Annotated in this window: 50 protein-coding genes (2 of these 50 cut by a window edge); 30 read left to right on the forward strand and 20 right to left on the reverse strand. The window is 68.2% G+C overall.

The genetic code is table 11. The features are described 5' to 3' along the window. Positions 1–884 carry the 3' portion of an aldehyde dehydrogenase family protein gene (locus IBL26_RS04670; protein ID WP_187783301.1) on the forward strand. The gene continues 571 nt to the left of window position 1, outside the view, so the window shows 884 of its 1,455 coding nt (coding positions 572–1,455); its start codon lies off the left edge, out of view; the stop codon is at positions 882–884. Positions 885–1,128: 244 nt separating this feature from the next. Here IBL26_RS04670 and IBL26_RS04675 read toward each other — a convergent pair whose 3' ends face one another. The 3 genes from IBL26_RS04675 to IBL26_RS04685 all read right to left on the reverse strand — a co-directional run bounded on the left by IBL26_RS04675 (position 1,129) and on the right by IBL26_RS04685 (position 3,993). Further along, positions 1,129–2,058: an AEC family transporter gene (locus IBL26_RS04675; protein WP_187783302.1), complete on the reverse strand. Its 930-nt coding sequence runs from the start codon at positions 2,056–2,058 to the stop codon at positions 1,129–1,131. 171 nt (positions 2,059–2,229) lie between these two features. Then, a complete protein-coding gene (locus tag IBL26_RS04680) occupies positions 2,230–2,886 on the reverse strand; it encodes an aspartate/glutamate racemase family protein (RefSeq protein WP_187783303.1) in 657 nt (218 codons plus the stop codon). Positions 2,887–2,931: 45 nt separating this feature from the next. Further along, positions 2,932–3,993 carry a LacI family DNA-binding transcriptional regulator gene (locus tag IBL26_RS04685; RefSeq protein WP_241749016.1) on the reverse strand — a complete coding sequence of 354 codons (1,062 nt, stop codon included), beginning with the start codon at positions 3,991–3,993 and terminating at the stop codon, positions 2,932–2,934. Between the two features lie 122 nt (positions 3,994–4,115). On the opposite strand from IBL26_RS04685, the gene IBL26_RS04690 reads away from it, so the two are divergent. The 3 genes from IBL26_RS04690 to IBL26_RS04700 all read left to right on the forward strand — a co-directional run bounded on the left by IBL26_RS04690 (position 4,116) and on the right by IBL26_RS04700 (position 7,009). Further along, positions 4,116–5,180, forward strand: a complete 1,065-nt coding sequence (locus IBL26_RS04690) for a hydroxyacid dehydrogenase (protein ID WP_187783385.1) — start codon at positions 4,116–4,118, stop codon at positions 5,178–5,180. A 51-nt stretch (positions 5,181–5,231) separates the two neighbouring features. Continuing rightward, on the forward strand, positions 5,232–6,200 hold the full coding sequence (locus IBL26_RS04695; protein ID WP_187783305.1) for a Bug family tripartite tricarboxylate transporter substrate binding protein: 969 nt from the start codon (positions 5,232–5,234) through the stop codon (positions 6,198–6,200). A gap of 98 nt (positions 6,201–6,298) precedes the next feature. Next, the gene (locus IBL26_RS04700; protein ID WP_241749018.1) at positions 6,299–7,009 is read left to right on the forward strand and encodes a substrate-binding domain-containing protein; all 711 of its coding nucleotides are present in this window, start codon (positions 6,299–6,301) and stop codon (positions 7,007–7,009) included. Between the two features lie 137 nt (positions 7,010–7,146). Here the strand turns inward: IBL26_RS04700 and IBL26_RS04705 are convergent, their stop codons facing one another. Then, on the reverse strand, positions 7,147–8,262 hold the full coding sequence (locus IBL26_RS04705) for an FAD binding domain-containing protein (protein ID WP_187783306.1): 1,116 nt from the start codon (positions 8,260–8,262) through the stop codon (positions 7,147–7,149). Continuing rightward, a complete protein-coding gene (locus IBL26_RS04710; RefSeq protein ID WP_367615370.1) occupies positions 8,259–9,518 on the reverse strand; it encodes an MFS transporter in 1,260 nt (419 codons plus the stop codon). The genes IBL26_RS04705 and IBL26_RS04710 overlap by 4 nt, the downstream gene beginning before the upstream one ends. Before the next feature lie 94 nt (positions 9,519–9,612). Here IBL26_RS04710 and IBL26_RS04715 point away from each other — a divergent pair, with 94 nt between their 5' ends. Beyond that, complete coding sequence (locus IBL26_RS04715; RefSeq protein ID WP_194443500.1) at positions 9,613–10,494, forward strand: LysR family transcriptional regulator; 882 nt, start codon at positions 9,613–9,615, stop codon at positions 10,492–10,494. A 104-nt stretch (positions 10,495–10,598) separates the two neighbouring features. Here IBL26_RS04715 and IBL26_RS04720 read toward each other — a convergent pair whose 3' ends face one another. After that, entirely contained in the window at positions 10,599–11,762 is a 1,164-nt protein-coding gene (locus IBL26_RS04720; protein WP_187783307.1) for an acyl-CoA dehydrogenase family protein, read from the reverse strand. A gap of 102 nt (positions 11,763–11,864) precedes the next feature. Then, complete coding sequence (locus tag IBL26_RS04725) at positions 11,865–12,809, reverse strand: LysR family transcriptional regulator (RefSeq protein ID WP_187783308.1); 945 nt, start codon at positions 12,807–12,809, stop codon at positions 11,865–11,867. A 100-nt stretch (positions 12,810–12,909) separates the two neighbouring features. On the opposite strand from IBL26_RS04725, the gene IBL26_RS04730 reads away from it, so the two are divergent. The 5 genes from IBL26_RS04730 to IBL26_RS04750 all read left to right on the forward strand — a co-directional run bounded on the left by IBL26_RS04730 (position 12,910) and on the right by IBL26_RS04750 (position 16,653). Then, positions 12,910–13,449, forward strand: a complete 540-nt coding sequence (locus IBL26_RS04730) for a thiamine pyrophosphate-binding protein (RefSeq protein WP_187783309.1) — start codon at positions 12,910–12,912, stop codon at positions 13,447–13,449. After that, a complete protein-coding gene (locus tag IBL26_RS04735) occupies positions 13,446–14,033 on the forward strand; it encodes a thiamine pyrophosphate-dependent enzyme (protein WP_194443501.1) in 588 nt (195 codons plus the stop codon). The genes IBL26_RS04730 and IBL26_RS04735 overlap by 4 nt, the downstream gene beginning before the upstream one ends. A gap of 13 nt (positions 14,034–14,046) precedes the next feature. Beyond that, entirely contained in the window at positions 14,047–14,418 is a 372-nt protein-coding gene (locus IBL26_RS04740; RefSeq protein WP_187783311.1) for a cupin domain-containing protein, read from the forward strand. A 219-nt stretch (positions 14,419–14,637) separates the two neighbouring features. Next, positions 14,638–15,624: a Bug family tripartite tricarboxylate transporter substrate binding protein gene (locus IBL26_RS04745; protein WP_194443502.1), complete on the forward strand. Its 987-nt coding sequence runs from the start codon at positions 14,638–14,640 to the stop codon at positions 15,622–15,624. 156 nt (positions 15,625–15,780) lie between these two features. Continuing rightward, entirely contained in the window at positions 15,781–16,653 is an 873-nt protein-coding gene (locus tag IBL26_RS04750) for an HpcH/HpaI aldolase/citrate lyase family protein (RefSeq protein ID WP_187783312.1), read from the forward strand. A 31-nt stretch (positions 16,654–16,684) separates the two neighbouring features. Here the strand turns inward: IBL26_RS04750 and IBL26_RS04755 are convergent, their stop codons facing one another. Beyond that, entirely contained in the window at positions 16,685–17,932 is a 1,248-nt protein-coding gene (locus tag IBL26_RS04755; RefSeq protein WP_187783313.1) for a CaiB/BaiF CoA transferase family protein, read from the reverse strand. Positions 17,933–17,939: 7 nt separating this feature from the next. Next, complete coding sequence (locus tag IBL26_RS04760) at positions 17,940–18,941, reverse strand: Bug family tripartite tricarboxylate transporter substrate binding protein (protein WP_187783314.1); 1,002 nt, start codon at positions 18,939–18,941, stop codon at positions 17,940–17,942. Between the two features lie 193 nt (positions 18,942–19,134). Between IBL26_RS04760 and IBL26_RS04765 the strand changes: the two genes are divergently transcribed. The 8 genes from IBL26_RS04765 to glpD all read left to right on the forward strand — a co-directional run bounded on the left by IBL26_RS04765 (position 19,135) and on the right by glpD (position 27,028). Further along, complete coding sequence (locus IBL26_RS04765; RefSeq protein ID WP_187783315.1) at positions 19,135–20,043, forward strand: hydroxymethylglutaryl-CoA lyase; 909 nt, start codon at positions 19,135–19,137, stop codon at positions 20,041–20,043. Between the two features lie 286 nt (positions 20,044–20,329). Then, complete coding sequence (locus IBL26_RS04770; protein WP_187783316.1) at positions 20,330–21,121, forward strand: DeoR/GlpR family DNA-binding transcription regulator; 792 nt, start codon at positions 20,330–20,332, stop codon at positions 21,119–21,121. Between the two features lie 43 nt (positions 21,122–21,164). Next, positions 21,165–22,007 carry an HAD family hydrolase gene (locus tag IBL26_RS04775; protein ID WP_187783317.1) on the forward strand — a complete coding sequence of 281 codons (843 nt, stop codon included), beginning with the start codon at positions 21,165–21,167 and terminating at the stop codon, positions 22,005–22,007. Next, positions 22,004–23,107, forward strand: a complete 1,104-nt coding sequence (gene phnD / locus IBL26_RS04780) for a phosphate/phosphite/phosphonate ABC transporter substrate-binding protein (RefSeq protein ID WP_187783318.1) — start codon at positions 22,004–22,006, stop codon at positions 23,105–23,107. Before IBL26_RS04775 ends, phnD begins: the two co-directional genes overlap by 4 nt. A gap of 12 nt (positions 23,108–23,119) precedes the next feature. Continuing rightward, positions 23,120–23,932: a phosphonate ABC transporter ATP-binding protein gene (gene phnC, locus IBL26_RS04785; protein ID WP_187783319.1), complete on the forward strand. Its 813-nt coding sequence runs from the start codon at positions 23,120–23,122 to the stop codon at positions 23,930–23,932. After that, positions 23,929–24,717: a phosphonate ABC transporter, permease protein PhnE gene (gene phnE, locus IBL26_RS04790; RefSeq protein ID WP_187783320.1), complete on the forward strand. Its 789-nt coding sequence runs from the start codon at positions 23,929–23,931 to the stop codon at positions 24,715–24,717. The genes phnC and phnE (IBL26_RS04790) overlap by 4 nt, the downstream gene beginning before the upstream one ends. A 5-nt stretch (positions 24,718–24,722) precedes the next feature. Continuing rightward, entirely contained in the window at positions 24,723–25,535 is an 813-nt protein-coding gene (gene phnE / locus IBL26_RS04795; protein ID WP_187783321.1) for a phosphonate ABC transporter, permease protein PhnE, read from the forward strand. After that, the gene (gene glpD, locus IBL26_RS04800) at positions 25,535–27,028 is read left to right on the forward strand and encodes a glycerol-3-phosphate dehydrogenase (RefSeq protein WP_187783322.1); all 1,494 of its coding nucleotides are present in this window, start codon (positions 25,535–25,537) and stop codon (positions 27,026–27,028) included. Before phnE (IBL26_RS04795) ends, glpD begins: the two co-directional genes overlap by 1 nt. Positions 27,029–27,210: 182 nt before the next feature. Here glpD and IBL26_RS04805 read toward each other — a convergent pair whose 3' ends face one another. Genes IBL26_RS04805 through IBL26_RS04815 form a run of 3 tightly spaced genes read right to left on the reverse strand, consistent with a single transcriptional unit; the run spans position 27,211 to position 29,799 of the window. Continuing rightward, entirely contained in the window at positions 27,211–27,447 is a 237-nt protein-coding gene (locus IBL26_RS04805; RefSeq protein ID WP_187783323.1) for a hypothetical protein, read from the reverse strand. Positions 27,448–27,502: 55 nt separating this feature from the next. Then, on the reverse strand, positions 27,503–29,050 hold the full coding sequence (locus IBL26_RS04810; protein ID WP_187783324.1) for a sensor histidine kinase: 1,548 nt from the start codon (positions 29,048–29,050) through the stop codon (positions 27,503–27,505). A gap of 26 nt (positions 29,051–29,076) precedes the next feature. Continuing rightward, entirely contained in the window at positions 29,077–29,799 is a 723-nt protein-coding gene (locus IBL26_RS04815) for a response regulator transcription factor (RefSeq protein WP_187783325.1), read from the reverse strand. Between the two features lie 188 nt (positions 29,800–29,987). Here IBL26_RS04815 and creD point away from each other — a divergent pair, with 188 nt between their 5' ends. The 3 genes from creD (at position 29,988) to IBL26_RS04830 (ending at position 33,042) form a co-directional block, all read left to right on the forward strand. Further along, positions 29,988–31,340 (forward strand): cell envelope integrity protein CreD, encoded by a 1,353-nt coding sequence (gene creD / locus IBL26_RS04820; RefSeq protein WP_187783326.1) that lies wholly within the window; start codon positions 29,988–29,990, stop codon positions 31,338–31,340. Between the two features lie 85 nt (positions 31,341–31,425). Next, complete coding sequence (locus IBL26_RS04825; protein ID WP_187783327.1) at positions 31,426–31,845, forward strand: CopG family transcriptional regulator; 420 nt, start codon at positions 31,426–31,428, stop codon at positions 31,843–31,845. A 72-nt stretch (positions 31,846–31,917) separates the two neighbouring features. Beyond that, positions 31,918–33,042 (forward strand): extracellular catalytic domain type 1 short-chain-length polyhydroxyalkanoate depolymerase, encoded by a 1,125-nt coding sequence (locus IBL26_RS04830; RefSeq protein ID WP_187783328.1) that lies wholly within the window; start codon positions 31,918–31,920, stop codon positions 33,040–33,042. Between the two features lie 198 nt (positions 33,043–33,240). Here IBL26_RS04830 and IBL26_RS04835 read toward each other — a convergent pair whose 3' ends face one another. From IBL26_RS04835 to IBL26_RS04850, 4 genes are all read right to left on the reverse strand, one after another. Beyond that, complete coding sequence (locus IBL26_RS04835; RefSeq protein ID WP_187783329.1) at positions 33,241–35,328, reverse strand: hybrid sensor histidine kinase/response regulator; 2,088 nt, start codon at positions 35,326–35,328, stop codon at positions 33,241–33,243. Beyond that, positions 35,328–36,830 carry an ATPase domain-containing protein gene (locus IBL26_RS04840; RefSeq protein ID WP_187783330.1) on the reverse strand — a complete coding sequence of 501 codons (1,503 nt, stop codon included), beginning with the start codon at positions 36,828–36,830 and terminating at the stop codon, positions 35,328–35,330. The genes IBL26_RS04835 and IBL26_RS04840 overlap by 1 nt, the downstream gene beginning before the upstream one ends. Next, positions 36,820–37,176: a HigA family addiction module antitoxin gene (locus tag IBL26_RS04845; RefSeq protein ID WP_187783331.1), complete on the reverse strand. Its 357-nt coding sequence runs from the start codon at positions 37,174–37,176 to the stop codon at positions 36,820–36,822. Before IBL26_RS04845 ends, IBL26_RS04840 begins: the two co-directional genes overlap by 11 nt. 163 nt (positions 37,177–37,339) lie before the next feature. Beyond that, on the reverse strand, positions 37,340–40,429 hold the full coding sequence (locus tag IBL26_RS04850; protein WP_187783332.1) for an acetoacetate--CoA ligase: 3,090 nt from the start codon (positions 40,427–40,429) through the stop codon (positions 37,340–37,342). A 369-nt stretch (positions 40,430–40,798) separates the two neighbouring features. Between IBL26_RS04850 and IBL26_RS04855 the strand changes: the two genes are divergently transcribed. The 4 genes from IBL26_RS04855 to IBL26_RS04870 are packed head-to-tail and all read left to right on the forward strand — an operon-like array spanning position 40,799 to position 45,789. Next, positions 40,799–41,989: a glycosyltransferase gene (locus tag IBL26_RS04855; protein ID WP_187783333.1), complete on the forward strand. Its 1,191-nt coding sequence runs from the start codon at positions 40,799–40,801 to the stop codon at positions 41,987–41,989. 38 nt (positions 41,990–42,027) lie between these two features. After that, on the forward strand, positions 42,028–43,104 hold the full coding sequence (locus IBL26_RS04860; protein WP_187783334.1) for a glycosyltransferase: 1,077 nt from the start codon (positions 42,028–42,030) through the stop codon (positions 43,102–43,104). Further along, positions 43,101–44,483 (forward strand): lipopolysaccharide biosynthesis protein, encoded by a 1,383-nt coding sequence (locus IBL26_RS04865; protein ID WP_187783335.1) that lies wholly within the window; start codon positions 43,101–43,103, stop codon positions 44,481–44,483. The genes IBL26_RS04860 and IBL26_RS04865 overlap by 4 nt, the downstream gene beginning before the upstream one ends. Then, positions 44,473–45,789 carry a glycoside hydrolase 5 family protein gene (locus IBL26_RS04870; protein WP_187783336.1) on the forward strand — a complete coding sequence of 439 codons (1,317 nt, stop codon included), beginning with the start codon at positions 44,473–44,475 and terminating at the stop codon, positions 45,787–45,789. The genes IBL26_RS04865 and IBL26_RS04870 overlap by 11 nt, the downstream gene beginning before the upstream one ends. A 20-nt stretch (positions 45,790–45,809) precedes the next feature. Here IBL26_RS04870 and IBL26_RS04875 read toward each other — a convergent pair whose 3' ends face one another. Next, the gene (locus IBL26_RS04875; RefSeq protein WP_187783337.1) at positions 45,810–47,156 is read right to left on the reverse strand and encodes a family 16 glycosylhydrolase; all 1,347 of its coding nucleotides are present in this window, start codon (positions 47,154–47,156) and stop codon (positions 45,810–45,812) included. Positions 47,157–47,451: 295 nt separating this feature from the next. Between IBL26_RS04875 and IBL26_RS04880 the strand changes: the two genes are divergently transcribed. Genes IBL26_RS04880 through galE form a run of 4 tightly spaced genes read left to right on the forward strand, consistent with a single transcriptional unit; the run spans position 47,452 to position 53,452 of the window. Next, positions 47,452–49,761: a GumC family protein gene (locus tag IBL26_RS04880; protein ID WP_187783338.1), complete on the forward strand. Its 2,310-nt coding sequence runs from the start codon at positions 47,452–47,454 to the stop codon at positions 49,759–49,761. Continuing rightward, entirely contained in the window at positions 49,758–51,131 is a 1,374-nt protein-coding gene (locus IBL26_RS04885; RefSeq protein WP_187783339.1) for an O-antigen ligase family protein, read from the forward strand. Before IBL26_RS04880 ends, IBL26_RS04885 begins: the two co-directional genes overlap by 4 nt. A gap of 4 nt (positions 51,132–51,135) precedes the next feature. Then, the gene (locus IBL26_RS04890) at positions 51,136–52,407 is read left to right on the forward strand and encodes a glycosyltransferase (protein ID WP_187783340.1); all 1,272 of its coding nucleotides are present in this window, start codon (positions 51,136–51,138) and stop codon (positions 52,405–52,407) included. 1 nt (position 52,408) lies between these two features. Beyond that, complete coding sequence (gene galE / locus IBL26_RS04895; protein ID WP_187783341.1) at positions 52,409–53,452, forward strand: UDP-glucose 4-epimerase GalE; 1,044 nt, start codon at positions 52,409–52,411, stop codon at positions 53,450–53,452. Positions 53,453–53,495: 43 nt separating this feature from the next. Here the strand turns inward: galE and IBL26_RS04900 are convergent, their stop codons facing one another. Genes IBL26_RS04900 through IBL26_RS04910 form a run of 3 tightly spaced genes read right to left on the reverse strand, consistent with a single transcriptional unit; the run spans position 53,496 to position 56,145 of the window. Further along, a complete protein-coding gene (locus tag IBL26_RS04900; RefSeq protein WP_187783342.1) occupies positions 53,496–54,254 on the reverse strand; it encodes a transglycosylase SLT domain-containing protein in 759 nt (252 codons plus the stop codon). Further along, positions 54,254–54,835, reverse strand: coding sequence for a polysaccharide biosynthesis/export family protein (locus IBL26_RS04905; RefSeq protein ID WP_187783343.1), 582 nt, complete (start codon positions 54,833–54,835; stop codon positions 54,254–54,256). The genes IBL26_RS04900 and IBL26_RS04905 overlap by 1 nt, the downstream gene beginning before the upstream one ends. Before the next feature lie 56 nt (positions 54,836–54,891). Beyond that, positions 54,892–56,145, reverse strand: coding sequence for an outer membrane beta-barrel protein (locus tag IBL26_RS04910; RefSeq protein WP_187783344.1), 1,254 nt, complete (start codon positions 56,143–56,145; stop codon positions 54,892–54,894). 196 nt (positions 56,146–56,341) lie between these two features. Here IBL26_RS04910 and IBL26_RS04915 point away from each other — a divergent pair, with 196 nt between their 5' ends. After that, a protein-coding gene (locus IBL26_RS04915; protein WP_187783345.1) for a hypothetical protein crosses the window boundary here: on the forward strand, positions 56,342–56,534 show its 5' portion. It continues 59 nt past the right edge of the window; 193 of the gene's 252 nt are visible here — the first part of the coding sequence; the start codon lies at positions 56,342–56,344; its stop codon lies off the right edge, out of view.

Consider the following 56,534-nt stretch of genomic DNA (forward strand, 5'->3'; position numbering starts at 1 on the left):
CCCGCATCGCCGAGGAAGCCGGCTTCCCGGCCGGCGCCGTCAACATCGTCTCCGGCACCGGGGAGGAAGCGGGCGCGGCGCTGGCGGCGCATCCCGGCATCAACCACATCTCCTTCACCGGCTCCGTCGTGGTCGGCGGGTTGGTGCAGGCGGCGGCGGCGAAGAACGCGGTGCCGGTGACGCTGGAGCTGGGCGGCAAGTCGCCGCAGATCGTCTTCGACGATGCGGACCTGGAAGCGGCGCTGCCGTTCCTCGTCAATGCGGGCATCCAGAATGCCGGCCAGACCTGTTCGGCGGCGTCACGCATCCTGGTGCAGCGCGGTGTGCATGACCGCGTGCTGAAGGCGATGGCCGAGCGCTACACGGCGCTGCGCGTCGGCCCGGCGATGTCGGATCTCGACATGGGGCCCCTCGTCTCCGCCCGGCAGCAGGAGATCGTGCGCGGCTATATCGACGGCGCGCGGCAGGATGGGCTGGAAGTGGCAGCGCAGGGCAGCATCGGCAAGGATGTGCCTGGGGGTGGCTACTACGTGCCACCGACCCTGGTCTCCCGCGCCACCAGCGACAGCCGGCTGGCGCAGGAGGAGATCTTCGGCCCCGTGCAGGTCGTCATTCCGTTCGAGGACGAGGCGGATGCGCTGCGCATCGCCAACGGCACCGATTACGGACTGGTGGCGGGCGTCTGGACCGCCGATGGCGGCCGGCAGATGCGGATGGCGCGGGGCATCGAGACCGGGCAGGTCTTCATCAACAACTACGGCGCCGGCGGCGGCGTGGAACTGCCCTTCGGCGGCGTGAAGCGCTCCGGCCACGGACGGGAGAAGGGGTTCGAGGCGCTGTATGGGTTTGCCTCGCTCAAGACCATCGCCATCCGGCACGGCTAGAAGCAACGCAGGAAGGCCGGGAAGCTCTATCCCGGCCTTTTCCGGTCATTCGCTTCAAGCTGCGAAGTATGTTCCAGGCTTCGCAGCTTTCAACAACGACGTTGCGGAACGGCATATTTCCGCCCGAGGCACATCCGTACCGTGGCACCGGGCCAGCCCAATCCTTCCGGCGGCCTTCTTAACGCGCAAAAAGAAGAGGGGCCCGGGGAATTCCTTCCACGGCCTTAGCCTGCTGACCGGGGGCCTACAGGCCCGACACTGCCATCAGCACCGCCAGCACCAGCGGGATGGCGGCGGTGGCCAGCACAGTCTGGGTGGCGGTGATACCGGCCATCAGAGGCGCGTCGCCGCCCAGTTGCCGCGCCAGGATGTAGGCGGAGGACGCGGTAGGCATCGCCTGGAACAGCAGGGCGGTGAGTAGGGCAGGGCCGCTCAGACCCAGCGCGGAGGCAGCCAGCAGGGTCGCCGCCGGCATCAGCAGGAACTTGACGGCTGATGACGTCACGACCGGGCCGAGCCAGGACCGCGCCGTGCCGAAATCCAGCGCCGCCCCGACGCAGAGCAGGCCGAGCGGCAGCGACGCTGCACCCAGGGCGCGGATGGCCGGTTCCAACCCGGACGGCAGGCCGAGCCCGGTGGCCTGCAGGGCGATGCCGATGGCGCAGGCCAGTACCAGCGGGTTGGTGAGGATCTGCCGGACGATGCCGCGCGCGCTGAGCCTGGCGCTGCCGAAGCGGGCGAAGACCAGGACACAGAGGATATTGACCGTCGGCACGATGGCGGCGTTGCAGATGGCGGCCAGGGCGATGCCCTGCGCACCGAACAGCCCGGCGGCGACGGTGACGCCGACATAGTTGTTGAAGCGGATGCCGCCTTGAAAGACGGAGGTGAAGGCGGGGCCGTCGATCCGCATCAAGGGCCGGGCGGCGACCACCAGGGCCGCCACCACCAGGGTCGCGCTGACTAGCACGCCTACCAGGCTCCAAACCGGTAGGTCCTGCAACCGGGCGGTGGCCAACCCGTGCAGGAACAGGGATGGCAACAGCACGAAGTAGCCCAGCCGTTCCGCCTGCGGCCAGAAGGCCTGTTGCAGGAAGGCGCGGCGGCGCAGCCAGTAGCCGAGGGCGATCAGCAGGATGACCGGCAGCAGCGCCAGCAGGATGGCGCCGGTCATGGCACGGGCGCGATGTTGGCGGCGGTGTAGGGCAGAGGCGTTTCAGGCGGCATGCGAGATCCGGCAGAGAGGCGGCCGGCAGGTTAGGCGCGGCGGCGGAAAACGACAGGGGCTTTCCGCACGTGGCGGCCGGCGGCGGCGGGGCAGCCCTGCCGCTGCCCGGCTATGTTCCTAGGCGCCGATCAGCGCCCGCATGCTGTCCACCGCCGCTTCGGGCGCGGTCAGCACCGGCACGCCGACGGCGGCGCGCACCGCCTGGGCGGCGCGGGAGGTGGAGAAATGCGCGAGCATCAGCACGTCCTGGTCGGCAAGGTCGGGTGCCTGGGCCGCCACGAGGCGGTTATGCGTCTCGGCATCGCCCTGGCGCAGGGCGGCCATCGCATCCGGCACCAGCACGGTCTTCAGCGTGGCGGGGTGGCCTTCGCGGCTGACGAACTCGTCGAATTCGTCGGTCATGGTGCCGATGGCGGGGGCGAAGGTGGCCAGCATGCCGATGCGCCGGCCCTGGGCGAGGGCGGCCTGGAACATCGCCTCGTTCGGCTTCAGCACGGGGACCGGCAGGCTGGCGGCCAGTTGCTCGATCGCCGGGCCGAAGGCCGAGCAGGTGACCAGGATGCCGTCGGCGCCCATGCGGTGGCCATAGCGCCCGAACTCGACGAAGCGGTCGATCATGCGGTCGGACAGGTCGGTCTCCCGCGCGCGGTCGATGCTCAGGCCGTCATCCAGCAGGTTGACGATCTCGGCCTCCGGCCAGCGGGCGGCGAAGGCGGCCTGGATGGGCGCCATGGCGACCGGCGTGGCGTGCAGCAGGACGATGCGGCAGGGCATTCTGGCACCTCAAGGGTTGGTGGCGCGGCGATCTTGCAACCGCTTTCAGGCGTTGTCCATGCTGGGCCGGGGTGGGGCGGTGCTGCCGCGGACAATGAGTTCGGCGGCGATCTCGGTCAGGCGCACGACGGAGCGGCCTGCCATGCGGGCCAGCAGATGCTCCGCCGCCACCTGGCCGATTTCGGCGGCGTGGATTCGGATGGTGGTCAGGGCGGGGGTGAGGAAGGCGGCGTAATCCGCATCGTTGAAGCCGATGAGAGACAGGTCGCCGGGGATGGCAACGCCACGGGACTGCGCCTCGATCATCACGCCGAAGCCGAGTTGGTCTGTGCCGCAGATGATGGCGGTGGGCGGCGGCGTGGATTGGCTGAGGATCTGCCGCAGCGCGTCCCGCCCGGCGGCGATGCCGTGCGACGTTTCCACGTCATGCGCGGGATTGATCGTCAGGCCGCGTGCGGCGAGGGCGTGAACGATGCCGGCGACGCGGGCGCCCGAGCGGTCGTTATCCTTGCGGATGCCGGTGATGACGCCGATGCGGCGGTGGCCGAGATCCAGCAGATACTGCGCCGCCCGCCCGGCCGCGGCCAGGTTGTCGAAGCCGACGCAGGGGCGGGCGGCGGAGAGGGTGAAGGTCTGCACGGTGGGGATGCGCTGGCGAGCGATGCGCTCCAGCAACGCCGGGCGGTGCAGGTCCCCCACCAGCAGCAAGCCGTCGATGCCGCGTTCGAGCAGGAAGCTGGCCTCCTGCCATTCATTGTCCAGGTCGTAGCCGGCATTGGTGAGGATGAGGGTATAGCCGTCCCGCCGCAGCCGTTCCTGGAAGCTGGAGAGGGTGCGGAGGAAGCCCTCATTCTCGATATTCGGCACCACGGCGCCCACCGCCATGAAGCGGCGCATGGAGAGCGCCCGGGCGGCGCCATTGGCAACGAAGCCCAGCTCTTCCGCTGCCTTGAGCACGGCATCCCGCTTATCTGCCCGCACCGCCGCCGTGCCGTTGAAGACGCGGGAGACGGTGGAGGTGGAGACGCCGGCAAGACGGGCGACGTCCCGCGCCACGGGGAAGCGGTCTTCCAGGCTGCCTTCTTCCGGCGGCGGGCTGGGCGGCAAGGGCGGTCTCCTCCGCCGGTTCCGGGCGTGGGTTGAGGCTGGCATGGCCGGCCGGGCTATGATAGCGGTTTCATAATGGCCGCCATTCAAGAAGCAAGGCCATGTTGGAGAGCCGTCCGCCGATGCCAGACGCCCGCAAAACCGTCGTGAAGTTCAATTTCTGGCAGGACCCGGCCATGGCCGAGCGGTTCGCCCTGGAAGACGACATCGACTTCCTGACCTGCGACGTCGCCGGCGCGGCGGAGGAGTCCTGGGCGAAGCTGGCGGGCGCGCATGTCTACCACATCTCTTCCACCAAGGATGAACTGCCCCGGCCGTGGTTCGCCGAGGCGCCGCTGCTGGAGCGCTGCCCCCGCCTGCTGTGCATCTCGGCCACCGGGGCGGGCTACGACACGGTGGACGTGGCCGCCTGCACGGCGGCTGGGGTGCTGGTGGTGAACCAGTCGGGCGCCAACGCGGCCGCCGTGGCGGAACACACGCTCGGCATGATGCTCGATATCGGCAAGAAGCTGAGCCTGAGCGACCGGCTGCTGCGGCGGGAGCGCGGCTTTGCGCGCGAGGATCTGATGGGCCGGGAAATTGGCGGCAAAGTGCTGGGGCTGATCGGGCTGGGCCATGTGGGACGCCGGGTCGCCGCCCTGGCCAAGGCCTTCGGCATGACGGTGCTGGCGCATGATCCGTATCTTGATGACGCGGAGATCGCCCGCCGCGATGCGCGCGCCGTGTCGCTCGAGGAGTTGCTGGAGACGGCGGATTTTGTCTCCGTGCACTGCCCGCGGGACCAGCGCACGCTGCGGATGATGAATGCGGAGACCTTCGCGCGGATGAAGCGGGGCGCGGTGTTCCTGAACACGGCGCGCGGCGGCATCCATGATGAGGCAGCGCTGCAAGAGGCACTGAGCAGCGGCCAGCTTGCCGGTGCCGGGCTGGATGTCTGGGATATCGAGCCGCCGCCGCTGGACCACCCGTTGCTGCGGCAGGAGAATGTCGTCGCGACCTATCACACCGCCGGCGTCACTGTGGAGGCGCGCCGTTGCATGGCCAGCTTTGCGGCGGAGCAGATCATCACCGTGTTGCAAGGCGGCATGCCGCCACGCCTGATCAACCCGGAAGCCTGGCCGGCCTATCGCCAGCGCTTCCAGGCCGTGATGGGGCGGCCCGTCGCGGCGGAGCCTTTACCCGCCTAGTTCCAGATACCGTCCAAGAATCTTCCAAGACAAACAAAAAGGCCAATGAGCATGAGCATGAAACGCCGGGCTTTTGTCGCGACTTCCCTGGCCACGCTGGCCGCGCCCGCACTGGCGCAGAGTTCCGAATGGCCGCGTGAGCGGCCGATCCAGGTCATCGTTCCGTTCCCGCCCGGGGGCGGCGTGGACCAGATGGCGCGGCTGGTGATGCCGCATGTGCAGAAGCAATTGCCGGACCTGCGCTACGTGGTGGACAACCGCCCCGGCGCCGCCAGCCAGCTGGGGCTGGAGCTACTGTATGGCGCCCGGCCGGATGGTTACACCATCGGCGCGGTGGTGATGCCGACGCTGCTGAGCATGGCGCTGGAGCGCAGTGTTCGTTACGACGCCAAGCAGTTCACCTTCCTGGCCAATGTCGTCGATGATCCCGGCGGGCTCTGGGTGATCAAGGAATCGCGGGTCAAGACCCTGGCCGAGCTCATTGAGAAGGGGAAGTCGGATCGGGGTGCGGTGTCCATCGGCACGACCGGGGTGGGCTCGGATGACCACCTGATGATCGCGGCGCTTTCCCAGGCCACCGGCGCGCAGTTCAACCACGTGCCCTTCAACGGCTTCGCACCGTTGCAGACCGCGGTGCTGGGCGGCCATGTCGATATCGGTTGCTTCAACATGAGCGAGGGCCTGCCGGGCTTGCGCGATGGCCGCCTGCGGTGCCTCGGCCTTGCTTCCGCGCAGCGCCTGCCGGTGGTGCACGATGTGCCGACCTTCAACGAGCAGGGCTTCCAGCTTCAGGCCGGTTCGCAGCGCGGCATCATTGGCCCGCCCGGCCTGCCGGACGATATCAGGAACCGGCTGGTCGGCGCCTTCGAAGCAGCGCTTGCTTCCGCCGCCTTCAAGGCCGAGGCGGAGCGGGTGGACATGCCGATTTCGGCCAAGGTGGGCGATGCCTACCGGCAATCGGTGTTCGCCACCGAGGGCCAGTTGCAGCAGATGTGGGAACGCAGCCCCTGGCGTGACTAAGACATGAGCAGGGACCGCCGCCGGCGGTCCCCGCCCAGGCCTTCAGCCGCCACAGCCATGCGGCTTGCATCCCTTTCCCGGAACAATGGATATCAGCGATGCACACAGAGACCTCGGGCCACGGCCTGCACATCATGTCCGGCCTTGCGGTCCGGGCAGCGTTCGACAGCGTGATCGTGCCCAGCTTCGAGGCCCGTACCGGCACCAAGCTGCGCGTGGACTGGCTGCCGACGACGCTGATCATGGAGAAGGTGCCGGCGGGCGAGGGTGCCGATATCCTGGTGCTGGTGAAGGCGGCGATGGACAAGCTGGTGGAGCAGGGCTTCATCGATGCGTCCAGCCGCTTGGAACTGGTGCATTCGCGCGTCGGGCTAGCCGTACGCGCGGGGGCGCCACGGCCGGATATCTCCAGCCTCGAGGCCTTCAAGGCGGCGTTGCTGAATGCGCGGTCCGTCGTCTATTCGCGCGCCGGCGCCAGCGGGATCCACTTCGAGCAGGTGGTGGAGAAGCTGGGCATTGCCGAGGCGGTGCGGGCGCGTGCCACGGTCATCCCCGCCGGCTTCACCGCCGAGAAGCTGGTGAGCGGCGAGGCCGACCTGGCCGTGCAGCAGATCAGTGAATTGATGGTGGTGCCGGGGATCGAGATTGTCGGCGCCTTTCCAGACGAAGTGCAGACGGTGACGTCGTTCTCCGCAGCGCTGATGCGCAACGCCCCGAATGCGGAGGCCGGCGCCCGCTTCCTGGCGACCTTGCAGACGCCGGAAGCGGTGCAGGCCTATCTGGCGGGCGGGGTAGAGCCGGCTTTCTGAGGCTGGCTTTGCAGCCGCTTTGACGGCCCGAGGGCGCCGCCGCCGATGGCGCGGCTTCCCCTGGGCCGTCGGTTGAAATGCAGAAATCGAACGGCGTGGTTGTTCTGTCCACGCCCCCTTTGCGGCAAGGCAGATCTTTAGCCGAGTTCGGCACCCAGGCGCTGGCCATAGGCGGCGATGGCCGCACCGGCTGGCCTGCGTTCCCGGTCATAAGCCGCCAGCGCCTGCTCCAGCGGCAGGTCGCGCAGGTGGCGGCGCAGCGCCAACGCGTCGCCGGCCGCCTTGGCCACGCCCATCGCGGTATGCGGCCGCACGACGAAGGCGGCATCGCCCAGCAGGGCCAGGGGGCCGGTGGCCATGCGCGGAGCCTCGTAATCGAAAATGGCCTGGACAAAGGGGGCCTGTTCCGCTGCCACCGCGGCGGCGAAGTCAGGGGGCAGAAGACGCTGTGCATCCACCTGCAGCCCGGCCGCCCTTTGCGCCGGCATCTGCCCTGGCGCCAGGGAGAAGGGATGCGTGCGGCCCGAGCCATCCGTCAGCACCGCCGCAAGCTCTGCCTCGGCGACGCGGCGATACCAGACCCAGTTGTAGCGCCTTGCGCCGCGCTGCATCTCCCCACCCGGCCCGGTGACGGAGTAGCCGAGGATGTGGGAGCCCGGCATCATGAAAAAGGCGAAGCGGTCCAGCAGCGCGTCCGCCGCGGACTGCGGCAACGCGGCCTCCGGCACCAGGCCGCGCCAGGCGACGTAGCCGGCGTAGCGGGTGGGGGAGGGCTGTGCCGTCACCACCGGCCGCAGCACGGAGCCGATGCCATCGGCGCCCAGCACCAGCTCCGCATCCTCGCTGCTGCCATCGGCAAAGTGCAGCGCCGCGCCGGTGTCCGTTCGCGCGGCACCGCTGACGGACCGGCCCAGGCGGTAATCCGCGTCCCCCAGCCGGGCGCGCACGGCGCTGTAAAGGTAGTCCCAGGACAGTTGCATCTGCGGCGTGACCTGGCGGTGGACGATGCCGCCGGCCCGGTCCAGCGTGATGCGGTCCCGCGCCACGACGCCGACCTTGACCACATCCTCGGCGCCGATGGCGCGCAGGACATCGAACACTTCCCGCTGCGGCACCAGCCCGGCGCCACGGCCTTCCAGCCCACCGGCCGAACGTTCAAACACCTGGACCTCGTGCCCATCCTGCCGCAGCAGGATGGCGGCGAACAGGCCCCCGAGGGAGCCGCCCGCGATGGCGATGCGCAGCTTTCTCACCGGACCGGCTCCCTGCTGTTGCGGGCCAGGACTTCCAGCAGCAGCGCCAGACCGGCCAGGGCGCCGCCGAAGGCGCAGACAGCGGCCCAGCCGCCAAGGTCCCACGCCATCATCGCGCCAGCGGAGCCCGCGGCACCGCCGAGGAACATGCCCGTCATGAACACGGTGTTAAGACGGCTGCGGGCTTCGGGCTGCAGCGCGTAAATGACGTGCTGGTTGGAGACGAGCGCGCTCTGCACACCGAAGTCGAGGATGATGACGCCGACGACCAGCCCGGCGAGCCCCGGCCAGGCGCCAAACACCAGCCAGGAGGCAAGGCTGAGCAGGGCGCCGAGGCCGATGACCAGGCGAGGGCCGCGCCGGTCGGCCAGCTTGCCGGCCAAGGGCGCCGCCGCGATGCCCACCGCGCCGATGACGCCGAACAAGCCAGCCACCTCCGCCCCCAGGGCGAAAGGCGGCTGTTCCAGCCGCAGCGCCAGCACCGTCCAGAAGGCGGAGAAGGAGGCGAACAAGGCAGCCTGCATCAACGTCGCCTGCCGGAGCGCCCGGTGGGCGCGCCACAGTTGCAGCAGGGAGCGCAGGGCGGCGCCGTAGCTGATGGCGGCCACCGCCGGGCGGCGGGGCAGGGCCGCCGCCATCAGCGCGGCGGCGCCGAGTGCCATAGGCACGGCCAGCCAGAACATCGCCCGCCAGCCACCATGGGCTGAGACGAAGCCGCCCAGCGTGCGGCTGAGCAGGATGCCGGCCAGCACGCCGCCCATGACGGTGCCGACCGTGGCGCCGCGCCGTGACGGGGCCGCCAGATGCGCGGCGAAGGGCACGATCTGCTGCGCCACCGTGGCGGCCATGCCGACCAGCAGCGAGGCCAGCACCAGCACCGGCGCGCTTGGCGCCATGGCCGCCAGGGCCAGCGCGCCGGCCAGCACCAGGAACTGGCCGACGATGAGCCGCTTCTGATCCAGCAGATCGCCCAGGGGCAGCAGCAGGAACAGGCTGGCGGCGTAGCCCAATTGCGTGGCGGTGGGGATCAGCGCCGTGGCGCCGGAGCCGGCGAAATCCTGCCCGATGATGCCGAGCATGGGCTGGTTGTAGTAGATGTTGGCGACGGCGACGCCGGCCGCTGCCGCCATGGCGAAGGTCAGCCCGGCGCCGAGGCCGGGGTGCTGCCCGGCACTCTCCCGCGGCGTATCCGGCGGCGTGCGCGGCTCGATGGAACCAGGGGGCGTCCGGAGGTTGGCGATGGGGACATTCAGCACGACGGGGTTTCCTTTCGCTGTGCCCACAAGCTGGAAGCATAACGTCCGCCGATGTAGATGCTGATCTGGTTAAGGCGGTATAACACTTTCGGTTATGATCGATCTCACCCACGTCGCTGTCCTGGTCGAGGCCGTGCAAGGCGGCAGCCTGGCCGCCGCTGCACGCCGCCTGCGCATCACGCCCATGCTGGCCTCCCGCCGCCTGGCCGAGTTGGAGGAGGAAGTGGGCGTGCGGCTGGTGCACCGGACCACGCGGTCCCTGGCACTGACGGCGGAGGGCGAGGCGTTCTTCCCCCATGCCCAAGCATTGCTGGAGGAGGAGGCAACAGCGCGCGCGGTGGTGCGCCCGGTCTCGGCCGGAGTGTCGGGGCTGCTGCGGATGACGGCTTCGGTGCCCTTCGGCCGCAAGGTCGTGGCACCGCTGGTGCCCGAGGTGCTGCGCGAGCATCCGGGCCTGCAGATCGACCTGCTGTTGAGCGACAGTATCGTCGACATCGTGGCGCAGGGGCTGGACCTTGCCATTCGAATCGCGCCGCTGCGGGACAATGCGCTGGTGGCCCGGCGCGTGGCGGACAATCCGCGGGGGCTGTATGCCGCGCCGGCCTACCTGGCCGAGCACGGCGCGCTGGCGACGCTGGCGGACCTGGCCCGGCACCGTTGCCTGGCACTGACGGGAACCGGCCACTGGTCGTTCCTGGTGGAGGGCAAGGTGGTGCGCCAGCGCATCTCCGGGCCATTCACCTCCAGCTCGGTCGAGGCGTTGCACCAGGCCTGTCTGGGCGGGCTCGGCATCGCGTTGCTATCGGGCTGGGATGTGAGGGAGGAGGTCGCGATCGGCCACCTGCTGCCCTTGCCACTGGATGTGGCGGAGCCGGAGCCACTCTCGATCTGGGCGGTCTATCCCACGGCACGGCTGGTGCCGCCGAAGGTACGGCTGTTCGTCGCGGCGCTGGAAGCGCGCCTGCGGGCGGGGTGACCCTGGTATACCAGCCACGTCACCGTGTTTAATTTGACATAAGATATGTTATGCGTCTTGACTGGTAGCGAGGGAACCGGCGCCTGACGGGCCGGCCCCCCGCCTCAATACGAGCGCGGCATGCCCAGGACGTGTTCGCCCAGATAGGACAGGATCAGGTTGGTGCTGATCGGCGCCACCTGGTACAGCCGCGTCTCGCGGAACTTGCGCTCCACGTCGTATTCCTCAGCGAAGCCGAAGCCGCCGAAGGTTTGCACGCAGGCCTCGCCGGCCGCCCAGCTCGCCTCCGCGGCCAGCATCTTGCCCATATTGGCTTCTTCGCCTGGCCGCTCGCCGCGCTCGAATTTCTCCAGTCCCTTTTGGACGATAGCCTCGGCGGCGCGCATCTGGGCGTAGGCGCGCGCGATGGGGAACTGCACGCCCTGGTTCTGCCCGATCGGCCGGCCGAACAGGACACGTTCCTTGGCGTAGTTCACGGCCTTCTCGATGAACCACTTGGCATCGCCGATGCACTCGCTGGCGATCAGCAGGCGCTCGGCATTCATGCCGTCCAGGATGTAGCGGAACCCCTTCCCTTCCTCACCGACCAGGTTCTCCGCCGGCACCTCCATGTTGTCGAAGAAGACCTCGCAGGAATTGTGGTTCATCATCGTGCGGATGGGGCGGATGGTCAGGCCCTTGCCCAGCACCGTGCGCATATCGACGATGAAGGTGGAGAGGCCTTCGGTCTTTTTCGCCACCTGGTCGCGCGGCGTGGTGCGCGCCAGCAGCAGCATCAGGTCCGAGTGCTCGGCCCGGCTGGTCCAGATCTTCTGGCCGTTGACGATGTAGGTGCTGCCTTGCTTCTTCGCGAAGGTGCGCAGCGACGTCGTGTCGGTGCCGCTGGTGGGCTCGGTTACGCCGAAGGCCTGCAGGCGCAGCTCGCCACTGGCGATCTTGGGCAGGTATTCCGCCTTCTGCTGCGCGCTGCCGTGCCGCAGGATGGTGCCCATGATGTACATCTGCGCGTGGCAGGCGGCGCCGTTGCAGCCCTGGCGCTGCACTTCTTCCAGGATGGCAGCGGCGGCGGAAAGCCCCAGCCCGGCGCCGCCATACTCCTCGGGGATCAGCGCGGCGAGATAGCCGGCCTCCGTCAGCGCCTGCACGAACTCGGTCGGGTAGCCGCGGACTTCGTCCAGCTTGCGCCAGTATTCGCCAGGAAAGCGCGCGCAGAGCTTGGCGACTTCCTCCCGGACCTCGGCGTGAGAATCGGCTTGAGACTCTGTCATGGCTTGGCCGTTGTGCTCCCTGGCGCTTCTTCGTGGCTGTGGACCGCCGGGCATGTTGCCCCGTGGCGGGAGCATGCGCCATCGACAATCCCGGTCTAGCTCCTATGCCGGGCCGCTAACGCTGCCGAGCAATTTTCCGTCCCACACCCCTTCCCGCACCATGTCCGTCACTTCCTGATACAGGATGGCCTCGAAGCGCTGGACGGCGAGCGAAGCCTTGCGGCCCATGGGCCGGGCGATGACCAGCTTACGCGACAGATGCGGGTCCACCACCGAACAGGCGGTCAGGATGCCGGCGGCAATGTCCTGGTGCACCGCTGGCATGGGCAGCACCGTAGCGCCCAGGCCGCGCGCCACCAGCCCCTTGAGGATCTGCAGCGCATCAGCCTCGACTGGAATCTTGAGGGTGATGCCACGGCGGCGCGCCTCGTTCTCGATCAGGATGCGCAGGCCGTGCTGCGGGCCGGGGAGGATCAGGTTCTGTGCCGCCATCTCATCGAAGGAAATGGCATCGTGCGGGCCGCGCCTCGATTGCGCGGAGGCGATGAAGTAGAGGTTCTCGACCAGCAGGGGGGAGAAGCGGATATTCGCCCCCTGCTCCGACCCGTAGATCACCGCGATGTCGATCTCGCCGCTATGTAGCCATTCCAGCAGGTAGCCGCTGAAGGCGGTGGCCACGCGCAGGCGGACTTCCGGGTAGCGTTGCAGGAAGCGCTCGACCAGCCTTGTGGCCAGCACGTCGCCCACCGTGGGCGGCACGCCGAGGATGACCTGGCCGCGCACTACGCCGGCTTCCAGGCTGAGGTCGGCGCGTGTCTCCTCGATCTGACGGAGGATGCTGCCCGCGCGCACCCGCAGCAATTCGCCGGCATGGGTCAGCACCATGCCCCTGCCATGCCGGGTGAACAGCGTGACCTTCAGGTCCTCTTCCAGCATGCGGATCTGCCGGCTCAACGCCGGCTGGACGATGCGCAGGCGGTCAGAGGCCTTGCTCAGGCTGCCGAGCTCCGCGACCTGGACGAAGGTGTTGAGCTGCTTGAGGTCCATGTACCATCTAATTTCGGCATAGCTCGTTGCGCAATATTATAATTCCGCAGCCGACGCCACGTTCGTAAAGCTCCTCCTGTTCCGAACCGAGAGGAAGCGCATGGCACCGGATCTCGCGGGCGCAACCGCGCCGGGCTGGCAGAGGGACGTGTTCGACGTTCTGAAAGCCGCCCAGGTCAAGCACGTCGTGTATGTGCCAGATGCCGGCCATTCCACGGCGATCCGGCTGGCGGAGGCCGATCCCTCCATCACCTCCGTCGTGCTGACGACCGAACAGGAAGGCATCGGCTACCTCGCCGGCGCCTGGCTGGGCGGAGAGCGGGGCGCGCTGCTGATGCAGTCCAGCGGCGTCGGCAATTGCATCAACACGCTGGCGCTGCAGGCATGTACCCGGTTTCCGCTGTTGATGGTGGTCACCATGCGTGGGGACTGGGCGGAGTTCAACCAGTGGCAGAACCCGATGGGCCAGGCGGCGGAAGCCGCGTTGCGGCTGATGGGCGTGCTCACCTGGCGCGCGGATGACCCGAAGGACGTCGCGCCCCTGCTGCGTGGCGCCGCGACCATGGCGTTCGATGGCGATGCCGCTTGCGCGGTGCTGCTCGGCCAGCGGCTGATCGGTGAGAAGGAGTGGCTGAAATGACCGCGGGCGGCACTCTCGACCGGCGCGCCGTCGTTGCCGGATTGCTGCGGGACCGGGGCGAGCTGCTCGTCATCACCGGTCTTGGCTCTCCGTCCTACGACGTGATGGCGGCGGGCGACCATGACGGGAATTTCTATCTCTGGGCCGCCATGGGCAGCGCGGCGATGGTGGGGCTGGGCCTTGCTCTGGCGCGGCCCGATCGGCCCGTCATGGTGGTGACAGGCGATGGCGAGCAACTGATGGGCTTCGGCGCCCTGGCGACCATCGCGCTGCGGGCGCCGCGCAACCTGAGCATCGTCATCCTCGACAACGGGCATTTCGGCGAGACCGGCATGCAGCCGAGCCATGCGGGCCAGGGGCTGGAGTTCAGCCGAGTGGCCGAGGCGATCGGCTTTCCCAAGGTCGATCTCGTCACCGACATGCAGGGCGTCCCGCCGCTGCGGCAGCGCGTGCAGGCCTGCGAAAGCCTGAACCTGGCGGTGGTGAAGATCGCGGCGGAGAACCTGCCGCGCGCCCTGCCGCCGCGTGACGGCGTCCATGTGAAGAACCGCTTCCGCATGGCCCTCGGCCACGCACCTGCCTGAGGATGACGCTGCCATGACGCAAGCCGACGAGTTCCACCATCTGGACGCCACGACCAGCGGTATCGAGCGTGAGCTGGCGCCCGGCCTCGCCGCGCGGATCTTCGCCGGTGAGCACGCCATGCTTTCCATCGTGACCATCGCGCCGAATGCCGAAGGCCGGGTCCATGCACATCCGGAAGAACAATGGGGCGTGCTGCTGGAAGGCAGCGCCACCCGCGTGCAGGGCGACGAGGAGATCGCGGTCCGGAAGGGCGATTTCTGGCGGACGCCCGGCGGCGTGCCGCACACCATGCGGGCGGGGCCGGAAGGCGCGCGGGTGCTGGACATCTTCAGCCCGCCGCGGCCGGAATACCGTGTGCCGGGCTCCGGCTTCGGCATTGCGTGATTCCGCCCCTGCCCTGTGTTGCCTGCAGCACGTAACCACACGGAATCACGCGTTCAACACGATCTTTTCGGAGGCGTTGCGAATTCGTTCGTTCTAGGCTTGCCATGGTGCCATCGGCCGGGATGCAGGCAGCAAGACCTGACCCGCCGCTGATCATGCCGCGCAGCGCCCTGGCGCCCAGCGCGGCATTGTTGGTCGAGAAACAGACAGGGAAGAAACATGCTTGAAATCAACAGGCGAACATTGTGGCAGCTCGCGGCCGGGTTGGTAGCGTCCGGCCCCGCCTCCGCTGCGGCGGACCAGGCCTGGCCCAATCAGGCGGTGCGCTTCATTTGCCCGTTTGCGGCAGGCGGTCCGACCGATGTCGCGGCCCGGCTGGTGGCGGATGGCATGACGAATGCCCTGCCCCAGCGGGTGATCGTCGAGAACCGGACCGGCTCCGGCGTGGTGGTCGGCACCGAGGCCGTGGCGAAGTCCGCGCGCGATGGCTACACGGTACTGTACAGCACAGTTGCCCATGCGGTGCTGCGGCCACTTTTCGCCAACCTGAATTTCAATCCGGTCAGTGATTTCCAGCCGGTGGCGCTGGTGGGCACCATCCCCATGCTTCTGATGGTCAACAACGATGTTCCGGCCAAGGACCTCCAGCAACTGGTGGCGATGTTCCGCAGTAAGCCAGGGCAGTACAATTACGGCAGTTCCGGTGCCGGCGGCGCCGTGCATCTGGCGACCGAGCTGTTCCTGAAGCAGGCCGGCGACTTGAAGGTCAACCACATCCCCTATCGCGGCTCGGCACCGGCCATACCGGACCTGCTGAACGGCAACCTGACCATGTTCCTCAACGTCGCCTCGGATGGCATCACCAGCGTGCAGCGCGGCACCACGCGGGCGCTGGCGGTCAGCTCCGCCCAGCGCCTGCCGCAACTGCCCGATGTGCCGACCTTCGCCGAAGCCGGGCTGCCGGGCTACGAGGCCTATACCTGGCATATGCTGTTCGTGCCGGCCGGCACGCCGGATGCCATCGTCACCCAGCTGAACCAGGCAGTGAACAAGGCCATGCGCCAGCCGGGCGTGACGCAGCGCTTCACCGACATGTCCATCCAGCCCAACGCCGAAAGCACGCCAGCATCCGCCGCCGCTTGGCTGAAGGCGGAGATGGAGAAGTGGGAGCCGCTGGTGCGTGCCAGCGGCATCACCGCGCAGTAGCGGCTGCGGCCATCAGGAAGGTGCCTGAGGCGCCTTCCCTCTCACGGTAATGCGGCGTGGCCGTGCATGTGTGCATGGCTTGCCCCGGCGGAGTCTAGACTGCAATCTGCCGGGCGACACCACGCCCTATGACAGCTTGAGATGGACTGACGCCGCATGACCGCCTCTTCCTCCCCCGCCCGGTGGCGTTCGCTGTTGTTCGTGCCGGCGCATGTTGAACGCTTCATCGCCCGCGCCAATGAACGGGGCGCCGACGGCGTCATCCTGGACCTGGAGGACGCCGTGCCCGCCACCGAGAAGCAGGCGGCGCGGGATCGGCTGGCCGAGACCATCCAACGTGTCGGCAGCAACGGCACGCTGGCGATGGTGCGGGTCAATCACGGCCTCCGCCACCTGGCCCGGGACCTGGAAGCCGCAGTGCGGCCCGGCCTGCAGGCGCTGGTGCTGCCGAAGGTGGAGAATGCCGGCTTCGTCCGCGAAGTCGTGGACGCGGTGGCGGAGCTGGAACTGGAACGCGGGCTGCCGGCCGGCGGCATCAGGCTGATCCTGCAGATCGAGACGCCGGCGGCGTTGTTCGTGCTGCCCAGCCTCGCGGCCGCGCATCCGCGCGTCGCCGCCATGACTGTCGGGCCGGAAGACTACTCGGCCGCCATGGGCGGTGTGCCGGATGCGGACACGCTGTTCACCCCCAACTATGCCGTGCTGTGCGCCGCCCGCGCGGCGGGCATCACGCCGCTGGGCTTCGTCGGCAGCATCGGCGCCTATGCCGATATCGACGCCTTCGCGGAGACTGCCCGCAAGGCCCGGCGCATGGGCTTCCGTGGTGCCCTGATCGTGCACCCGGCGCAGGTCGCCCCGCTCAACGCCGCCTTCACGCCAAGCGAGGCGGAGACCGACTGGGCCCGCCGCGTCATTGCCGGGGACAAGGAGGCACGGGCGCAGGGCCGTGGCGCCTTCCAGCTGGATGGCCGCATGGTGGACCTGCCGGTGGTGCGCCGTGCCGAGGAGATCCTGGCCATGGCGGGCTGATGCCACGGCTGACGCGGCCGCGAACAACCCTTCAGATCACGCCAGCATCCTTCAGCGCCGCGATCTCCCGCGGCGTCTTGCCCAGCAGTTCGCCCAGCACCGCCGCGTTGTCGGCGCCGATATCGGGGCCGGTGGAGCGGGGCGGCGGTACGGCGCCGTCCACGCGCGGCACCACGCCAGGGTGCAGCACCGGGCCGTGCAGCGGGTCCTGCACCTCCCGGACCATGCCGCGTGCCAGGAACTGCGGATCGGTAGCGCAATCGGCCACGGTGAAGGCGCGGGTGGAGGGGATGCCGGCCTCGTCCAGGCGCCGCTCCAGGTCTAGCCCATCCATTGTCGCCGTCCAGGCGGTGATGATGGCGTCGAGGTCCGCGACGTTGCGCACGCGCTGCTGGTTGCCGACGAAGCGCGGGTCTTCCACCAGCCCCGGTTGCCCCATCAGGGCCGTGAGCCGGCGGAACAGCGGCTCCGAATTTGCGGCGATCAGTACCCAGATGCCGTCCCGCGCCCGGTAGGCATTGGTCGGCGCCGCAGTGGCGATGCCGCCGCCGGCCGGCTGGCGGATGCTGCCCAGCGTGCCGTATTCCGGCAGCGCACCTTCCAGCAGGCTGAAGACGCTCTCCGTCAGAGCGACATCCACCTCCCCGCCACGCCCGGTGCCGGCCTGCCGGTTGTCCCGCCGCCACAGGGCGGCAACCACGCCCAGCGCGGCGTAGATGCCGGCCACGGAATCCCCCAGGCTGATGCCGACCCGCACGGGCGGCAGGTCCGAGGTGCCCGGCGGTTGGTCGGTCAGGTAGCGCAGGCCGCCAATCGCCTCGCCGATCACGCCGAAGGCGGGCTTGTCCCGGTACGGACCGTCCTGGCCGTAGCCGGAGATGCGGCCGATCACCAGGCCAGGGCGGGCCGCCAGCAGGGCGTCCCGGCCCAGGCCCATCTTCTCCAACTGGCCGGGACGGAAATTCTCCACCAGCGCGTCGCAATGCTGCACCAGGTCCAGCACGATCTGCCGTGCCTCGGGTTGCTTCAGATCCAGCGTGATGCAGCGCTTGTTGCGGGCATGGACCGACCACCAGGGTGCGTGGCCCTGGTGGCGCGCGCCCCATTGCCGCACCGGGTCGCCTCCCGGTGGCTCCACCTTGATGATCTCGGCGCCGAGATCGCCCAGCAGACGGGTAGCGAAGGGCGCCGCGACGAAATGCCCGAGTTCGAGGATGCGCAGCCCGGCGAGTGGGCCCAGGCTGGCATCGGCCTGCGGGTGGGGCAGGGTATCGGGCATAGGCGTCTCACTCCGGCTTGATGTTGGCCGCCTGGGCCAGGCGGGTCCATTCGGTCAGTTCGGTATCTACCCGCCGCGCCAATTCCTCCGGCGTCTGCTTGCGGATGATGGCGCCCTGCTCCTCCGCCTTGCGGCGGAACTCGGGCTCGTCCACCACGGCTTGCACCGCTTCCGTCAGTCGCGCCAGCGTGGCCGGCGGGGTTCCGGAGGGGGCGAAGACGGCAAACCAGGCCAGCAGCACGAAATCCGGCTGGCCGGCCTCGGCCATGGTTGGCACGTCCGGCAAGGCGGGTGCCCGCTGGGCCGAGGTGATGGCCAGCGCCTTCAGCGAACCATCGCGCACATAGGGCATCAGCGGTGGCGGGGTGGTCATGAAGATCTGCACGCGGCCGGTCAGCAGGTCCTGCGTCGCCGGGCCGGTGCCGCGATAAGGCACGTGGGCGATGTCGATCCCGGCCTTCTGCTTCCACAACTCGGTGCCTAGATGCTGGATCGAGCCATTGCCGGAGGAGGCGTAGTTCAACTGGCCCGGGCGCTCCTTGGCATAGGCCACCAGTTCCGCGACCGTGCGGGCGGGGATGGAGGGGTGCAGGAACAGCACCTGCGGGCTGTCCATCAACAGGCCTATCGGTGCGAAATCCTTGCGGACGTCGTAGCCGATATTGGGAATGATGGCGGGTGAGCCGACATGGTAGCCGGAATACTGCACCAGCAGCGTCGTGCCATCCGGCTTGGCGCGCGCCACGGCGCCGGTGCCGATGGCGCCATTGGCCCCGGCGCGGTTCTCCACCACGACCGATTGCCGCAGGCGGCGGGACAGCGGTTCCGCCAGCAGGCGGGCGGCGAAGTCCGTCGTGCCGGCCGGCGCGGTCGGCACGATCAGGGTGATGGGCCCGGCGGTGCCGGTCGCCTGGGCGCTGGCCTGGCCCGGATGGCCCAGCGCGGCGGCGAGGCCGGCGGGTGCGGCAGCCAGGATGGCCCGGCGCCGCAGCATGATCTCGGTGGTCATTCGTGGCGTTCCTGTTGCTTGTTCTTGCGTGGAGCATGGCCGCTTCGCCGCGCGGCGCGAAGCAGGATTCCGCATGGCGAGCCATCGCAAGCAGGGAAGCGCCGGCCTATCGTGCCACGATGCCTCCGCGCGGCCACCGGCACTGGTCCGGCGCCGCGCCCGGGCCCATCTGCTGCGGGAGAAGGAAGCGCCCATGTCCCAGGTCGAAATCGTCGAGGTCGGGCCGCGTGACGGCTTTCAGCCGATCGGGCCGTTCATCCCCACGGCACGGAAGCTCGACATCATCGGCGGCTGCGTCGCGGCCGGCCTGCGCCGGATCGAGGCCGGGGCCTTCGTCGGCGCCGCGGCGGTGCCGCAAATGGCCGATGCGCAGGAGATCTTGGCGGGCACCGCCGCGCTGCCGGGGGTGGACCCGCAGATGCTGGTGCCCAACCCGCGCCATGCCCGCCGCGCCATCCAGGCCGGGGCACAACATCTCTGCTACGTCATCTCGGTCTCGGACGCGCACAACGCCAACAATGTGCGCCGCAGCGTCCGTGAGTCCGTAGCGGATTTTACCGAGTTGTTGCCGGACCTGCAGGGCATCGCGCTCCGCATGAACATCGCCACGGCCTTCGATTGCCCCTTCGAGGGCCGGGTGGACGAAGCGGCGACGATGGCGCTGGTCGGCCAACTGGTGGCGCTGCGGGCGGAGGCCGAATACTGCCTGTGCGATACCACTGGCCGTGCCGACCCGGCGCATGTCGCCGCGCTGTTCGCCGCCTGTGCCGCAGCGTTCCCGCAGGTGCGGAAATGGGCCTTTCATGGCCACGACACCTACGGGCTGGGCCTGGCCAATGTGCAGGCCGCCTATGGTGCCGGGGTCCGGGTGTTCGACGCCGCCATCGCGGGCCTGGGCGGTTGCCCCTTCGCGCCCGGTGCCACCGGCAACGTGGCGACGGAGGATGTAGTGTGGATGTTCGAGCGCATGGGCGTCCAAACCGGTGTCGACCTGGAGAAGCTGCTGCCCGTCGCATTGGGCGCGGCCGCCCTGCCGGGTGGCATGCCCGGCGGGCGGGTGCGGGAGGCCTTGGCGGCAGCGAGGCCCGCTGCGGCGCAGTGAGCTGAGGCTGGCCTTCTTCCCGCCCGGCAGCCGGAGATGGGGCTGGGGCGGGACAGGATGCTGTACAAGACGGCCAGGGCCCCGTCAGGCGACACAAGGACCGTGCGGCACCTGAGCAGCGGCCTCCTCTCCGATGCGGGACCGGAAGCTGGACCTTGCTTCGCTCGCCTCCTGTTGAGTTCGGCGGAGGCCGGCAGCGTCGACGCCTCGCCTTGATCGCGGCCACCGCTTCCCCGTCATGACGGAAGCCCTTGCAGACGACCGGGAATGTGGCACTTTGCAACCTATGGCCCGACGCAACACACAGGCCCTGGGGAAAGCGGCGCGCCATACCGCCATTCTCGAGGCGCTTTCCACAGACCCGACCGTGCGCATCAGCACATTGGCAGAGGATTTCGGCGTCTCCACCGAGACGGTGCGGCGGGATATCGAAGAGCTCTCGGCCAAGGGCGTGGTGCGCCGGACGTATGGCGGCGCTTCCGCTTCCCACCCTGCCAGCCAGCCCCGCCTTTCGGAGCGGGAGCAGGTGCTGGTGGCCGAGCGCCGGCGGATCGGCCACGCCGCCGCCGCGTTGGTCGAGGACGGCGCGGTGGTGATGCTGGATGCCGGCAGCACCACCACCCATTTCGCCCGCGCCCTGGCCGCGCGCGGCACCCGCGCCACGCTGCTGACCAACAGCCTGGATGCCGCCTTGGCCGCCGGGGATAGCGAGGCGCTGCGCGTGCTGGTGGCACCGGGGGAGCTGAGCGCGGTGGAGCGCGGCCTGTATGGGCCGGAGACCGCCTCTTTCCTGCGCCGGTTCCACGTGGACATGGCCGTGATCGGCGCTTCCGGCCTGACCGAGGAAGGTCCCTGCGAGGCGGAAAGCCGCGCCGCCTGGGTGAAGCGCGCGATGCTGGAGCGGGCGCCGCGTCGGCTTCTGCTGGTCGATTCCTCCAAGTTCGGCCGCGTCTTCCTGGAGCAGGTCTGCCCAGCCGAACTGATCACCGACCTAGTGACGGACGCTTCGCCGCCCGTGCCGATGGCGGCCGCGCTGGGCCAGCATGGGCTGCGGCTGACGATTGCAACAGAACTGTAAAAAACATGTTTGACCTGCCACATGACGTGGTGGCAAGTTCAACATGTATATGACACAAGAATCCGCCCCTCCCCTGCCCCTCGTCGACGCGAGTCCGGCCCGGCTCGCCCGGCTGCGCTGGGTGCTGACCGATATCGACGATACCCTGACCCTGGATGGACGGCTGCCCGCCGCCACCTACACGGCGCTGGAGGCCCTGGACGCCGCCGGCATCGCCGTTATTCCCGTCACCGGCCGCCCCGCCGGCTGGTGCGATGCCATCGCCCGCCACTGGCCGGTTGCGGCCGTGGTCGGCGAGAATGGCGCGCTGTGGTACGCGCTGGACCGCCAGGCCCGCCGCATGCTGCGTTGGCAGGCCCAGCCCGAGGCGGAGCGCCGCGCCAACCGCGCCCGCCTGCATACGTTGGCCGAGCAGGCGCTACACGACGTGCCGGGCAGCGCCATCGCCGCTGACCAGGCGTTCCGCCTGTTCGATGTCGCCGTCGATTTCTGCGAGGACGCCGGCCCGCTGGGCTTCGATGCCGCCGAGCGCATCGCCGCCATCTTTCAAGCAGGCGGCGCTGCGGCGAAGGTGTCCTCCATTCACGTCAATGCCTGGATCGGCGACTGGGACAAGCGCGCCGGGATCGAGGCACTGTTCGCCGCCCGCTTCCAGCCTTTCGCCGCCGTGCGGGACCAGGTCGCCTTCGTGGGCGACAGCGCCAATGACGCACCGCTCTTCGCCGCCGTGCCATGCTCCGTGGGGGTCGCCAATGTCGCGCCCTTCCTGCCCGGCATGGCGACGCCGCCGGCCTACATCACCCGTGCCGAAGGCGGTGCGGGCTTTGCTGAATTCGCCGACGCGTTGCTCAAGGCGCGCGGCACCGTGGAGGAGAACGCCGCATGAAAACCCTGTTCCTGGCAGGCACCGCCCTGGCCCTCACGCTCGGCGCCGGCTTCGCGCTGGCCCCGGCCGCCGCGCAGCAGGCCGCCGCCTGCGCCTTCCGCGGCGCGCTGGACGAAGCCTATTGCGACGCCAACCGGGACATGGTGGCCGATGCGCCGACCGACCCCGCCCGCCTGCGTGACCCCTCCACCATCGTCTTCACCTACACCCCGGTGGAGGACCCAGCGCTGTATGCCAGCCAGTTCAAGCCGTTCCTGGACCACCTGACGCAGTGCACCGGCAAGCGCGCCGTGTACTTCCAGGTGACGTCCAACGCCGCGCAGGTGGAAGCCATGCGCTCCGGCCGCCTGCATGTCGCCGGCTTCTCCACCGGCCCGACGGCCTTCGCCGTCAACCTTGCCGGCGCCGTACCCTTCGCGGTGAAGGGCAATGCGGAGGGCTTCGAGAGCTACCGCGTCGCCATGATCGTGCGCGCCGACAGTCCGTACCGGACCCTGGCGGACCTTCGCGGCAAGCGCGTGGCGCACACCTCCGCCACCTCCAATTCCGGCAACCTGGCGCCGCGCGCCTTCTTCCCCGCGCTGGGCCTGACGCCGGATACCGACTACCAGGTGGTGTATTCCGGCGGGCATGACCGCAGCGTCATGGGCGTCAACGCGGGCGACTACGATGCCGCGCCCGTCGCCTCCGACGTCTGGACCCGCATGGTCGCGCGTGGCCAGGTGAAGCGCGAGAATTTCCGCGTGATCTGGGAGAGCGAGCCCTTCCCGACCAGCGGCTTCGCCGTGGCGCACGACCTGCGGCCGGAACTGGCGCAGAAGATCCGCGATTGCTTCCTCTCCTACCGCTTCCCGGAATCGATGGCGCGTGACCTGGGCGGCAACGATCGCTTCTGGCCCGCCACCTACGCGGAACAGTGGGCCCCGGTGCGCGCCGTGGCCGATGCAGTGAACGCCCCCTACAACCGCGCCGCCTTCGATGCCGAGAGCCGGCGTGAGCTGGAGGCCGAGGCACGCCGCCGGGCGCAGCAGCAGCAGCCCTCCGCCCCCACCCATGTCGCGCCCACCGGCGCCCAGCCCGGCGCCGCGCCGGCCCGCTGACAAAGGCACACCATGTCCGCCACTATGACAGCCGCACACCAGGGCGCACCGAACGGTGCGGCCCTGGCCTCCGCCACGGTCCTCGAGATCAAGGGACTGGTGAAGGAGTACTCCGCCGGCAAACCCGTTCTGAAAGGCATCGACGTCGCCGTGCCGGCCGAGGGCATCACCGCCATCATCGGCCCTTCCGGCACCGGCAAGTCGACGCTGATCCGCTGCATCAACCGGTTGGTGGAGCCCACCAGCGGCTCCATCCGCCTGCATGGCGCGGAGCTGACCGGGCTGCGCGGGCGGAACCTGCGGCTGGCACGGCGGCGCATCGGCATGGTGTTCCAGGAGTACAACCTGGTCGAGCGCCTGACGGTGATGGAGAACGTGCTCAGCGGGCGCCTCGGCTACGTTCCGCTCTGGCGCGCCTGGCTGCGCAAGTATCCGGAAGAGGACATCCAGCGCGCCTTCATGCTGCTGGATGCCGTGGGCCTGCCGGAGCACGCGACGCGGCGTGCCGACGCACTCTCCGGCGGCCAGCGCCAGCGCGTGGGCATTGCCCGCGCGCTGATGCAGCGGCCGGAGATCCTGCTGGCGGATGAGCCGACGTCCTCGCTGGACCCCCGCACGGCGGTGGAAGTGCTGGAACTGCTGACGCGCCTGACGGCGGCGGAGGGCGTTCCCGTCATCATCAACATCCACAATGTCGATCTCGCCAAGCGCTTCGCCCGCCGCATCATTGGCATGTCCGGTGGCAGCGTGATCTTCGACGGGCCGCCGGAGGAGCTGGAGCAGCACCACCTGCGCGCCATCTACGGCGGCGAGGACTGGCTGTGAGCGCCACAACCTCCCCCCGCCGCCTGGCCTTCGCGCCCAACTGGCCGATGCGCCTGGCGCTGCTGGCGCTGGCTGTCTACACCGTCTGGGCCAGCACGCGGCTGGGCCTGACCTGGGACCGTGTGGCGCATGGCATGGGCGAAGGCGCCAAGCTGCTGGGCCGCATGGTGCCGCCGAATTTCGAACGCTGGCAGCTGCTGCTGGAAGGCCTGCTGGAAAGCCTGCAGATCGCCGTGCTGGCCTCCGCGCTCGGCATCCTCATCTCGTTGCCGCTCAGCATCCTGGCGGCACGCAACCTCTCCCCGCTATGGATTGCCGGGCCGGTGCGCGGCGTCATCGCGGTCTGCCGTTCGCTGCACTACGTCATCGTCGCCATCCTGTTCGTGAAGGCCATTGGCTTCGGCGCGCTGGCGGGCACGGCGGCGCTGGTGGTGGCCTCGGTCGGTTTCATCGCCAAGCTGTTCGCCGAAGCCATCGAGGAAATCTCGATGAAGCAGGTCGAGGCGATCCGCGCGACCGGCGCGGGCGTGATGAAGGTCATCGCCTATGCGGTGCTGCCGCAGGTGGCATCCCGCTTCATCGGCTTCTGCCTGTATCAGCTGGACAGCAACCTGCGGAATTCCACCCTGGTCGGCATCGTCGGTGCCGGTGGCATCGGCGGCACGTTGTTCGCAGCGTTCAAGCGCTTCGACTATGATTTCGTCGCCGCCATCCTGCTTTCCATCATCGCCCTCATCTTCCTGGCCGAGATCATCTCCGGCCGTGTCCGGGCCGCCCTGCGATGAACAGCATGACCCATGATCCTGTCGCGCCGCTGCGGCGCGAGTGGCAGCGCCACACGCCCGCGCAGCGCATCTCCCGCTGGATGGTCTGGCTGGTCTGCGTCGCCGCCGTCGTCTGGGCGGTGCGCAGCATCGACATCATTCCGGAATTCCTCGCGGATGCGCCGGAGCAGATGGCCGACATGCTGGTGCGGATGTGGCCGCCCGATATCGCCCACTACTACCCGGCCGTGCACAACGCGATGATCGAGACGCTGCATATCGCGACGCTCGGCACCGTGTTCTGCTTCGTGCTGGCCATCCCTCTGGCGCTGATGGCGGCCCGCAATGTCTGCACCATCAAGCCGCTGAACGTGCTGGCGCAGTTGGGCCTGGTGGCATCCCGTTCGGTGAACTCGCTGGTCTGGGCGCTGCTGTTCGTGGCCATCTTCGGCCCGGGCGCGGCGGCGGGCGTCTTCGCCATCGCCTTCCGCTCTGTCGGCTTCGTCGGCAAGCTGCTGGCGGAAGCGCTGGAGGAAACCAATCCCGGCCCGCGGGAAGCGCTGCGCGCCGCCGGTGCACCCTGGGGCGCCGAGTTGCTGAAGGGCGTCTGGCCGCAGGTGCAGCCGGCCTTCTGGGGCATCGCGCTGTTCCGCTGGGACATCAACGTGCGTGAAAGCGCCGTGCTGGGCCTGGTCGGCGCCGGCGGCATCGGCCTGGTGCTCGATGACGCCATCAACTTCTTCCAGTGGGAGCGCGTGGCGACGGTGCTGCTCGCCATCCTGGTGGTGGTGCTGCTGGCCGAGATCGTCGTCACCCGCATCCGGGCGAGGCTGATTTGATGCGTGAGATGGTTGACCTGCTGGTCATCGGCGGCGGCGTCAACGGCGCCGGCATCGCGCGGGATGCGGCGGGGCGCGGCCTCTCCGTCACCCTGGTGGAGCGGGGCGATCTGGGCGGCGCCACCTCCTCCAACTCCTCCAAGCTGGTGCATGGCGGGTTGCGCTACCTGGAGCATCGCGAATTTCGGCTGGTGCGCGAAGCGCTGGCGGAGCGCGAAGTGCTGCTGCGGCTGGCCCCGCACATCGTCTGGCCCATGCGTTTTGTACTGCCGCATGTGCCGGAGATGCGGGCGCGCTGGATGCTCCGCGCCGGCCTGTTCCTCTACGACCACCTGGCCAAGCGGGTTACGCTGCCGGGCAGCGAGGCGCTGGATCTGCGCCGCCACCCCTGGGGTGCACCGCTGAACGGACATGCCACGCACGGCTTCGCCTATTCCGACGCCTGGGTGGAGGATTCCCGCCTCGTCGTGCTGAATGCGCGGGACGCCGCCGCACGCGGCGCCGAGATCCGCGTCCGCACCACCTTCACCGGCGCCAGGCGCGATGCCGAGGGCTGGACGGTGACGGTGGAGGCCGAGGACGGCCGCACCGAGACGCTGCGTGCCCGCGCCATCGCCAACGCCGCCGGCCCCTGGGTGATGCAGGCGTTGGATGGCACCGGCGTGCAGGCACCGGACCGCATCCGGCTGGTGCGCGGCAGCCACATCGTGGTGCCGGCGCTGTATGCGGGGAACCAGGCTTACATCCTGCAGAATGACGACCGCCGCGTCGTGTTCGTCATTCCCTATCAGGGCCGCTTCACCCTGATCGGCACCACGGACGTGCCGCACGACCCGGCCAGCGGCCCGCCGCGCTGCACGCCGGAAGAAGCCGCCTATCTCTGCGCCGCCGTCTCCCGCCAGTTCCGCAAGCCGGTGACGCCGGAGGACATCGTCTGGACCTATTCCGGCGTCCGCCCGCTGCACGACGACGGGGCGGAGAACCCCTCCGCCGTGACGCGCGACTACGTACTGAAGCTGGACCGTTCCGCTGCCCCGCTGCTTTCCATCTTCGGCGGCAAGATCACCACCTTCCGCCGCCTGGCAGAGGATGCGACGACCCAGCTTTGCGATGCGCTGGGCCGGCCGGGCGGTGCCTGGACCGCGGGCTCCACCCTACCAGGCGGCGACCTCGGCGGCCGGACGCCGGAGGCCTTCCTGAAGGAGGCGGCACGCCGCTACCCGTTCCTGCAGGACGCCACCTTGCAGCGACTGTTCCACTGCTATGGCGGGGAGCTGGACCGGGTGCTGGGCGAGGCACGTGACGCCGCGGAGCTGGGCCATGACCTGGGCGGCGGCATTACCGAACGGGAATTGTCCTGGATGGTGCAGCAGGAATGGGTAAGGCGGCCGGAGGATGCACTGTGGCGCCGCACCAAACGCGGCCTGCACATGACCGAGGACGAACGCCAAGCTTTTGCCCACGCCTTCAGCGGCGTGGCACAGGCGGCCTAGAACGTGATGGCTTGAGGTGGAATCACCGAAAGCCTGAATCACGCGATCAAACACAGGCACAGAGCATGGTGCGTCAACGAATGTGACGCATTATGCTCTAGTCACCATCAAACTCGCCGCAGCTTGAAAGGCATGGTGGGCGCTTTCCAGCGCTGGCCATGCCCTTGCCGCTTCAGGAAGGCTCAGCCTGGCGGGGCTTCCGCCTGCTGGGTGCGGCCGGCGGTGGCCGCCTGCCACTGGCGCTGCACATCCGCGTTCACGGAGTCAGCCGACTGGCCGGGCTGTACCACCGTGGTGGCGCCATTCAGGCTGAAACGGTACGGGCGTTGGTGCCGGCCGGCCTTCTCGACACAGCGGGCGATGACGTGGGGAAGATAGTCGTCGATCCGGGTGGGATAGTCCTCGATCTCACTGCCCATGTCGGTTCCTCCTTGTCGTTGGATCCAGACTAGGCGTGGCCGCGCCGGCCTGCGATCACAACATCTCGATCCCATCTGCCAGGGCCGCGCTCTCCGCCGCCGGCAGCGTGACCCGGAAGGCGGCGCCCCGCGCGGCAGGGATCAGGGCCATGCTGCCGCCCGCGCCTTCCACCAGCGACCGGGCGATGGGGAGGCCTAGCCCGGTGCCGCCCTGCTCCCGCGCCGTGGTGAAAAAGGGGTCGAAGGCACGGGCGGCGTTGGCGGCGGAGAGGCCCGGGCCGTCATCGGCCACCTCCATCACCGCGGCCGCGCCGGCCTGCACCAGCGTGATGTGGACGTGGCTGCCGGGCCCGGCATGCGCCAGGGTATTGCCCAGCAGACTGTCCAGCACCGTCGCCGCCGCTTCCGGTGGAAAGGCGGCCAGGGCATCCCCAGCCACCGTCACGCGCAGCGCCGGGAACCGTGTGGCGGCGGCTTCCGCCAGCGGGCACAGCGCGGACCGGCCGCCGCCTGCCGCCATGTCCGCCCGCGCCAGCTCCAGCAGGCCGCTCACCAGCCGGTCCAGCCGCGCCACGCCGTCCTCGATGCGCGCGGCGAAGCGGGCGCGTTCCTCGGGCGTCATCGCCTCGCCGTGCTCGGACAGCAATTCGGCCGCGCCGCGCATCGCCGCCAGCGGCGTCTTGAACTCGTGGCTGACATGGGCCGCCAGGCTGCGGACATAGGTGGCCCGGCCCTCCAGCGTCGCCGTCATGCGGGCGATGGCATCGGCGAGGTCCACCGCCTCCCGCACCGCGGTGGCCGGCAGGGTCGGCAGCGGCCCCTGCCCGCCGGCTGCGACCTGCCGCGCCGCGCGCACGACAGCGGCCAGTGGTTGCGTGATCAGGCGGGAAGCCAGCGCCGCCAGCGCGGCCACCAGCAACAACAGCAGCAACCCGACTGCCGCGATCTGCGGCGCCTTGCCCACCACCGTCTGCCGGACCGTCGCGGGCGTGCGAGAGAGCAGCACCACCGCCTCCACCTGCGGGCCGTTCAGTACCGGCATGGCGAGATGCACCCGCAGGCCGGCGGTGCGGCTGATGCCTTCCGGCACATCGGTCGCGATCTTCTCCCGCTGGCGCAGCACGGCGCGGGGCTGGCCGGCGCGCGCGGCCTCCACCTCCTCCAGCCCCGCCAGGGACAGGCCGGTGTCGTTGCCGGTGGAGGCAACGACGGTGCCGGCGGCATCCAACAACCGCAACGCCGCCAGCGTTACCGCCTGGGTATCCCGCAACACCGGCAGCAGCCGCGCGCCGGCCTCGGCCGCCAGCGGGATCGGCGGGGGGCCGGGGTGCGGATCGGGGGCGAAAGGCAGCACCGGGTCGTCGGCCAGATCGAGGCCGCGCCGCCGCGCCGTCTCCAACGCCCGGGTGGTCAGGCCATCGGCCAGGCTTTCCGCCTGGATGCCGCGCGTGGCCCGCCAGGCTCCGGCCAGGACCGCCGCCTGCGCCCGCAGCTCCGATTCCGTTTGCCGGACCAGCGCGCTTTCATACAGCCGCAGCGCCCAGAGCGCGGAGAGCGGCAGCGCCAGCACGACGACGTTGCTGAGCAGCAGCAACGTCCGCAAGCGGGGCCGCCGGAAGCGGCGCAGGCCTATTCGCATGAGCCGAGGCGATAGCCAAAGCCCGGCAGAGTTTCGACCGGCGTGGCGCCGAGCGCGGCGAACTTGGCCCGCAGCCGCCTGATATGGCTGTCGATCGTGCGGTCGGAGACCACGCGCTCCACCACATAGGCGCCATCCATCAGCGCGTCCCGGGTGAAGACGCGGCCGGGGCGGCGCAGCAGGGTGCGGAGCAGGCCGAATTCGGTGGCGGTCAGCACCACGTCCCGCCCATCCCAGGTGACGCGGGCGGTGCCGCTGTCCAGCGCCAGGCGGCCATGGTGCAGCGCCTCCCCGGCAGGTGGCGGAGCCGGTGCGGGCGCCGGGACCGGCGGCGCTGCCGGGGCCCCACGGCGCAGCACAGCGCGGATTCGTGCCACAAGTTCCCGCGGGCTGAAGGGCTTGGTCAGGTAGTCGTCACCGCCGATCTCCAGCCCCACCACGCGGTCCACCTCATCGTCGCGGGAGGAGAGGAACAGGATCGGCACCGAAGCCGCCGGGCCGGGCGTGGCGCGCAGCGCGCGGCAGACCTCGGTGCCTTCCATCTCCGGCAGCATCACGTCCAGCACCATCAGGTCGGGGGCCTGCGCGCGGGCCAGCGCCAGGCCGGCGGCGCCGTCGGCGGCCTCCAGCACCTCGAACCCTGCGCGGGAGAGTGCGAAGCGCACGATGTCCCGGATCGCCGCATCGTCGTCCACGATCAGGATGCGCGGCATCCGTCCTCCCGTTGCGTGGTGTCGTTCCGTACGTGTCGCCGCCTGCGGGGCGGCGCAACGGTGGTGGCCCTGCTCACGGCGCCTCTGCACCGGATTTGCACAGGTTTGGCAAGGCATTTCCCAGCGAGCGTCATCCGCCCGGCACGGCGGGCGGCGAGGATGGCGTGGTGTTTGAGGAAGACCCGCGCATGAACGATGTCCCTGCCCCGCCCCCGCTGCCTGCCGCGCCGCGGCCGCCATTCCGCCTGGGCCGTGCCGGCAAGCTCGGCCTTGTCGGCGGCCTGTTGTTGCTGCTGCTGGTGCCGCATCTGATGATCGAGGCCGTCATCGGCGAGCGCGAATCCTACAGCGAGGAGGTCCGCAGAGGCGTCGCGCAGAGCTGGGGGCAGCCGCAATCCCTGCTGGGCCCTGTGCTGGTGGTGCCGACCCGCACCGCCGCCCCCCGCCCCGGCGTCACCGCAACGATGGAGCCGCTGCGTTGGGACACCGGCTATATCGCTGTGCTGCCCACCCAGTTGGATGCCGAGGTACGGCTGGCACCGGAACGCCGCCGCCGCGGGTTGTTCGAGGCCGTGGTCTATGAGGCGGAGGCCGCGCTCTCCGCCACCCTCGCTATCCCGGCCATCAAGGTGCCGGATGGGACCGAGCTGCTGTGGCCGCAGGCCTTCCTGGTGACCGGGGCCTCCGACCTACGTGCTGCCGCCGGCGGTGCGCGGCTTTCCGCCGACGGGCGGGAGCTGGTCGCGGGCGATGCCTCGGATGCCAGTTGCGTCGGCGCCGAGCTGATCCGCTGGGAACTGGGCCTGGCGGGCCCGCCAGCACCGGACCAGCGCCTGGCGTTGCAGGGAAGCCTGGCGCTGCGCGGCACCGGCAGCTTCAGCCTTATGCCGCTGGCGCGCCATGCCAACCTGACCGTGGCAGCGCCCTGGCCGACGCCGAGCTTCCAGGGCGCCGGGTTGCCGGTGCGTGCGGATATCACCGATAGCGGCTTCAACGCCAGTTGGCGGGAAGGCACCGGCCAGGCGCTGGTGCGCAACCTCAGCGCCAATTGGTGCCAGGGCCTGGCGCAGGCCGGCATGCCGGTGGGTGTCGAGTTGCTGGAAGCAGTGCCGACTTACCGCATGGTCACCCGCGCCTCGAAATACGCGGCGATGTTCCTGGCGCTCGCCTTCCTGACCTATGTGCTGTTCGAGCTGGTGGCGGCGGTCCGCATCCATCTGGTGCAGTACGGGCTGCTGGGACTTTCCGTGGTGCTGTTCCCGCTGTTGCTGGTGGCCTTCGGCGAACCGCTGGGCTTCGCGGCCGCCTTTGCCATCAGCGCCGCTGCGGTGGTCATCCAGTCCTCGGCCTACACGGCGGCCGTCACCCGCAGGCCGGGGCTGACCGGGCTGTTCGCCGCCATCCTGGCCGGGCTGTTCGGCTTTCTTTACGTCGTGCTGAGCCTGGAGGCCTACGCGCTGCTGGCGGGCGCCGTGGCACTGTTCGCCGCGCTCTCGGCCGTCATGGTCGTGACCCGGCGGGTGGATTGGGCGGGAGGCTGAAGCAGGCGGGTACGGGGCCGGCCTTGAAGTGAGCCTCGATGCCATCCATCTACCATCCACACGGATGGTATATGGATGGCGCATCATGACGGATAACGTGACCGAGTTGCGCCCCAAAGGCGGTGACAGCGAGAAGATCACCATCAATCTCGGCTATGTCGATCTCGGCCATATCGACCTGCTGGTACAGGACGGCTTCTACGCCAACCGGACCGATTTCATCCGCACCGCCATCCGTAACCAGATCGAACGCCATGCCGAGGCCGCGCGGCAATCCGTCGCACGGCGAAGCCTCGATCTCGGCATGCGGCACTTCACCCGCGCGGACCTGGAGCAGGTCCAGGCGGCAGGCGAGATGCTGGATATCCGCGTCCTCGGCCTCGCCAGCATTGCCCCCGATGTCACGGCGGAACTAGCCCGCGCCACTATCCGCTCGCTCTCCGTGCTGGGCGCGCTGCAAGCGAGTGCCGCGGTGAAGGCAGCCCTTGCCGAACGGCTTCGCTGAGCCACCACGGCCAGCGGCCCAGCGTGCCCCCTCGATGCGCCGTGCCTTGATCCTTTTCAGAAGGCTGGACCCATGAATTTCCCGCGCCTCCAAGGCATGACCGAAGCGCTCCGCCTGACCCAGGCGGGCCAATTGAACGATGCGACCCAGTTGCTGCAGCAGCTTTGCCAGGGGCAGGCGGCGACAGGCCCGAGGGACGCGACAGTGCGACCGCGGCGCGTGATCGACCTGGCGCGGGCACTACCGAAAGCGATTGCGTCCGGCGTTGTCAGCCCGGGCCCTGCGGCCCCTCGCGCCACTGTCTTCAACGGCACCGCCGCCAGGCCAGCCAATTCGCCCATGCCAGCCGGTGCCGCCTTCCATGCCCTGACCTATAGCGGCCCAACAGGGACCCGCGCCTATCGGCTCTACGTCCCCGCCAGCTATCGCGGCGCGGCAGTGCCGCTGATCGTCATGCTGCATGGCTGCACCCAGTCGCCCGAGGACTTCGCCACGGGCACCGGGATGAACGTGCTGGCGGAGGCGGAGGGGTGCCTTGTCGCCTATCCGGCCCAGCCGGCCTCGGCCAATCCGCAAAAATGCTGGAACTGGTTCAACGCCAACGACCAGCAACGGGACCAGGGCGAGCCGGCGATCCTGGCCGGGCTGACGCGGCAGATCATGCGGGACTACGCCGTTGACGCCCGCCGTGTTTATGTCGCCGGGCTTTCCGCCGGCGGTGCGGCGGCAGCCATTCTAGGCGCGGTCTATCCGGACCTCTACGCCGCCATCGGCGTGCATTCGGGCCTGGCGTGTGGTGCGGCGCGGGACATGCCCTCCGCCTTCGCCGCCATGCGGCAGGGCGGTGCGGCGCCCAGCCGCGCTGCCGCCGGCCAGCGCACGCCACCCGCCATCGTCTTCCATGCCGACCGGGACGGCACGGTGCATCCGCGCAATGGCGACCAGGTCCTGGCGCAATTCGGCGCCGGCCTGGGCATGAAGCCGGAGCGCCAGGATGGGCAGGTGCCGGGCGGCCACCGCTACACCATCAGCCGCTACCGCAACGGCCAGGGTGAGCCGCAGCTTGAGCATTGGTTGATCCAAGGCGGCGGCCACGCCTGGGCCGGTGGACATGCGCCGGGCAGCTATACCGACCCACGTGGTCCGGACGCATCCCGTGAAATACTGCGGTTTTTCCTACAGCACCGGATGGCCTAAGGCGAAACGCAGTCTGAGGGTTGGGAGTGGTATCGCCGTGACGGCACGCGGGGAAAGGTCGGGGAACGAATTCGCCGGACCCGATCTTTCCTTTGGCCGCCAGCCGTCGCTACGACCGGCGGCTGAGGAGGCGGGCTTGTCTGCGGCAACAGGACACGCCCCCTGTAGAGCGCAAGGACAGGGCCGCAGCGGCCAGTCCTAAGCCCTGGAATCGATCAGCGTCTTGATCCGGTTCGCCAGTGCATCCATCGCGAAAGGCTTGGTCAGGACATGCATGCCGGGATGCAGGCTGCCCTGGCCGAGCACCGCGTTCTCCGCGTAACCGGTGATGAACAAGATCCGCAGATCGGGGCGCAGCAATCGCGCCGCATCGGCCAGCTGCCGGCCATTCATGCCGCCCGGCAGGCCGACATCCGTTACCAGCAAATCGATATGCAGGTCAGATTGCAGGATTCGCAAGCCGGCATGGCCGTCCGCGGCCTCGACCGCCGCATAGCCCAGATCCTCAAGCACCTCGGTGACGATCATGCGCACGGTGGCCTCGTCATCCACCACGAGTACCGTCTCGCCCTTCTCCGCGCGCGGTGCGTCCGCCAGGCCGGATTGCGCATCCATGCGGACGAGGTAGCCGTCATGGCGCGGCAGATAGAGGCGTATGGTGGTGCCGTGGCCGACTTCGGACTGGATCCTAATATGCCCCTCCGATTGCCGGACGAAGCCATAGATCATGGAGAGGCCCAGGCCGGTACCCTGGCCCAGCGGCTTGGTGGTGAAGAACGGGTCAAAAGCACGCGCCATGACATCCGGCGTCATGCCCACGCCACTATCCGTGACGGTGAGGACGACGTACTGGCCAGCCGGCAGGTCGTGGTCCTGCCCAGCCTGATGGTCCACCTTGGCGTTCGAGGCGTGGATGATCAGCCGGCCGCCATCGGGCATGGCGTCGCGCGCGTTGATGCAAAGATTGAGCAGGGCGTTCTCAAGCTGCGGCGGGTCCACGAGGGTGAGCCACAGATTATCCGCCCGCGCGACTTCCAGCGAAATCTCCGGCCCGACGGTACGGCGGACCAGGTCCTCCATTCCCGCCACCAGCTGGCTGACATCGGTGGTCTTGGGATCCAGCGTCTGCCGGCGGGAAAAGGCAAGCAGGCGGTGCGTTAACGCCGCCGCGCGCGCGGCGGCTTCCTGCGCCGAGTTGACGAACCGGGCGATCTCATGCACCCGGCCCTGCGCGATGCGAAGCTGCAGCAGCTCCAGGCTTCCCGTGATGCCAGCGAGCAGATTGTTGAAATCATGCGCCAGGCCACCGGTGAGCTGGCCGACCGCCTCCATCTTCTGGGACTGGCGCAGCTGCTCCTCAGTCCGCTCGCGCTGCGCGATTTCCGCCAGCACGACGTCGTGCGCCAGGCTGAGTTCGGCCGTACGGGAAGCAACGCGGTCTTCCAGCGTCTCGTTCAGGCGGCGGAGTTGATCTTCCGCCGTCTTGCGATCGGTGACATCCGAGGAGACGCCGACGAGCCTGGTCTTGCCGGCCTGGCGGTTCCGCACCAGACGCGCACGCAACTCCGCCCAGTGCACGGTGCCGTCCGGCCAGAGGGTGCGGAACTCGGTGGCGAAGTCGCTACCGGTCTCGGCGCTGGCACGGATACGGGCGAGCACCTCGGCCCGGTCCTCTGGATGGATGCTGTCGACCAGGTCGTCGTAGCCGAAATCCGCGTCCTGCCTGCGGCCAAACACTGTCCTGCAGGTGGTGGACGCGGCCAGGACACGGGCTTCGACATCAAGTTCCCAAGGGCCGAGCCGGCCGGCCTGCAGCGCGGTCGCCAGCCTGCTCTCGCCCTCATGCAGCGCCTCGATCCGCGCCCGCGCGTCATACTGACGCTGCCGTCCGCGTAAGGCGGAGCGGGCGAGGCTGATGAAGGTCGTCGGGTGGAACGGGCGCTCCAGGAAGGTGACGTTGCCCAGGATGTCGAGCAGACGCACGGCGGCCGGATTCCGCTCCAATCCACCGCCGCTGCGGGTCAGCACGATGAAAGAGAAGTCGGACCACGCCGGCTGGCGCGCCAGCCGGGCGGAGAGGCCGCGGAGATCGGCGCTCTGGAGCGCTTCCTCCGTCACCACGCCGAAGCCCGCCTCATCGTCCAGCGCGGCCTCGAACATGCCGAGATCCTGGCAGACGAGGCTGGAAGCTTGCGCCTCCGCCAACAGGGCCTGCGCGATGGTGGCATCCCGCCCATGCGGCATGTAGACCAAAGCCCGCGGCGACGAGACGGCTGAGTGAGGCATTATTCGGTGATCGTGCCGTTCATCAACGGCATCGCGGCACCAACGAAAGTCGGGACACCCCGTAGCACGCCCTGGAATTCGTCGAGCGGTATGCCAAGTTGAAGGCCCTTGGCGCTGATGCGGTACTCACGGATCGTATCCTCGTGCGACCCGGTACGCTTCTTGATGACCGAGACCGCCCGGCGAACCCTGCCCATCGCTTCGAAGTAGCGCAGCAGGATGACCGTATCCGCCAGATAGGTGATATCCACAGGTGACTTCATGTCACCCACCAGCCCATGCTGCGCCACGGTCAGGAACGTGGTCGCGCCCTGGCGGTTCAGGTACTGCAATAATTCGTGGATGTGCAGGATGAGCGATTTTTCATCCGGCATGGCTGCCTGATAGCCGTTCAGGCTGTCGATCACCACCGTCTTGGCCTGGGCAAAATCCACCCGTTCCCGCACCCGATGCGCGAACTCGCCCGGCGAGAGCTCGGCGGCGTCGACCTGCTCGATATGCAGCATGCCGCTGTCGCGAAGGCCCTGGAGATCGAACCCCATGGCCCGCGTCCGTTCGAACAACAAGCCGAGTTCCTCGTCGAAGACGAACATGGCCACCTTCTCGCCGCGCTTGGCAGCGGCGATCAGAAACTGCAGTACGAAAGTACTTTTGCCGGTGCCAGCCGGGCCGAGCACCAGGGCGCTCGACCCTTGCTCGACCCCGCCGCCGAGCAAATCGTCCAACTCGGGAATGTCGCTGGTCATGCGACCACGCGTGAAGCCTGTGCGATGCTCGGCGGCGACAAGCCGGGGAAACACATGGACGCCGCCGGTCTTGACGGTGAAATCATGGAAGCCGCCACGGAACGACTGTCCGCGATACTTGGACACCCGCAGCCGCCGCCGCTCCGCCCCATAATCGGGTGCGAGCTCCTCCAGGCGGATCACGCCGTGGACGACGCTGTGCACCGTCTTGTCAAGGGACTCCGAGGTCAGATCGTCCAGCAACAGCACCGTGGCGCCCGAGCGGGCGAAATAATGCTTCATCGCCAGGATCTGCCGCCGGTACCGCAAAGAACTTTGCGCCAGCAGCCGGATCTCCGAGAGCGAATCGAGGACGACGCGGGATGGCCGCACACGCTCGAACATCTCGAAGATCTGCCGCGTCGCCTCGCCAAGCTCAAGGTCGGAGGAGTAGAGCAGGCTCTGCTGCTGGGACGCGTCCAGCAGGCTCTCCGGCGGCACCAGCTCGAAGACCTCGATACTTTCATCAAGGGTCCAGCCATGAGAGGCCGCACCACTGCGCAGCTCACGGTCGGTTTCCGAGAGGGTGATATAGAGTCCCTTCTCCCCCGCTGCAGAGCCTTCCAGCAGGAAGCGCAGGGCAATGGTGGTCTTGCCGGTGCCGGGCGTGCCCTCCAGCAGGAACAGATGGCCCTGGGCCAGTCCGCCGACCAGGATGTCATCCAGGCCGGGAACGCCGGTGCGGGCCTTGTGCGGCGGGCCTACTTCACTCTGCATCGGTGGTCCCGATCTGATCCAGTACGGTCTTGGGGAGGGCATAGGCTGGGATAGCCGCGAGCACGTCGCTCATGCGGTCCCTCGCGCGCCCGGATTCATAGTCGGATTGTCTGCGAAGCCAGAACCGCGAGGGCACACCGCAGAAGCGCTCCAACCGCAGCGAGGTCTCAGCAGTGATGGCGGCCTGCCCCGCCATGATGCGATGAAGGCTTTGCCGTGTGATCCGGAGTTCGACGGAAGCCTGACTCACGCTCAGGTTGAGCGCGGGCAGCACGTATTCGCGCAGTAATGTGCCAGGATGCGGCCAGACCTCGGGATGGGGCGCCGGGATCGGCCTGTTCTTCATTCATGCGGTGTAACGCGCGGAGTGACAGGCCGCAATATCTACACGGCCGCCCTTACGCCGGGACGCCAGGCGCAAACGGCAGCCCGGCCGACCGCGTTCAGGCCTCCAGGCTGCGCCCGCCTGACGCTTCGGACCAGAATCCGCCGCGATAGGCGATCATCCCTTACCGCTCCTGCGTAGCGTGCAAGCCCAAATACGCGGCAACATGGCGGGCCAAGTCCTGCGCATAGGAACCTACGACCAACTCGTGATGCGACCCCGCGACACCGACAATTTTTAGTTGAGACGACAGACGTTGCCAGAGCGGCAGCGAATCGCAGGTTCGCGGATCGCGACGCTCGGCATGAAATAGGATCACCGGACCGGGGAAGGGTTGCGGCCGATAGGAGGCATAAGCCAGCTCACACCCGGCCCGCACGCGATCCAGTGGCGGCGGCAGCGGCCGCTCTGTCTCCGCCGTCGCCACAGTGTTCCGACTTGGGGTGAGGCCGGCTGCCACCCGAATGCTGTTGCCGATGTTCGCCAGCTCCTGACGAAGATAAGCCCGGCGCTCACGGGTGTTCATGCCAGCCATGGCGTCGCGATAGACCGCGAAGCGCCCGAGGCGGAATCGCAGCCAGTCGCGCAGCGACAGGTTGCGCGGATGGAAGCCTGAATCGAGCAGCGCCAGCATATCCATGCGTTCGCCAGCTTCGGCCAATTGTCGCGCCATGTCGTAGACCACCAGGCCTCCGAAGGAGTAGCCGCATAGCGCATAGGGACCGTGTGGCTGGACTTCGCGCAGTGCCGCAATGTAGTGCGCGGCCATGGCGGGAATATCCCGGTGCGGCAGCTTGTCCTGATCCAGGCCATAGGCCTGAAGGGCGTAGACCGGACGGCCGGACAGGGCGCCGAGATGTCCCAGGAACTGGCGCTGCTCCACGACGGTGCCGGACATCCCGTGCACCGCGAAGACCGGCCGCCCGGCGCCATCGCTGACGCGCACGAGAGAGACGTTCCGCTCCGTACCACCCGCTTCAATCAGCTGCGCTAGTTCGGCCACCGTACGGGCGTGGAACAGCACGGACATCGGGAGATCCTGGCCGAACTCGGCCTCGATCGCGGCGAAGAGCGAAATGGCCATAATCGAGTCGCCGCCGAGAAGAAAGAAGTCATCCTCGGCGCTAACGGCGTTGAAGCCGAACAGGCGCCTCCAGATGCCGCAAAGTCGCTCTGTGACTGAAGCGGCTGGATCGGTGGTCTGGCCAGCGACGATGCCAAGAGGCGCTTGCAGGGCGGAGTGATTTGCAAGTTCCTCCAAAATCTCGGGGTTCCGCAGCGCCGCGCGATTGGCGATGGCCCGCCCATTGACCGCGTCCGACGCCGCACGTTCGGAACGCTTGCCACTATGGGTTGTCGGAAGGTCACTGACCTGGGCCAAGACGGCGGGAACATGGGCGGGCGATGTGCGCTCGCCGATCTGCCGACGTATCGCCCTGCTGAGCACATCATCGAGCAACGTCGCGTCCTGCAGAACGACGAGCAGAACGATGCGCGATGCGCCATCCGGCAACACCTGCTCGACCGCCAAGGCATCCTTGATGCCATCGATGCCTGATAACGCCGCATAAATCTCAGCAGGGCCAATGCGGATGCCACGAACGTTGAGAATGCCGTCCGAGCGGCCCCGCATGCGGAAGCCGCCGTGAGGGGATACCGAGATGAGATCCCCGTGGGTCCAGACGCCGGGGTTCTCAGCGAAATATGCGGCGCGGAACGCTTTGCCATCCGGATCGTTGAGGAAGCCGACGGGACGGGAGGGAAACGGATTGGCGCAGATCAGCTCGCCCTCTGTTGCAGCACTCGATCCATCCTTTAGCATTGCCCGGACGTCGAGGCCGAGGCTGCGGCACTGCGCCTCTCCCCGAAACACCGGCAGGCCGGGATGGCCGAGCACGAAGCACCCGATGATATCGGTGCCACCGGAAACCGACTGCAGCGGCACCGGCTTCACCTGGCTGGCGACCCAGTCAAACTGCTCGTCCCGAAGAATGGATCCGGTGGAGAGGATGGCCCGCAACGAGGCAAGATCGGTCTGTCGCGCCGGCACATAGCCATGGTCCGCGCAGAGTTTCAGGTAGGGCGGGCTGGTGCCGAAAACCGTGACGCGATGTTCTTCGACAATACGCCACAGGGTTTCGGGCCCGGTCACGGCGCCGTCGTACAGAACAAGCGTCGTCCCAGCCGCCAGTGCCGAGAGCTGCCAGTTCCACATCATCCAGGCGGTGGAGGTGAAAAAGAACAGCCTGTCACGCCCGCCCAGGTCACAGTGCAGGCGATGTTCCTTCAGGTGCTCGATCAAGGTACCGCCGGCGCCGTGGACGATGCATTTCGGTGCGCCCGTGGTGCCTGAAGAAAACAGAATGAAGAGTGGCTGGTTAAAATCGAAGCGTGCCCACGCCCTACCCTTGACCGATGCCCACGGGATGTCGGACAGCAGCAGCACCGCGGGCGCCTCGGCCGGCAAGGGAACAGAGGCACGGCCCAGTAGAATCATGCCCAGGCGAGGTGCGACCTCTGCGGCAACATGATGCACGCGCAGCGGAAGTTCGGGATCGTCCCCGCTGCTGCCGTGGGAGATGATGAGATCCGGCTTCAGCCGCGCGAAGCGGGACACGATGGCCTCCACCCCCATCTCCGGCGCCGAGGTCGAAAGGCTGGCACCGAGTGCTGCGATCGCCAGGCAGGTGATGATCGCCATGTCATCATTGCGGAATACGGCGCCAACGCGGTCGCCCGCCCGCAGGCCGCGTACGTGAAGCGCGAGTGCGACCTCGGTAACCCTGCTGCGCAGCTCTGCCCAGCTGGTGCTGACCGAGGATCCGTCCGCCTTGCAGCTGATCAGGGCGATGTCGTCGTCCGTCTTGTGCCGGCCACCGCCGAGGACACATTCGGCGAAGTTCAGCCGAACATCGGGAAAGAAGCAAGCGTCGGCGATTCCTTGCCCCTGCCAGGCAGGATTTGAGTTGCCACTCCAAGGAAGATCGCACCACTCAAGAAACAATTGCCAGAAGAGTTGCGACTGCTGAACCGCGAAGTCGTCGAAGGATGCGTACGTCTCGAAGCACAGGCCTGTCCGCACTGCGCAAAACTTCTGGAATGCGGCGAGTTGTGATACGGCGAAGCGTGCGGGGTCGGGATTGAAGATGGGCGCAAGCTGCGCGACCGGGTCTTTCGGCAACGGCAGGGCTTGGGTATTCAGACCATCGGGCATGCTCCGCGCTCCTCTCTTAGGGCACCTAAAGCTTATGCGTGGAAGGACGGCGCGGAATTCTGCGTTGCAGCATATCGTTGCATCCAATCAACAAAACTTGATCACGCTGCAGTGCGGCAGACTGGCTGCGGAGTCCGTGAGAAATAGCGCAAAAATATTTCTTTTAGAGAGAATATAGCTATCTGAAATCTAGCCAGGTGGCTTTTCCTGCGCGCAACGAAATTTGTTCGTGTCTTTGTTACTTCAGCAAAACATCTTGCACTGCAACCAAAGCCAAGCCTTACCTCACCTCTGAAGCTTTCCATTCGGTCACCTTCCAGCGAGCGGACAGAGCCGTGGCCTGGATGAGCCCGAGACATGAGGGGCCAGATGAAGGTAGCCATCATCCACTACTGGCTGGTTGGCATGCGGGGAGGCGAGAAGGTTCTCGAATCGCTCTGCGAGCTCTTCCCCGAGGCGGATATCTTCACCCATGTCTATAGGCCGGAGGCGATCTCGGACACGATCCGGGCGCACCGGGTTTCGACGACGTTCATCGCGAGGTTGCCCTTCGCCGCCCGGCTGTATCAGGCGTACCTGCCGCTGATGCCGCTCGCGCTCGAGCAGCTCGATCTCCGAAAGTATGATCTGGTGATCAGCAGCGAGTCAGGGCCGGCGAAAGGGGTGCTGACGCGTCCGGATGCCTTGCATGTCTGCTATTGCCATACGCCGATGCGATACATCTGGAATATGTACCAGGAGTATCGGCAGCAGGTGCCGCTTCCACTCCGGCCGCTTGTCTCTCTCCTGGCACACCGGCTGCGGCAGTGGGACCAGACGGCATCCGCCCGGGTCGATTTCTTCGTTGCCAATTCACGCAACATTTCGGATCAGATCCGGAAATTCTATCGGCGCCCATCCGAAGTCGTTTACCCGCCGGTGGACCTCGACCTTTTCAACGGGGCGATGGCGGCTGGGACAACGGCCGGAGATTTCTATCTATATGCGGGGCAGCTGATTCCCTACAAACGCGTCGATCTCGCCATCGACGCCTGCAAAGCGCTTGGCCGCCGGCTGGTTATCATTGGCGGCGGCAGCGAGAAGGAACGCCTTGCCCGCCAGGCCGGACCGCTGGTGGCCTTTCTGGGGCATGTCGACGACGCCACGCTGCGCTCCCACTATGCGCGTTGCCGCGCTTTGCTGTTCACGGGCGAGGAAGATTTCGGAATCGTTCCGCTGGAAGCGATGGCCTGTGGCCGACCTGTCATCGCCTATGGGCGCGGAGGCGCACTGGAAACCGTCACGCCGGTTTCCGGCCTGCATTTCTCCGAGCAATCGATCCCGTCCCTGACGGATGCCATGCGGCGCTTCGAAGCCACCGAGCACAGCTTCGACCCACAGGCGATCGCGCAGCATGCGGGAAACTTCTCCAAGGCGCGCTTTCGCGAAGGTTTCCTGGCTGCCCTCGACATGGCCTTGGCCGAGCAGGGCCCGGCAAGGCGTTGGCGCAGCGTCGCCGATTTGCCGCTGCCGTTTCAGCCGACTGTCACCGCCATTGCGGTAGCGGGGGAGGCGGCGTGATGTCGGTCTCAGTTCTCCAGGTCATCGGCGATGGCAGGATGGGTGGCGGCACCACGGCGGTTCTGCAACTGGCGTCCGGGCTGCGGCATCACAGCGTCTCCGTCAGTATAGCCACCCAGCAGGGAACGGAGCTGGTCAGCACCGCCAGGTCGCTCGGCATCGTGGTGCATGAGCTGGATTTCTCGCGGCGCGCCGCCTCCCTGTTCACCTCGCGCAAAGTGCAGGCGGTCATTCGGGCGACGAAGCCCAGTATCGTTCATGCTCACGGCGCCAGGGCGGGGCTTCCCTGTGCCTTGTTGCCACGTGGGCTTGGTCCGGCCATCGCCTATACCGTGCATGGCTTCCACTACGGCAACAAAGCCATCGGCGTCCGGACCTTCGCGCGGTGGAGCGAATGGCTCTGCATCGCCGCCGCGCAGGCCGTCGTCTTCGTGTCCCAAAGCGATGCCGCGTTGGCCTCGAAGGACGGGCTGCTCGGTGGCACGACAACAAGCCATGTCATCTACAATGGCGCTGCGCAGCCCGGCGCCGAGGGCCCTCCGCGCGCGCCGGACCACGACGTGGCCTTCATCGGCAGGCTGCATCACCAGAAAAATCCGCTTCTACTGGCGGAAATCGCTCGGCTTGCTCCTGCCCTGCGGTTTCTCATCGTCGGCGATGGCGAGTTGGGCCCGGCGCTGCGCCAGCGGGTACGTGAACTGTCCTTGCAGGACCGCTTCACCTTCCTTGGCAGCCTGCCGCACGCGGATGCGCTGCGTGCCCTCACCAGGGCCCGCTGCATGGTGCTGCCCTCGCTCTGGGAAGGCCTGCCGATGGCGGTGATTGAGGCGATGCATCTCGGCCTGCCCGTGGTCGCCACGGACATGCCCGGCCTGCGGGAGATGGTGGTGGAGAATGTCACCGGCCATCTGGTGCCGTCCGGCAACGCCGCGCTCTTCGCGAAAAGGCTCAGCGGGCTGGCGGCCGACCGGGCGAGGAGCAGCGCCATGCATGCGGCCGCCAGAAGCCGCGCCGCTGAACTGTTCTCTCTCGAACAGCAGATCGGACGGCACGCTGCCCTGTATCGCGGCATGGTGGCCGCGGCGAGATCCCGCATCGCGGAGCTCGCGGCATGACCGGCCGGCAGGGGCGCCATCGCGGCCTGCATCTGGTCCTTCGTGGCCTCGGCGCGTTGCTGGGCGGTACGCTAATGGCGTCCCTGTTGTCACTGCTGACCCAGACGTTCCTGGCGCGCTCGCTCACCGCGGTCGAGTACGGCCAGTTGGCCGCGATCCTGACGGTGGCCAACCTGCTGTCCTCCGTTGCCTGCGCCGGGGTTAACTGGCTGCTGCTGCAAATCTTCGGTGATGAAGGCCGGCAGGCCTATCGCTGGACACCGGCTCTCGGCCGGTTGCTGGCGCTGAGCGGCGCCTTCGCAACGGTGCTGCTGGGCGCGTATACGCTGGTGGGCAGCAGCGTCTCCGGGCAGGCGCAATGGCTGGCCTTCCTGGCTGGTCTGGCCATTGTCGCCGGCCAGGCCGCGGTCGATTTGGGTTCCGCGCGGCTGCAGCTGGAACGGCGCTATGGCGCGCTGTCGCTTTGGCAGGCGGCGACGCAGGCACTGCGGTTGCTGCTGCTCTGCCTGATGGTACTGCCGCGTGACGCCCCGCCGTCGCTGGAAGAAGTGTTGCTGTTGTACGGCCTTACCGGAATGGCGGTTGCTGCCGCCGGCGCGTGGCTGCTGCGTCCGCTCTGGTCCGCCAGCCTCGCCTTGCCGCCGGATGGCCCTGCCAGCCTTGTAGACCGCACAGCCCCGTCGCTGGTGTCCGTGGCGAAACTGGCGATGCCCTTCGCGTTGATGACCGTCTTCTACGTGCTGTACTTCCAGTGGGCCGTCGTGCTGCTCGATTGGCAGGTCGGCGGCGCCGCGGCGGCCTCCTACAGCGCGGCATTATTGCTGATTGCGGCGGCCTCCATGCTGCCGCAGGTCGTCTACATGAAATTCCTCACGCCGATCATCTGCCGCTGGGCGGTGCATGACCGCGCGCGGTTCGGCGCGGTGTTCCACCTGGGTGTCATTGCCATGTTGGCGACGGGCGTGGCCGGCATGCTGGTGCTTGGGCTCGGCAGCCCGATCCTGATCCCGCTACTGTTCGGCGATGGATTGCCGGATGCGGTGATGGTGCTGTCCATCCTCTCCCTCGCCCTGCCGATCCGCTTCGTGCACGCATCCTTCAGCGCCACCTTTGTCAGCCCGGCCGAAGTCGCGCAAAAGGTTGGTTACCTGGGTTGGGCCGCATTGTGCGGCATCCTGGCGAATCTGGCCCTGGTGCCGGTACTAGGTTTGGCGGGCGCGCCCATCGCCGCCGTGCTGAGCGAGGCCGTGCTGCTGGCCCTGCATGTGCGCGGGATGCACCGGTTGATCCACGGCGTCTCCATCCGGGCGACGTTCCGCCCAGCGACCTCGGTCTCGTCGCTGCGCCTCCTCATGGAGCACGGCCGCCATGCGGATTGACCGGCTGGCCATGGCCATGTTGCTGGCAGGCTCGATGGGCGCGCACGCCCAGCCGGCTGGCCGCATCCAGGCCTGGCTGGGCGAAGGCGGCGTTACGGCGGGCCTCGGCGTCAATGTCCACTTTCCGCCCGGGCGCCCGCGGGATCTGCCACGCATCCGGCAACTCGGCTTCCAGGTGGTGCGGACGGATCTGCTCTGGGCGCAGGTCGAGACTGGGCGAGGGCGCTATGACTGGGCGGCGGCCGATGTGCTGTTGGGCGACCTGGAAGCCAACGGCCTGCAGGCCCTGTTCATCCTCGCCTACTCCAACCCGCTTTATGCGGAGAGGGTACCGGGGCGGCCGGATTCACCTTCGCTTGGTTACGCCGCGCCCCAGCATGGCGAAGCGCGGACCGCGTTCATGGCCTTCGTGCGCCTGGCGGCCGCGCGTTACCAGGGCCGCGTCGCGTGGGAAGTGTGGAACGAGCCCGACCATAATTTCGGCATGCCGGTCGACCTGCGCACCTATATCGGCTTCGCCGCCGAGGCCTGTGGCGCCGTGCGCGCACAGGATGCCGGCGCCGTCGTTCTAGGGCCGGCCGCGTCCGGTTTCCTGCGCTGGTTCCTGGAGGATTTCGCCGAGGCCGACCGCGCCGGATGCTTCGACGCTGTCAGCGTGCACCCCTATCGCGACCGCGCGCCGGAAGACGTGCTGGAAGACTGGGCGAGGCTGCAAGGCGTGGTACAGCGGGTCGCGCAGGCGCAGGGCCGCACGCCGCCGGCGATCGTCAACAGCGAGTGGGGCTATTCCTCCACCGGCGGCGCCTGGACCCGGCAGCGGCAGGCGGATTACGTCGCCAGGCTCTGGCTGTTGGATCGGATGGCCGGCATTCCCCTGACCATCATCTACGATTGGTGGGACGACGGCCCGGATGCCAGCCAGAAGGAAGCGAGCTTCGGCATCGTCGATCACTGGGGGCAGCCGAAGCCGGTCCATACGGCGCTGGCGCGCATCGCCGGGGCACTGCGCGGCCTGGAGTACCAGGGCCGGGTGGAGACGTTCCGGACCGGCGAGTTCCTGCTGGCTTTCGGCGCGGCGGAGGGCCCAACCAGCGTCCTGGTCGGGTGGAACACCGAGGCCCAGGGCAGCATGATCGTCGCCCCCAGGCGCCTGTGCCTGGCGGGCCAGCCCGCGCCACTCTCCCCTGGCTGTGCGCCGGATGGCACGCAGTTCGTGGTGGCAGAGAGCCTGCGGCTGGACACGGCGCCGCGTATCTTCTCGGTCGGCGGGGATGGCTCGCTGCGGCCGGCGGGGCCGGCGCGATGAGAGCCATCCCTGCCCTCGGCTCAGGCGAAGATGAAGTCGCTCTGGCTCAGTGCCTGCAGGTGATCCAGCGTCAGGGTATCGCCCCCGGCGAAGGTCACCAGCATGGCATCGGCGCCCTGCCGCGTGGTCGCCTGCCAGCTCACGTCGCTGGCGGAAACGCCGACCAGTTCGATCCTGTCGGTGCCACGGGTGAAGTCGGTGATGATGTCATCGCCTTCATTGCCGTGGGTGGAGAAGATGTCGGCGCCTTCGTCCCCGGCCATGCGGTCGTTGCCGGCGCCGCCATAGATGCGGTCGTCGCCCTGCCCGCCGAGGATGACGTCGTCTCCGGCATCGCCGTAGATCGTATCGTTGCCGTTCTGGCCCCACAGATGGTCGTTGCCGGCACCGCCGGAGAGGCCATCATCGCCGTCATGGCCGGTCAGGGTGTCATTGCCACCGCCGCCTTGCAGCCAGTCATCGCCGGCGTGGCCCACCAGCTTGTCGTCCCCATCCGCGCCGTTCAGGTACACCGGCGTCGTGCTCAGCAGGATCGGGTCCACGCCCGGCCTGGCAGGCGTGGCCGGCGTCTCCGCCTCGATCGGCGCACCGGCGGCGTCCTCCTCGTAGACGCGGATGTAGTCCACCTTCATCTCGGCGGGGAACGGCGTCGTGCTGTCCGGGTTGCCGCCCCAGTCGCCGCCGACGGCCAGGTTGACCACCAGGAAAGAAGGCCCGAAGTCGCGGAAGGCGGCGCCGTCCAGATGCGTGGTCAGTTGGCCGTCGAAGTAGAAGTCCAGGGCGTCCTCGGTCCATTCCAGTCCATAGGTATGGAAGCCGGCCGAGACATCGGTGCCCACCGCTGCCGCGTTCGTCGTGTGCTGGGCGGGGTTGCCGCGGAAATCGTGGGTGGAGTTGTGGACGACCCAGGGGTCGTGGCCCAGCACCTCCATGATATCGATCTCGCCCATGCCGACCAGCCAGAAGGCCGGCCACAGCCCCTGCCCTTGCGGCAGCTCGGCCCGCATCTCCCAGTAGCCGTATTGCTGCCAGAAGCCGTCCGGCTGCGTCCCTTCCGAAGCCGGCCCCCCCGAGGTCTCCAGCACACCGGACACGTAGGGGGTCGAGACGTCGTCCTTCAGGTTCTCCGGCGTCGGGACAGCGGTGATCGTCAGCACGCCGTCGGCGACGCTGAAGGGATTATAGGCATCGGCCCCGCCGAACCCGGCATCCACGTAGGTCTGCTGCTCGTGGTTATCCGCGAAGGTCCGCAGGTTTTCCCAATGCGCCAGGGTGGGAGAAAAGGCGCCCCCCTGGTCCAGGAAGAGTGGCTGCTGGGGGTCATTGAATTCGGCGTCGAAGGTCAGGCGGAAATTACCAGCTGGCATCAAGATCCCTCATACGTGGCGACATCAGTCAGAAGTGCCCAATCGGCTACGTTAAGTGTAATTCTCAAGCAATACATGCCATCTTGGAAATCATAATTCCTTACGTTTGAATCATGAACCGATCGATAATCGCATTATGATTCAATCATTCGGGCTCTCTATGCGCGAATCTGAATACTATCGATGAATCTCCTATAATTTGACTCGTTCGATTTTGTGGATTCTTCGATTCGATACCGATATACTTAATTCAATCGCAAATCCTGGCCTGCCCACCCCAAAGGAGCTCTCTGCGATGAACCGCCTGCCCGCTGTCGATGCCTCCATGGCCCTCCTGATGGATGATGCGGTCCGGCAATCCGGGCCCGCGCAGGCCATCGACCAGCTGCTGCGCGCCGCGCGGCGCGAGTGGAAGATGTTGCTGCTGATCTCCGGCCTGACCGCCGCGGTCGCCGGCGCATATCTCCAGCTGGCCGAGCCCCGCTACACGGCGGAGGCGATCATCATGGCGGCCCCCCGGCAGTCGGACATCGCCAATACCGATGCCGTCTCGCGCACCGGCGAGACCCAGTTGCCCGATGTGGAGGGCGAGCTGCAGATCATGAATTCACCCGCCTCACTCTCCCGCGTGGTGCAGGAACTCGGCCTGGCACGGCGGGCGGAGCGGTTGGCAGCAGCGGGAGATGCGCCGCAGGACAGGCTGGCGGCATTCACTGCCACACTTTCCCGCCGGGTCAGCCCCGCGGCGCTGGACCTGGATGCGGCGGTGGGCAACGAGGCCGGGCGCAGCACGGAAGACCGGCTGGTGGACCAGCTGGGCAGCGCGGTGCAGGTGACGCCGATCGGCCGGTCCACCCTGGCGCGGATCCGGCTCTCGGCCGCCGACCCGGCCCTGGCGGCGGAGGCCGCCAACGCGGTGGCCGAGAATTACCTGGCCAACCGCGTGCGCGGCCGCCAGGAAGCCGCCGAGCGGGCGGCCGAATGGCTGCAGCGCCGCGCGCAGGAGTTGCGGGCGCATGTGCTGGAGGCCGACCAGCGCATGGCGGCGCTGCGCCTTGCCTTGCAGGTGGATGGCCGCGACCTGCCGCAGATCAATGCCGAGATGGCCGGGCTGGGCGAGCGCATCCTGCAGGCGCGCGTGGAGAAGGAGCGCGCCACCAACCGGCTCGCCTCGGCCGAGGCACTGGTGCAGCGCACCGGCATCCTGTCGCTGCTGGACTGGGAAACGGCGGCGGGCGGCGACCGGCATATCGACCGGCTGCGCACCACGGCGGCGGAGGCCAACCAGGAAGTCGGCCGCCTTTCCATCGAGCTTGGCAGCGAGAGCCTGGCGCTGCGGCGCGCCCAGGCGCAGCGCCGCGTTACCCAGGGGCAGATGGAGGCCGAGGCGCGGGCGCGGCTGGCGGCCTTGCAGGCCGATGTGGCCGCCGCCACAACCCTGAGTGGCGCGTTGGAGGGCCGCTTGCAGGCGCTCCGCCGCCAGGCCAACGACCTGACGGTGCGGCAGACGCAGCTGGAGGCGGCGCAGCTGGAGGGCAACGCCAACCGGGCGGTCTACGAGACCTTCCTCTCCCGCCTGCGGACGACGGAACAGGTGGGCTTCAACGACACCGATGGCTGGCTGGTCTCCCCCGCGACCGTGCCGGCGCGGCCGACCTGGCCGCAGGTGCCGCTGGTGCTTGCCGCCGCCTTCATCGCCGGCCTCGGCCTGTGCATGACCGCCATTGGCTTCCGTGAGTTCCGGAAGAGCCGCACCCTGCGGAGCCAGGATGACGTGACCCGGCAATTCGCCGCCAGCGTCCGCTATCTCGGCCATATTCCAGAGCTGCGCGGGCGGCCGGACCGGGCTGTGAAGGCCATCCTCGCCGGCAAGCCGCGCGACTTCGTCGAAGCCGTGCTGGGCCTGCAGGACAAGCTGGGCCCGGCCAGAGCGGAAGGCGCGGAGGCGCCGCGCCGTGGCAGCGTCATCGCCATCATCTCCGCCCTGCCGCAGGAGGGGAAATCCACCACCCTGGCCTGCCTGGCCGCCGCTGCGGCAGCGGGGCAGCGTGTGGTCGTGGTGGATTGCGACCTGCATTCCTCCTGGCAGCAGGGCGCCTTCGATATCGGGGCCTGTCCGGGCGTGGCGGGCTATCTGGCCGGGCGCGTCGACAACCCACGCGACGCCGGCCGGCTGCATGAGGCCAGCGGCGTGTTCGTGCTGCCGGCCGGGCGGTGGGAAGCGCAGCTGCATGCCTTCTCCCGCTCCCCCCGCCTGCCGGCCCTGCTGTGCCAGCTGCGGAGCGAGTTCGACCTGATCCTGATCGATACGCCGCCGCTGCTGGTGGCCAGCGATGCGCGGGCGCTGTGCGGCCTGGCCGATGCCGCCGTGCTGGTGGCGCGCTGGGGCCGCACGCCGGCCGCGCTAGCGCGGCACACCCAGCAGCAGATCCAGGAGACCGGCACGGCCCTGGCCGGCGTCGTGCTGACCCGCGTCGATATGGCGCGGTTCGCGACCTTCGACTTCCCCGCCGCCGGGGCCATTCGCCGGGGCCGCCCCGCCCTGGCCGCCGCCGCCACGCAGCAACTGCCGGCCCCGGCGGGCATCGGAGGCCAGCGGGCATGAATACGGCCCCGCAGCCCCTGCCCAGCGCGCCGCGCGGCGAGCCATTCGACATCGGCCTGGGCGTGGTGAGCATCCTGCTGATCGGCAGCATCCTGCCGGCCATGATCGGCGGCCAGCCGGTGGGCCAGCCCTCGCAAAGCGACGTCGCCAGCATCCAAGAATCCGGTGACGCCGCCCGGCAGGCGGTGATGCTGGCGCTGTACGGCATGCATCTGGCCCTGCTGGCCTGGACGGTACGGCCGCGCGCCTTCCTGCTGATTGGCTTTCCGCTGATCGGCTTCATGGCATGGTGCGCGCTCTCCGCCTTCTGGTCACCGCTGCCGGAGCCGACGCTTCGCCGCGTCTTCGCCATGGTGGGCACGCTGGCGGCAGGGCTGTGCCTGGGGTTGCGCCTGGGGCCAAAGGGCCTGGTGGATGCGATGCGGATCTCCGCCGGCATCGCCCTGGTGGGCTCCATCCTGCACGCGGCGGTCAACCCGCTGCTGGGCTTCGACCATAACGGCTATCTGCGCGGCCTGTTCTCCCACAAGAACCTGTTTGGCTCGTTCATGGCCATGTCCATCCTGGCGGTGATCCACCACATGGCCAGCGGCGACGGCGGACGCTGGAACCGGTTGGCAGACAAGGCACTGCTGGTGGGCTGCGCGGTCGGGCTGGGCGCGGCGCATTCGGCCACGCCGCTGCTGGCACTGCTGGCCGGCATCGGGCTGTTCTGCAGTGCCGCGCTGGCGGCCTCCGGCCGTGGCCTGATCAGCGTGGCCGCGCCGGCCGTACTGGGCTGCGGCGCCGCCATCATCCTGGCCTTCGGTGGCGAGATCATGCCCCTGGTCGCCGCCGCGCTGGGCCGGGACCCAAGTTTCTCCGGCCGCGGCACCGTGTGGGCCTTCGTGCTCGGCGCCGTCGCGCAGCGCCCCTGGGCCGGCTTCGGCTACGGCATCTTCTGGCTGGGCGAGGCCGCGCCCGGCGCCGTTTTCTGGTACTGGTCCCGCCAGTACGAACTGCATGCCCATAACGGCTACCTGCAGTTGCTGCTGGATGCCGGCATCATCGGCAGCGCGCTGTTCCTGGCCAGCCTGGCAGTGCTGCTCAACCGCCTGCTGGCGCTGGTGCATGCGCGGCACGGCACGGATGGCCTGGTCGGCTGGGCCGCCATGGTGCTGGGCTTCTTCCTGGCCTGCAACCTGAGTGAATCGCGTATCCTGCAGGGCAACGACCTGCTCACCTTGCTGTTCGTCTGGAGCATCGTACGCGTCAACCTGGAGTGCTGGCGGGTGCGCGTCGCCGGTCTCGTCGCACGGCAGATCGCCTGGCAGAATCAGGCTGCGTCCTGGCCCAGGCCCGCCCCCACGCTCATGCCGCAGGAGCGCTGACACCATGCCCGACGCCACGCCAGCCCCGGCGACTCTGTTCGTCACCGACGAGCCCTTCCTGCCGCCCGGCAATGGTTCCTCCCAGGTCTATCTCTCCGTCGCGGAGGAGTATCGCCGCCAGGGTAGCCGGATCTTCTGCCTGTCCTTCTACAAGGACGCCGGCAAGGCGCTGTCGCCAGCCTCCGCCGCGGCCTATGCGGAAATTTCCTGCGGCCATCTGATGCTGCCGGGGTGGAACAATGGCGGCAGCCCCCTGGGGCGCGCGGGCCAGGCGGTGCGGGAAGCCCATCGCTGGATCAGCGGCGACGTCTTCGTCGGCCACCCGTTCCTGCAAAGCCGCCGGCCGGCCATGGCGCGGCTAGTGGCGGACTGGATTCGGCAGCAGGGCATCGCCCATATCTACTGCCACAAGATTCATGCCCTGCTGCTGATGCAGCCGATCCTGGCGTTGCTGCCGGGCATCCGCATCTCGCTCGACCTGCACGACGATTTCGTCCGCAAGGCGTTGGATTACGACATGGCATATGGCGACCTGTTCCGCGAGCTCTCCCCGCGCGAAATCCTGCGCGATCATGGCGCGGCTTGGCTGCGGCACAGGTTCCGTCGTACCAACCCGGACCGTTCCCGGGCAGCGGAACTGGCGGCCCTGTCGCGATGCGACCGCATCCTGGCCGCCTCGAGCGAGGAGGCTTCGCGCTATGCCGCCTTTCCACAGTTGGTTGGCAAGGTGCGCCATCAGCCATGGCGCTACACCGTGCCGGATGCGGCAGAAACCCCGCCCAGCGCGGCAGAGCCCTACGACATCGGCTTCATCGGCTCCGAGGACGTCATGAACCTCGATGCGGTGCGTTATCTGCGCGACGACATCCTTCCCTTGCTGCGTGGCCAGATGCCCGGTCTACGGGTCCTGCTGGCGGGAACATTGTCGCAGAAGGTGCATTCGCTGGTCGGCCACGTATCAGACATCCATGTGAAGCCGAGGCTGGAACAGGTCGGGCATTTCTACCGCGACGTCGCGGTGCCGGTCGTGCCGCTGCGCTATGGTACCGGCGTCAGCATCAAGGTGATGGAGGCGCTGGCCTTCGGCAAGCCGATGGTCAGCACGCGCATCGGCATCCGTGGCCTGCCGCCAAGTATGCGGCAGGGCATCGTCGTTGCCGATACGGCGCAGGATTTCGCCGCCGCCGTCGTGCAGCAACTTCTCCGCCGGGGCGGACAGGCCGCCCATGCGGGCCCATCGACAACAGCGCAACCAACATCCATGGCGAGGCACTGAGATGGCACGCTTCCTGGTCACCGGCGGCGCTGGCTATGTCGGCAGCCATGTCGTCCTGGCCCTGCGCGAACGCGGGGACGACGTCGTGGTTTTGGACGATCTGCGCCAGGGGCACCGCCAGGCGGTGGCAGCCGGAGCGGAGCTGGTGGTCGCGGATGTCGGGGACCGCAAGAACCTCACCGAGATATTCGCAAACTGGAAGTTCGATGGGGTGCTGCACTTCGCCGCGCTCTCCCTGGTCGGCGAAAGCATGCGGGAGCCGCTGCGCTACATGGCGGAGAACCTCAGCAATACGCTCTGGCTGGCCGAGGCGGCGGTCAAAGCCGGCTGCGATCGCTTCGTGCTGTCCTCGACCGCCGCCTTGTTCGGATTGCCCGAGATCATCCCCATCGAGGAAGACGCTGGCTTCGCGCCTGTCTCTGCCTATGGCGAGTCCAAGCTAATGGCCGAGCGTGGATTGGAGTGGGCCGACAGGGTCCACGGCCTACGCTCGGCCTGCCTGCGCTACTTCAACGCGGCGGGCGCCGACCCGCAAGGCCGGCTGGGCGAGGACCATACGCCGGAGACGCACCTGATTCCGCTGGCGATCGACGCGGCGCTTGGCATCCGGCCGCCGCTGACCGTGTTCGGTACGGATTACGACACGCCGGACGGCACCGCCATCCGCGACTATGTGCACGTCACCGACCTGGCCGACGCCCATCTGCGCGCGTTGGATGTGCTGAAGCAGGGTCGCAGCGTCCGGTACAATGTGGGCAACGGCAACGGCTACTCGGTGCTGGATGTCATCAGGATGGTGGGCGAAGTCAGTGGAAGGCCCGTGCCCTATGCCGAGGGACCCCGCCGGGCAGGAGACCCGGCGGTGCTCGTCGCCGCGAATGCAAGGCTGCGCCGGGACACCGGATGGAGCCCGCGTTACGGTTCGTTGGAGCAGGTGGTGCGCACCGCCTGGACCTGGCGCCAGAAGCACCCGCATGGCTTTGATGGCGTTGCTGCCACGATGAGCGCAACGCCTGTTGCCGAAAGCGCAATGGCCTCGCCCTGAGCAGGGTATCCACCGCCGGCATGCCAGGCGGGCCGGTTGCCGGTCAGCGCATGGATGGCGGGGAGGCGGGCAATCGCGTGGCGCTGCCGCCCCGTGTCCAGGCATCGGCCATCATGGCCAGGGGATCGAGTGTGGAGCGGGTCCTGCCGACCGGGGCGGCGGCACGCAGCACCATTCCCGTACCACCCGCCGTCCAGGCATTGGCCAGATCTTCCCGACGTTGTGCCGCACGGTCAATCTGCGGGGCAGCCGGCGCGCGCCCCGCCCAGGCAGCCAGGACACGCATGCGATAGAGATCCGCGCGGCTCGTGGTCTGTGAGTGATAGTGGCCGGCGGCAACCATCCAGTCCCCCGAGATGGCATGCAGCCGCTTCAGGAAGCCGGCGGCATACCGCGCGTTGGCGAGCGGATCGAACGCCTCGTCCAGCGAGGCGAAGGCATCGGGATGATGGAACAGGTTCACCTGCAGGCAGCCGGTATCAATCAACTTCACGCCCCGCTCCAGCAACTGCCGTGCCGCGGCCACGGCTTCCGGCTGGCTGCCGAAGAACCGGCCCGCACCTTCCGCGTTCAGGGCCCACGGCCAGGAGACCAGGCGGCCCGAAGCCGGATCGGCGCGGCCTGATTCGACGGTGGCAATGGCGCTGAGCAGGTTCGGCGGCAAACGCGCCTCACGCTCCACCACGGCGATGGCTGCCCGGCACAACTCACCCGGCCGCAGCGCTGGCGGCTGCGGGTTCCCCCAGGCGGCGGGCACGGAACTGGCCACAAATGCGCCCGTCAGCAAAAGACCGCGCAACATCAGAAGCGGCGCTCGAATACGGTGACGACATCGCCCGGCTGCAACAGCGAGCGTCGCGTGCCGAGATACTCGCGCGGAACACCTCCGGGATCAGCGCGGGTCACTGAGACGACATCGGTCACCGCGCGGTAGTTGAAACCACCGACAACGGCCACCGCTGAGAGCACGCTCATGCCCGGCTGGTACGGCGTCTGCCCGCCGCGCTCCACCATCCCTAGCACGAAGACCGGCCGGTACTGCGTGACCTCGACCGCGACGGACGGTTCGTTGAACAGGTTTCGCTCCCGTAGCAGCTGTTCCACCGAGCGCTCAAACTGCGTGGTGGTGCGGCCAGCGGCAGGAATGGCGCCCAGTAGCGGCAGCGCGACCGTCCCTGTGTCGGTGATGCGGAACTCACCGGTCAGGCGTGGGTCGTTGAAGACGGTAACGCGCAACTGGTCCCCCGCCCCCAGCGCATAGGCGGCCGGCGTTACCTCCGGCAAAAGCGGCAGGCCCGCACCCGGTGCAGCGCATGCCGAAAGCAGCAACGCGCCGCACAGGACCATGCGTCGCGTCAGGGAGCAGCGTGGAGAGTGGAGCATTCCTGTTCCTTTGCCGAAGCCAGACGATTTGTTCCGGGCCAGATCAGGTCCCGGGCTCACAACGCGAACCGCAGCCGTATCAGGACCTGGTTGCGCCCGTATTCCTGAATGCCGGCCGGCGCGGAGAGGCGTTCGGTATGCTGGAAAGTCCCGATCAGCGTCATGCTGCGGTTCAGCATCCAGCGTGCCTCCAACACGCCGATCGCGTCGGTGACGGTTCCGACATCCTCGGGATAATCGCGACGCTCCACCCTCGTCCCGACCGTGACGATCAGGTTGCGCAGCATCTCGTAATCCAGCGCCGCGCGCGCGGAGGTTCGCGTGTAGCTGACACTGTCCTGGCGGATCGATTCCTCGATGCTGCGCTGGATCGCGACGGTGACGGTCGCCAGCTGCGACGGCGTCAGGACCACCTGCCCTTCGAAGGCCGGGCCGGACAGCGGCTTCAGCCCCGCTTGCTCGTAGTCCCGGCGCCGGTAACCAAGCAGCAGCCTGGCCTGCCACAGACCGTCCACGTCATATTGCGCGCCGCCCTGCACCTCCCAAGTCAACGAGTCTCGCCCGCTTTGGCCGGCACGGTCGTAGCGGATATCCTGCAGCCGGACCACGCCGAGCAAGGCCCGGCCGGGAAGAACGCTGTACTCGGCGTTCAACTCGCCCAAAGCCGACTGATGATCGTTGTTGGACAGCGGGTCACGCACACCGGCGACCGTCACATCCTGATAGCGCAGCCAACGGTAATCCAGCGAAGCCCCCAGTCTTAGCTGGTTGAAGGCGACGGAACCGGCGGCGTGCACGATGTCGGTGTCGTATGGCGCCGGGGTGCGCGTGCCGCTTTGCTGCACGTCCAGATCGTCGACGTCCAGGTGGCTTCGGATATGGTCGTAACGAAGCCGCAGCCAGGACGCGCGGCCAATGTCGTAGCGGCCTGCTACACCAATGGCGTAGTCGTTCCAGTTCAGATTGCTGTCCCGTACATGCTGCCGGGTGATTTGTGTGGCGGTAGCTTCGATGCCGTGCCGCGTCCACATGCTGGCGCCGGTGACCGATAAGGCTTCCTCGGCGAAGCTGCCGGACCGGCGGCGCCCCTGCCCCGGGAGCAGATTGTCGTCATAGCCCACACCACCTTCCAACGATGCATCCAGCCGATAGCCTGGCAGCCGAACGCCCAGTGGATCGAAATCGGGCCGTGGGCGATTGAGGACGGTGACACCGCGTGCTGTCGCCTCCGGGCCAATGAACTGCGCCAGGGCTGCCGACGGCCAGACCACGGCCAGCGTGGCGGCAAGGCCCAGGCAACGCGGAAGCAAAACTCGCGGTGGTCTCGGGCGGTGACGTCGATGATCCGGGCGACAGCACTTCATTGCGAAATCGTAAAATATTATGCCGCACCGCACCAGAGTTCTTTGACGGTTTTTACAAAGTATAGGCGGAGCGTTGTACCGCGAGGGCGGATATAGGTCGGCCCACCACCAGCGCGCCGGCTCGTCGCTTTAGAAGACCAGCATGGCCAATACCAGCCAGAACAGCAACGCAATGATCAATCCCAGAACGATACCAAAGGCAGCGCCTCGGTTTCTCGATCCCATAAGCAGCCTACTTCATCTATATCTGGCGTTGCACGTTATGGCGAAGAACAGGTTGAAAGCCATTCTTCACACCTTCGCTTTCTTCATTGAATGGCAGCCGAACGCTACTC

Source organism: Teichococcus aerophilus (assembly GCF_014490485.1).
Classification (GTDB): Bacteria; Pseudomonadota; Alphaproteobacteria; order Acetobacterales; family Acetobacteraceae; genus Pseudoroseomonas; species Pseudoroseomonas aerophila.

Bases quoted from the DNA above. Each gene is read 5' to 3' on its own strand.
- IBL26_RS04805 (WP_187783323.1), bottom strand. From the start codon at position 27,447: ATGGGCAGTGAGATCGAGGACTATCCCACCCGGATCGACGACTATCTT.
- IBL26_RS04815 (WP_187783325.1), bottom strand. From the start codon at position 29,799: ATGCCGCGCATCCTGATCGTGGACGACGATGCGGCGATCCGGGACATC.
- IBL26_RS04890 (WP_187783340.1), top strand. From the start codon at position 51,136: ATGCCCGACGCCACGCCAGCCCCGGCGACTCTGTTCGTCACCGACGAG.
- IBL26_RS04750 (WP_187783312.1), top strand. From the start codon at position 15,781: ATGACCGCCTCTTCCTCCCCCGCCCGGTGGCGTTCGCTGTTGTTCGTG.
- IBL26_RS04875 (WP_187783337.1), bottom strand. From the start codon at position 47,156: ATGCCAGCTGGTAATTTCCGCCTGACCTTCGACGCCGAATTCAATGAC.
- IBL26_RS04865 (WP_187783335.1), top strand. From the start codon at position 43,101: ATGACCGGCCGGCAGGGGCGCCATCGCGGCCTGCATCTGGTCCTTCGT.
- IBL26_RS04825 (WP_187783327.1), top strand. From the start codon at position 31,426: ATGACGGATAACGTGACCGAGTTGCGCCCCAAAGGCGGTGACAGCGAG.
- IBL26_RS04885 (WP_187783339.1), top strand. From the start codon at position 49,758: ATGAATACGGCCCCGCAGCCCCTGCCCAGCGCGCCGCGCGGCGAGCCA.
- phnC (WP_187783319.1), top strand. From the start codon at position 23,120: ATGTCCGCCACTATGACAGCCGCACACCAGGGCGCACCGAACGGTGCG.
- IBL26_RS04675 (WP_187783302.1), bottom strand. From the start codon at position 2,058: ATGACCGGCGCCATCCTGCTGGCGCTGCTGCCGGTCATCCTGCTGATC.
- IBL26_RS04840 (WP_187783330.1), bottom strand. From the start codon at position 36,830: ATGCAGAGTGAAGTAGGCCCGCCGCACAAGGCCCGCACCGGCGTTCCC.
- IBL26_RS04850 (WP_187783332.1), bottom strand. From the start codon at position 40,429: ATGCCCGATGGTCTGAATACCCAAGCCCTGCCGTTGCCGAAAGACCCG.
- phnD (WP_187783318.1), top strand. From the start codon at position 22,004: ATGAAAACCCTGTTCCTGGCAGGCACCGCCCTGGCCCTCACGCTCGGC.
- IBL26_RS04725 (WP_187783308.1), bottom strand. From the start codon at position 12,809: ATGGACCTCAAGCAGCTCAACACCTTCGTCCAGGTCGCGGAGCTCGGC.
- IBL26_RS04845 (WP_187783331.1), bottom strand. From the start codon at position 37,176: ATGAAGAACAGGCCGATCCCGGCGCCCCATCCCGAGGTCTGGCCGCAT.
- phnE (WP_187783321.1), top strand. From the start codon at position 24,723: ATGACCCATGATCCTGTCGCGCCGCTGCGGCGCGAGTGGCAGCGCCAC.
- glpD (WP_187783322.1), top strand. From the start codon at position 25,535: ATGCGTGAGATGGTTGACCTGCTGGTCATCGGCGGCGGCGTCAACGGC.
- IBL26_RS04835 (WP_187783329.1), bottom strand. From the start codon at position 35,328: ATGCCTCACTCAGCCGTCTCGTCGCCGCGGGCTTTGGTCTACATGCCG.
- IBL26_RS04900 (WP_187783342.1), bottom strand. From the start codon at position 54,254: ATGTTGCGCGGTCTTTTGCTGACGGGCGCATTTGTGGCCAGTTCCGTG.
- IBL26_RS04855 (WP_187783333.1), top strand. From the start codon at position 40,799: ATGAAGGTAGCCATCATCCACTACTGGCTGGTTGGCATGCGGGGAGGC.
- IBL26_RS04755 (WP_187783313.1), bottom strand. From the start codon at position 17,932: ATGCCCGATACCCTGCCCCACCCGCAGGCCGATGCCAGCCTGGGCCCA.
- IBL26_RS04715 (WP_194443500.1), top strand. From the start codon at position 9,613: ATGATCGATCTCACCCACGTCGCTGTCCTGGTCGAGGCCGTGCAAGGC.
- IBL26_RS04690 (WP_187783385.1), top strand. From the start codon at position 4,116: ATGCCAGACGCCCGCAAAACCGTCGTGAAGTTCAATTTCTGGCAGGAC.
- IBL26_RS04730 (WP_187783309.1), top strand. From the start codon at position 12,910: ATGGCACCGGATCTCGCGGGCGCAACCGCGCCGGGCTGGCAGAGGGAC.
- IBL26_RS04745 (WP_194443502.1), top strand. From the start codon at position 14,638: ATGCTTGAAATCAACAGGCGAACATTGTGGCAGCTCGCGGCCGGGTTG.
- IBL26_RS04880 (WP_187783338.1), top strand. From the start codon at position 47,452: ATGAACCGCCTGCCCGCTGTCGATGCCTCCATGGCCCTCCTGATGGAT.
- IBL26_RS04760 (WP_187783314.1), bottom strand. From the start codon at position 18,941: ATGACCACCGAGATCATGCTGCGGCGCCGGGCCATCCTGGCTGCCGCA.
- IBL26_RS04695 (WP_187783305.1), top strand. From the start codon at position 5,232: ATGAGCATGAAACGCCGGGCTTTTGTCGCGACTTCCCTGGCCACGCTG.
- IBL26_RS04680 (WP_187783303.1), bottom strand. From the start codon at position 2,886: ATGCCCTGCCGCATCGTCCTGCTGCACGCCACGCCGGTCGCCATGGCG.
- IBL26_RS04720 (WP_187783307.1), bottom strand. From the start codon at position 11,762: ATGACAGAGTCTCAAGCCGATTCTCACGCCGAGGTCCGGGAGGAAGTC.
- IBL26_RS04740 (WP_187783311.1), top strand. From the start codon at position 14,047: ATGACGCAAGCCGACGAGTTCCACCATCTGGACGCCACGACCAGCGGT.
- IBL26_RS04770 (WP_187783316.1), top strand. From the start codon at position 20,330: ATGGCCCGACGCAACACACAGGCCCTGGGGAAAGCGGCGCGCCATACC.
- IBL26_RS04700 (WP_241749018.1), top strand. From the start codon at position 6,299: ATGCACACAGAGACCTCGGGCCACGGCCTGCACATCATGTCCGGCCTT.
- IBL26_RS04905 (WP_187783343.1), bottom strand. From the start codon at position 54,835: ATGCTCCACTCTCCACGCTGCTCCCTGACGCGACGCATGGTCCTGTGC.
- creD (WP_187783326.1), top strand. From the start codon at position 29,988: ATGAACGATGTCCCTGCCCCGCCCCCGCTGCCTGCCGCGCCGCGGCCG.
- IBL26_RS04765 (WP_187783315.1), top strand. From the start codon at position 19,135: ATGTCCCAGGTCGAAATCGTCGAGGTCGGGCCGCGTGACGGCTTTCAG.
- IBL26_RS04830 (WP_187783328.1), top strand. From the start codon at position 31,918: ATGAATTTCCCGCGCCTCCAAGGCATGACCGAAGCGCTCCGCCTGACC.
- IBL26_RS04870 (WP_187783336.1), top strand. From the start codon at position 44,473: ATGCGGATTGACCGGCTGGCCATGGCCATGTTGCTGGCAGGCTCGATG.
- IBL26_RS04735 (WP_194443501.1), top strand. From the start codon at position 13,446: ATGACCGCGGGCGGCACTCTCGACCGGCGCGCCGTCGTTGCCGGATTG.
- galE (WP_187783341.1), top strand. From the start codon at position 52,409: ATGGCACGCTTCCTGGTCACCGGCGGCGCTGGCTATGTCGGCAGCCAT.
- IBL26_RS04775 (WP_187783317.1), top strand. From the start codon at position 21,165: ATGTATATGACACAAGAATCCGCCCCTCCCCTGCCCCTCGTCGACGCG.
- IBL26_RS04860 (WP_187783334.1), top strand. From the start codon at position 42,028: ATGGGTGGCGGCACCACGGCGGTTCTGCAACTGGCGTCCGGGCTGCGG.